Source organism: Streptomyces sp. NPDC088794 (assembly GCF_044750545.1).
Lineage (GTDB): Bacteria > Actinomycetota > Actinomycetes > Streptomycetales > Streptomycetaceae > Streptomyces.
The window spans coordinates 667,464-723,597 of sequence record NZ_JBIVKB010000001.1; the positions used below are offsets into that span (position 1 = coordinate 667,464).

The 56,134-nt window shown below is 71.6% G+C and carries 53 protein-coding genes and 1 tRNA gene (2 of these 54 only partly in view); 21 read left to right on the top strand and 33 right to left on the bottom strand.

The annotated features are described in order from the left end of the window. The 4 genes in view from ACIP6U_RS03050 to ACIP6U_RS03065 are tightly spaced (at most 39 nt apart) and all read left to right on the top strand, a layout consistent with a single transcriptional unit that may run on beyond the window. On the top strand, window positions 1–789 hold the 3' portion of the coding sequence (locus tag ACIP6U_RS03050) for an SAM-dependent methyltransferase (protein ID WP_401712023.1). The gene continues 24 nt to the left of window position 1, outside the view; 789 of the gene's 813 nt are visible here — the last part of the coding sequence; the start codon falls outside the window, past its left edge; it ends in the stop codon at window positions 787–789. 39 nt (window positions 790–828) lie between these two features. Beyond that, the gene (locus tag ACIP6U_RS03055; protein ID WP_401712026.1) at window positions 829–2,232 is read left to right on the top strand and encodes a glutamine synthetase family protein; all 1,404 of its coding nucleotides are present in this window, start codon (window positions 829–831) and stop codon (window positions 2,230–2,232) included. 1 nt (window position 2,233) lies between these two features. After that, a complete protein-coding gene (locus ACIP6U_RS03060; protein WP_401712029.1) occupies window positions 2,234–3,361 on the top strand; it encodes an amidohydrolase family protein in 1,128 nt (375 codons plus the stop codon). A 15-nt stretch (window positions 3,362–3,376) separates the two neighbouring features. After that, complete coding sequence (locus tag ACIP6U_RS03065; protein WP_401712032.1) at window positions 3,377–3,913, top strand: NUDIX hydrolase family protein; 537 nt, start codon at window positions 3,377–3,379, stop codon at window positions 3,911–3,913. Window positions 3,914–3,940: 27 nt separating this feature from the next. On the opposite strand, the gene ACIP6U_RS03070 is transcribed toward ACIP6U_RS03065, so the two are convergent. The 4 genes from ACIP6U_RS03070 to ACIP6U_RS03085 form a co-directional block, all read right to left on the bottom strand. Next, the gene (locus ACIP6U_RS03070; RefSeq protein WP_401712035.1) at window positions 3,941–4,930 is read right to left on the bottom strand and encodes an aldo/keto reductase; all 990 of its coding nucleotides are present in this window, start codon (window positions 4,928–4,930) and stop codon (window positions 3,941–3,943) included. 86 nt (window positions 4,931–5,016) lie between these two features. Then, entirely contained in the window at window positions 5,017–5,682 is a 666-nt protein-coding gene (locus ACIP6U_RS03075) for an NUDIX domain-containing protein (protein WP_401712038.1), read from the bottom strand. Between the two features lie 50 nt (window positions 5,683–5,732). Beyond that, window positions 5,733–7,181, bottom strand: coding sequence for an alpha-amylase (locus ACIP6U_RS03080; RefSeq protein ID WP_401712041.1), 1,449 nt, complete (start codon window positions 7,179–7,181; stop codon window positions 5,733–5,735). Next, a complete protein-coding gene (locus tag ACIP6U_RS03085; protein ID WP_401712044.1) occupies window positions 7,178–9,877 on the bottom strand; it encodes an MGH1-like glycoside hydrolase domain-containing protein in 2,700 nt (899 codons plus the stop codon). Before ACIP6U_RS03085 ends, ACIP6U_RS03080 begins: the two co-directional genes overlap by 4 nt. Window positions 9,878–10,062: 185 nt before the next feature. Between ACIP6U_RS03085 and ACIP6U_RS03090 the strand changes: the two genes are divergently transcribed. Further along, window positions 10,063–11,517 (top strand): MFS transporter, encoded by a 1,455-nt coding sequence (locus tag ACIP6U_RS03090; RefSeq protein ID WP_401712046.1) that lies wholly within the window; start codon window positions 10,063–10,065, stop codon window positions 11,515–11,517. 100 nt (window positions 11,518–11,617) lie between these two features. Here the strand turns inward: ACIP6U_RS03090 and ACIP6U_RS03095 are convergent, their stop codons facing one another. Further along, window positions 11,618–12,037 (bottom strand): winged helix-turn-helix transcriptional regulator, encoded by a 420-nt coding sequence (locus ACIP6U_RS03095; RefSeq protein WP_401712049.1) that lies wholly within the window; start codon window positions 12,035–12,037, stop codon window positions 11,618–11,620. Between the two features lie 119 nt (window positions 12,038–12,156). On the opposite strand from ACIP6U_RS03095, the gene ACIP6U_RS03100 reads away from it, so the two are divergent. Continuing rightward, window positions 12,157–13,080: a zinc-binding dehydrogenase gene (locus ACIP6U_RS03100; RefSeq protein ID WP_401712052.1), complete on the top strand. Its 924-nt coding sequence runs from the start codon at window positions 12,157–12,159 to the stop codon at window positions 13,078–13,080. Next, the gene (locus tag ACIP6U_RS03105; protein WP_401712055.1) at window positions 13,080–13,523 is read left to right on the top strand and encodes an SRPBCC domain-containing protein; all 444 of its coding nucleotides are present in this window, start codon (window positions 13,080–13,082) and stop codon (window positions 13,521–13,523) included. Before ACIP6U_RS03100 ends, ACIP6U_RS03105 begins: the two co-directional genes overlap by 1 nt. A 156-nt stretch (window positions 13,524–13,679) precedes the next feature. Here ACIP6U_RS03105 and ACIP6U_RS03110 read toward each other — a convergent pair whose 3' ends face one another. Together ACIP6U_RS03110 and ACIP6U_RS03115 are read right to left on the bottom strand one after the other, a co-directional pair. Beyond that, entirely contained in the window at window positions 13,680–14,687 is a 1,008-nt protein-coding gene (locus ACIP6U_RS03110) for a helix-turn-helix domain-containing protein (RefSeq protein ID WP_401712058.1), read from the bottom strand. A gap of 90 nt (window positions 14,688–14,777) precedes the next feature. Next, window positions 14,778–15,971 carry a cytochrome P450 gene (locus ACIP6U_RS03115; RefSeq protein WP_401712061.1) on the bottom strand — a complete coding sequence of 398 codons (1,194 nt, stop codon included), beginning with the start codon at window positions 15,969–15,971 and terminating at the stop codon, window positions 14,778–14,780. A gap of 277 nt (window positions 15,972–16,248) precedes the next feature. Here ACIP6U_RS03115 and ACIP6U_RS03120 point away from each other — a divergent pair, with 277 nt between their 5' ends. From ACIP6U_RS03120 to ACIP6U_RS03150, 7 genes are all read left to right on the top strand, one after another. After that, window positions 16,249–16,500, top strand: a complete 252-nt coding sequence (locus ACIP6U_RS03120; protein ID WP_401712064.1) for a hypothetical protein — start codon at window positions 16,249–16,251, stop codon at window positions 16,498–16,500. A 10-nt stretch (window positions 16,501–16,510) separates the two neighbouring features. After that, window positions 16,511–17,701, top strand: coding sequence for an SPFH domain-containing protein (locus ACIP6U_RS03125; protein WP_401712067.1), 1,191 nt, complete (start codon window positions 16,511–16,513; stop codon window positions 17,699–17,701). Between the two features lie 149 nt (window positions 17,702–17,850). Continuing rightward, complete coding sequence (locus tag ACIP6U_RS03130) at window positions 17,851–19,821, top strand: protein kinase (RefSeq protein ID WP_401712070.1); 1,971 nt, start codon at window positions 17,851–17,853, stop codon at window positions 19,819–19,821. Between the two features lie 193 nt (window positions 19,822–20,014). Beyond that, a complete protein-coding gene (locus ACIP6U_RS03135; protein ID WP_401712073.1) occupies window positions 20,015–22,126 on the top strand; it encodes a nitrate- and nitrite sensing domain-containing protein in 2,112 nt (703 codons plus the stop codon). Between the two features lie 164 nt (window positions 22,127–22,290). Further along, on the top strand, window positions 22,291–23,487 hold the full coding sequence (locus tag ACIP6U_RS03140) for an EfeM/EfeO family lipoprotein (RefSeq protein ID WP_401712905.1): 1,197 nt from the start codon (window positions 22,291–22,293) through the stop codon (window positions 23,485–23,487). 23 nt (window positions 23,488–23,510) lie between these two features. Beyond that, complete coding sequence (efeB, locus tag ACIP6U_RS03145; RefSeq protein ID WP_401712077.1) at window positions 23,511–24,764, top strand: iron uptake transporter deferrochelatase/peroxidase subunit; 1,254 nt, start codon at window positions 23,511–23,513, stop codon at window positions 24,762–24,764. Window positions 24,765–24,939: 175 nt separating this feature from the next. After that, window positions 24,940–26,781, top strand: coding sequence for a phospholipase C (locus ACIP6U_RS03150; RefSeq protein ID WP_401712080.1), 1,842 nt, complete (start codon window positions 24,940–24,942; stop codon window positions 26,779–26,781). Between the two features lie 81 nt (window positions 26,782–26,862). Here ACIP6U_RS03150 and ACIP6U_RS03155 read toward each other — a convergent pair whose 3' ends face one another. Then, a complete protein-coding gene (locus ACIP6U_RS03155; RefSeq protein WP_401712083.1) occupies window positions 26,863–27,909 on the bottom strand; it encodes a LacI family DNA-binding transcriptional regulator in 1,047 nt (348 codons plus the stop codon). A gap of 108 nt (window positions 27,910–28,017) precedes the next feature. Between ACIP6U_RS03155 and ACIP6U_RS03160 the strand changes: the two genes are divergently transcribed. After that, window positions 28,018–29,196 carry a phytanoyl-CoA dioxygenase family protein gene (locus ACIP6U_RS03160; RefSeq protein ID WP_401712086.1) on the top strand — a complete coding sequence of 393 codons (1,179 nt, stop codon included), beginning with the start codon at window positions 28,018–28,020 and terminating at the stop codon, window positions 29,194–29,196. 87 nt (window positions 29,197–29,283) lie between these two features. Here ACIP6U_RS03160 and ACIP6U_RS03165 read toward each other — a convergent pair whose 3' ends face one another. From ACIP6U_RS03165 to ACIP6U_RS03175, 3 genes are all read right to left on the bottom strand, one after another. Continuing rightward, window positions 29,284–30,132, bottom strand: coding sequence for a sugar phosphate isomerase/epimerase family protein (locus ACIP6U_RS03165; protein ID WP_401712089.1), 849 nt, complete (start codon window positions 30,130–30,132; stop codon window positions 29,284–29,286). Further along, window positions 30,129–31,019, bottom strand: a complete 891-nt coding sequence (locus tag ACIP6U_RS03170) for a sugar phosphate isomerase/epimerase family protein (RefSeq protein ID WP_401712092.1) — start codon at window positions 31,017–31,019, stop codon at window positions 30,129–30,131. Before ACIP6U_RS03170 ends, ACIP6U_RS03165 begins: the two co-directional genes overlap by 4 nt. A gap of 181 nt (window positions 31,020–31,200) precedes the next feature. Then, a complete protein-coding gene (locus ACIP6U_RS03175) occupies window positions 31,201–32,088 on the bottom strand; it encodes a helix-turn-helix transcriptional regulator (protein WP_401712095.1) in 888 nt (295 codons plus the stop codon). 211 nt (window positions 32,089–32,299) lie between these two features. On the opposite strand from ACIP6U_RS03175, the gene ACIP6U_RS03180 reads away from it, so the two are divergent. Continuing rightward, window positions 32,300–33,130, top strand: a complete 831-nt coding sequence (locus ACIP6U_RS03180) for an SDR family oxidoreductase (RefSeq protein WP_401712098.1) — start codon at window positions 32,300–32,302, stop codon at window positions 33,128–33,130. Window positions 33,131–33,211: 81 nt separating this feature from the next. Here ACIP6U_RS03180 and ACIP6U_RS03185 read toward each other — a convergent pair. From ACIP6U_RS03185 to ACIP6U_RS03235, 11 genes are all read right to left on the bottom strand, one after another. Beyond that, window positions 33,212–33,285: transfer RNA gene (locus ACIP6U_RS03185), tRNA-Pro, on the bottom strand. Window positions 33,286–33,438: 153 nt separating this feature from the next. Further along, window positions 33,439–34,809 (bottom strand): MFS transporter, encoded by a 1,371-nt coding sequence (locus ACIP6U_RS03190; RefSeq protein ID WP_401712101.1) that lies wholly within the window; start codon window positions 34,807–34,809, stop codon window positions 33,439–33,441. 78 nt (window positions 34,810–34,887) lie between these two features. Further along, window positions 34,888–35,247, bottom strand: coding sequence for an MmcQ/YjbR family DNA-binding protein (locus ACIP6U_RS03195; protein ID WP_401712104.1), 360 nt, complete (start codon window positions 35,245–35,247; stop codon window positions 34,888–34,890). A gap of 83 nt (window positions 35,248–35,330) precedes the next feature. After that, window positions 35,331–35,867: a GNAT family N-acetyltransferase gene (locus ACIP6U_RS03200; RefSeq protein WP_401712107.1), complete on the bottom strand. Its 537-nt coding sequence runs from the start codon at window positions 35,865–35,867 to the stop codon at window positions 35,331–35,333. Then, complete coding sequence (locus tag ACIP6U_RS03205) at window positions 35,864–36,445, bottom strand: helix-turn-helix domain-containing protein (protein ID WP_401712110.1); 582 nt, start codon at window positions 36,443–36,445, stop codon at window positions 35,864–35,866. The genes ACIP6U_RS03200 and ACIP6U_RS03205 overlap by 4 nt, the downstream gene beginning before the upstream one ends. A 46-nt stretch (window positions 36,446–36,491) precedes the next feature. Further along, window positions 36,492–37,394 carry a LysR family transcriptional regulator gene (locus ACIP6U_RS03210; protein WP_401712113.1) on the bottom strand — a complete coding sequence of 301 codons (903 nt, stop codon included), beginning with the start codon at window positions 37,392–37,394 and terminating at the stop codon, window positions 36,492–36,494. 251 nt (window positions 37,395–37,645) lie between these two features. Further along, window positions 37,646–38,848, bottom strand: a complete 1,203-nt coding sequence (locus ACIP6U_RS03215) for a glycine C-acetyltransferase (RefSeq protein ID WP_401712115.1) — start codon at window positions 38,846–38,848, stop codon at window positions 37,646–37,648. 56 nt (window positions 38,849–38,904) lie between these two features. Next, window positions 38,905–39,933 (bottom strand): L-threonine 3-dehydrogenase, encoded by a 1,029-nt coding sequence (tdh, locus tag ACIP6U_RS03220; protein ID WP_401712118.1) that lies wholly within the window; start codon window positions 39,931–39,933, stop codon window positions 38,905–38,907. Window positions 39,934–40,087: 154 nt separating this feature from the next. Beyond that, window positions 40,088–40,462, bottom strand: a complete 375-nt coding sequence (locus tag ACIP6U_RS03225) for a YybH family protein (RefSeq protein WP_401712121.1) — start codon at window positions 40,460–40,462, stop codon at window positions 40,088–40,090. Window positions 40,463–40,528: 66 nt separating this feature from the next. Beyond that, entirely contained in the window at window positions 40,529–41,248 is a 720-nt protein-coding gene (locus tag ACIP6U_RS03230) for an SDR family NAD(P)-dependent oxidoreductase (RefSeq protein WP_401712124.1), read from the bottom strand. 184 nt (window positions 41,249–41,432) lie between these two features. Beyond that, window positions 41,433–42,362 carry a LysR family transcriptional regulator gene (locus tag ACIP6U_RS03235; RefSeq protein WP_401712127.1) on the bottom strand — a complete coding sequence of 310 codons (930 nt, stop codon included), beginning with the start codon at window positions 42,360–42,362 and terminating at the stop codon, window positions 41,433–41,435. A gap of 138 nt (window positions 42,363–42,500) precedes the next feature. Between ACIP6U_RS03235 and ACIP6U_RS03240 the strand changes: the two genes are divergently transcribed. Genes ACIP6U_RS03240 through ACIP6U_RS03250 form a run of 3 tightly spaced genes read left to right on the top strand, consistent with a single transcriptional unit; the run spans window position 42,501 to window position 44,675 of the window. Beyond that, window positions 42,501–42,803, top strand: a complete 303-nt coding sequence (locus ACIP6U_RS03240; protein ID WP_401712130.1) for a muconolactone Delta-isomerase family protein — start codon at window positions 42,501–42,503, stop codon at window positions 42,801–42,803. Next, entirely contained in the window at window positions 42,800–44,056 is a 1,257-nt protein-coding gene (locus ACIP6U_RS03245) for a YbfB/YjiJ family MFS transporter (RefSeq protein ID WP_401712133.1), read from the top strand. Before ACIP6U_RS03240 ends, ACIP6U_RS03245 begins: the two co-directional genes overlap by 4 nt. 13 nt (window positions 44,057–44,069) lie before the next feature. After that, entirely contained in the window at window positions 44,070–44,675 is a 606-nt protein-coding gene (locus tag ACIP6U_RS03250; RefSeq protein WP_401712136.1) for a GPP34 family phosphoprotein, read from the top strand. 26 nt (window positions 44,676–44,701) lie between these two features. Here the strand turns inward: ACIP6U_RS03250 and ACIP6U_RS03255 are convergent, their stop codons facing one another. The 10 genes from ACIP6U_RS03255 to ACIP6U_RS03300 all read right to left on the bottom strand — a co-directional run bounded on the left by ACIP6U_RS03255 (window position 44,702) and on the right by ACIP6U_RS03300 (window position 53,456). Beyond that, window positions 44,702–45,295 carry a TetR/AcrR family transcriptional regulator gene (locus ACIP6U_RS03255; RefSeq protein WP_401712139.1) on the bottom strand — a complete coding sequence of 198 codons (594 nt, stop codon included), beginning with the start codon at window positions 45,293–45,295 and terminating at the stop codon, window positions 44,702–44,704. A 55-nt stretch (window positions 45,296–45,350) separates the two neighbouring features. Further along, the gene (locus ACIP6U_RS03260; protein ID WP_401712142.1) at window positions 45,351–45,932 is read right to left on the bottom strand and encodes a GAF domain-containing protein; all 582 of its coding nucleotides are present in this window, start codon (window positions 45,930–45,932) and stop codon (window positions 45,351–45,353) included. A gap of 61 nt (window positions 45,933–45,993) precedes the next feature. Then, window positions 45,994–46,593, bottom strand: coding sequence for a GTP-binding protein (locus tag ACIP6U_RS03265; RefSeq protein ID WP_401712145.1), 600 nt, complete (start codon window positions 46,591–46,593; stop codon window positions 45,994–45,996). Beyond that, entirely contained in the window at window positions 46,571–46,942 is a 372-nt protein-coding gene (locus ACIP6U_RS03270; protein ID WP_124002318.1) for a DUF742 domain-containing protein, read from the bottom strand. The genes ACIP6U_RS03265 and ACIP6U_RS03270 overlap by 23 nt, the downstream gene beginning before the upstream one ends. A 2-nt stretch (window positions 46,943–46,944) precedes the next feature. Then, window positions 46,945–47,379 carry a roadblock/LC7 domain-containing protein gene (locus ACIP6U_RS03275; RefSeq protein WP_401712148.1) on the bottom strand — a complete coding sequence of 145 codons (435 nt, stop codon included), beginning with the start codon at window positions 47,377–47,379 and terminating at the stop codon, window positions 46,945–46,947. Window positions 47,380–47,447: 68 nt separating this feature from the next. Next, the gene (locus ACIP6U_RS03280; protein WP_401712151.1) at window positions 47,448–49,577 is read right to left on the bottom strand and encodes an ATP-binding protein; all 2,130 of its coding nucleotides are present in this window, start codon (window positions 49,575–49,577) and stop codon (window positions 47,448–47,450) included. Between the two features lie 387 nt (window positions 49,578–49,964). After that, entirely contained in the window at window positions 49,965–50,252 is a 288-nt protein-coding gene (locus ACIP6U_RS03285) for a hypothetical protein (RefSeq protein ID WP_401712154.1), read from the bottom strand. Window positions 50,253–50,312: 60 nt separating this feature from the next. After that, window positions 50,313–51,146, bottom strand: a complete 834-nt coding sequence (locus ACIP6U_RS03290) for a DUF1206 domain-containing protein (protein WP_401712157.1) — start codon at window positions 51,144–51,146, stop codon at window positions 50,313–50,315. 79 nt (window positions 51,147–51,225) lie between these two features. Beyond that, window positions 51,226–52,074: a YhjD/YihY/BrkB family envelope integrity protein gene (locus tag ACIP6U_RS03295; RefSeq protein WP_401712160.1), complete on the bottom strand. Its 849-nt coding sequence runs from the start codon at window positions 52,072–52,074 to the stop codon at window positions 51,226–51,228. 185 nt (window positions 52,075–52,259) lie between these two features. Beyond that, complete coding sequence (locus ACIP6U_RS03300; RefSeq protein ID WP_401712163.1) at window positions 52,260–53,456, bottom strand: MBL fold metallo-hydrolase; 1,197 nt, start codon at window positions 53,454–53,456, stop codon at window positions 52,260–52,262. Window positions 53,457–53,722: 266 nt separating this feature from the next. Between ACIP6U_RS03300 and ACIP6U_RS03305 the strand changes: the two genes are divergently transcribed. Next, on the top strand, window positions 53,723–54,901 hold the full coding sequence (locus ACIP6U_RS03305) for a Glu/Leu/Phe/Val dehydrogenase dimerization domain-containing protein (protein ID WP_401712166.1): 1,179 nt from the start codon (window positions 53,723–53,725) through the stop codon (window positions 54,899–54,901). 114 nt (window positions 54,902–55,015) lie between these two features. Then, a complete protein-coding gene (locus ACIP6U_RS03310; protein WP_401712169.1) occupies window positions 55,016–55,636 on the top strand; it encodes a TetR/AcrR family transcriptional regulator in 621 nt (206 codons plus the stop codon). Window positions 55,637–55,738: 102 nt separating this feature from the next. Here the strand turns inward: ACIP6U_RS03310 and ACIP6U_RS03315 are convergent, their stop codons facing one another. Further along, window positions 55,739–56,134 carry the 3' portion of an SGNH/GDSL hydrolase family protein gene (locus ACIP6U_RS03315; RefSeq protein WP_401712171.1) on the bottom strand. Its footprint extends 390 nt past the window's final position, so 396 of the gene's 786 nt are visible here — the last part of the coding sequence; its start codon lies off the right edge, out of view; the stop codon is at window positions 55,739–55,741.

Below are 56,134 nucleotides of genomic sequence, written 5' to 3' on the forward strand. Positions count from 1 at the left end.
GGCGGATCGGCCAGGCTCAACACCGCTGTGGCGCACAACGCGCGCGTGTGGAACTACTGGATCGGCGGCAAGGACAACTACGCGGTCGACCAGCAGGTCGGCGAGCAGGTCGCCGGGATGTTCCCGATCATCCGGGAGATCGCCCGCGCGGACCGCTGGTTCCTCGGCCGGGCCGTGCGGTTCCTGACCGAGGAGCGCGGGGTACGGCAGTTCCTCGACATCGGCACCGGGCTGCCGACCGCCGACAACACGCACGAGATCGCCCAGCGGATCGCGCCGGAGTCGCGGATCGTCTACGTGGACAACGACCCGATCGTGCTCGCCCACGCCCGCACCCTGCTGACCGGCACCGACCAGGGCGGCACCGACTACATCGACGCCGACGTGCACGACCCGGAGGCGATCCTCGAACGCGCCGCCGGGACCCTGGACTTCACCGAGCCCGTCGCGGTGATGATGCTCGGCATCCTGAACTTCGTCCTCGACACCGAGAAGGCCCGGGACATCGCCCGGCGGATCATGGCCACGGTCCCCGCCGGCAGCTACCTGGTCCTCACCCACCCCACCTTCGACGCCGAACTCGGCGGCGAGGGCCAGATCCCCGCGATGAAGTTCTGGAACGAGAACGCCACGCCCCCGATCACCGCCCGCAGCGGCACGGACATCGCCTCCTTCTTCGAGGGCCTCGACCTGCTGGAGCCGGGCCTGGTGTCCTGCTCGCGCTGGCGTCCCGAGGCCGACTCCCCGGCCGTGGTACCGCAGTTCGGCGCGGTCGCCGTGAAACCCTGACGCGGGCCAGTACACCGGTCGAACCGTCGAGGAGAACGTATGACCACCCTTGCCGATCCCGTCCCCGGCGGGCGCCCCGGTGATGTCGAGCGGGCCACCGCGCTCGGCGGCGAGCTGGCCGGACGCGGGGTGCACGGGATCGTCCTCGCCTACGTCGACACCGCGGGCATCGCACGGGTGAAGACGGTCCCGACGGCGAAGCTCGCCTCGGCCGCGGCCTGGGGCGTGGGCACGTCGCCGGTGTTCGACACGTTCCTCGCCGACGACTCGATCGTCACCACCGACGTCCTCGGCTCCCCCGACGGCGATCTGCGCATGTACCCCGACCTCGACCAACTCGCCGTCCTGGCCGGGCAACCCGGCTGGGCGTGGGCACCGGTCGACCGCATCACGCAGGAGGGCGAGCCCCATCCGGCGTGCGCTCGTACGGTGTTGCGCCGGACCGTCACCGAGGCGGCCGAGCGGCACGGCATCACCTTCAGGGCCGCCGTCGAGGTCGAGTGGGCCGTCGGCCAGGGTCCGTCCGCCACCGGCGAGTTCGTCCCGGCGCTCACGGGCCCGGCGTACGGAGCCGTCCGGCAGGTCGAGCTCAGCGACTACACCGCCGACCTGCTGGCGGCCTTCGCGGCGCAGGGCGTGGACGTCGAGCAGCTCCATCCCGAGTACGCGTCCGGGCAGTTCGAGGTCTCGGTGGGCGCGCTCGACCCGGTCGCCGCGGCCGACCGCAGTGTCCTGGTGCGCCAGACGATCCGGGCGGTGGCGGGGCGGCACGGGCTGGTCGTCTCGTTCGCGCCCGCCGTCTTCGCCGAGGGTGTCGGCAACGGCGGTCACCTCCACCTCTCCGCGTGGCGGGACGGAGTCAACCTGCACGCGGGCGGTGCGGGCCGCTACGGCATGACGGCCGACGCCGAGTCCTTCGTGGCCGGAGTCCTCGGCCGGCTCCCGGCGCTCACGGCGCTGACCGCCCCGAGTCCCGCCAGCTATCTGCGCCTCAAGCCCTCCCAGTGGGCCGGGGTGTTCACCGCCTGGGGCCGCGAGACCCGGGAGTCCGCGGTGCGTGTCGTCACCGGCACCGCGGGCCTGCGCGACCAGGCCGCCAATCTGGAGGTCAAGCCGGTCGACCTGGCCGCCAACCCGTATCTCGCCCTCACGGGCGTGATCGCGGCCGGGCTGCACGGGCTCACCTCGTCGGCGCCGCTGCCCCAGGAGATCACCGGGGATCCGGCCCGGCTCGACCCCGCGGAGGCGGCGGCCCGGGGTGTGCGCCGACTGCCGGTGTCGCTCGCCGAGTCGGTCGAGGAGCTCCGCAAGGACGAGGTGCTGCGGGCGGCGCTGGGACCGGTCCTCGCGGACGCGGTGATCGCCGTGCGTCTCGGCGAGATCGCCGCCGTGGACGGGCGGGACGACGAGGGCGTGGCGGCCGCCTACCGCTGGAAGTACTGACGTGGGCGCGATCCAGGAGGCGCTCGACGCGCAGGAGTTGACGGATCATCACTGCCACGGGGTGGTCACCGCGGACCTGTCCCGGGAGGGCTTCGAGGAGCTCCTCACCGAGGGCGGGGTCTGGCCGGGGATCTCGCCCTTCGACAGCCCGGTCGGCGTGTCGGTACGCCGGCACTGCGCTCCCCTGCTCGACCTGCCCCGGCACGCCCCCGTCGACGACTACCTCGCCCGGCGGGCCGAGTTGGGCTGGCGCGAGGTCAACCGGCGCTTCCTGACCGCCGCTTCGACGGACGTGTTCTGCGTGGACACCGGGTACACCCCGGACCGGCTCACCGCGCCCGCCGAACTGGCGGACACCGTGGGCGGATCGGCGTACGAGGTGGTGCGGCTGGAGGGCGTCGCGGAGGCGGTGGCGGCGAAGGGGGTCGAACCCGGTGAGTACGCGGCCGAGTTCGGGGCGGCCGCGCGGGCGGCGGTGGGGCGCCCTGGCGTGGTGGCGGTGAAGTCCGTGGCCGCGTACCGCACCGGCTTCGACCTGGACCCGGCCCGCCCCGCGGCGGACGAGGTCACCGAGGCGGCCCGGCACTGGCTCGCGGAGGGCGGCCGACTGACGGACCCGGTCCTCGTACGCCATCTGCTGTGGACCGCGGTCGATCTCGGGCTGCCGCTCCAACTGCACGTCGGATTCGGCGACAACGACATCCGGCTGCACCGCTGCGACCCCACGCATCTCACCGACTGGCTGCATCTGACCGCCGGCACGATCCCGGTGCTTCTGCTGCACTGTTGGCCCTACCAGCGCCAGGCCGCCTACCTCGCGGCTGTGTTCGAGCAGGTGTATCTCGACGTGGGCCTCACCCTGCACCACGTCGGTCCTGCCCGGGCTCGCGCGGTCCTTGCGGAGGCGACGGAGATCACTCCGTTCCGCAAACTGCTGTACAGCTCGGACGCGTACGGTCTGGCTGAGTTCTACTGTCTGGGTGCGCTGGCCTTCCGGCGGGGTCTGACCGGTCTGCTTCAGGACCGGGTGGACGCCGACGAGCTGAGCCTGCCCGACGCAATGCGGATCGCCCGGTGGGCGGGCGCGGACAACGCTCGCCGGGTCTACCGTCTGCCCGGCCCCTCCTGAAAGTATGATCAAGCAATGTCTGACATGACCGATACCACGCCAGGCTGGCTCAGCGCCGACGAGCTGGAGATGGCGCGAGCCCGTATGCCGATCCTGTACGTCGAGGCGGTGCCCGTCCGCGTCGACGACAACGGCGAAGTCACCAGCGTCGGCCTGCTGCTGCGCATGGGACCGGAGGGGACGGTCAGCCGGACCCTGGTCTCCGGCCGGGTGCTGCACCACGAGCGGGTCCGGGACGCGCTCCTGCGCCACCTGGAGAAGGACCTGGGACCCGTGGCGCTGCCCCGGATCCCGGCCTCCCTGCAGCCCTTCACCGTCGCCGAGTACTTCCCCACCCAGGGCGTCACGGCGTACCACGACCCGCGTCAGCACGCGGTGTCGCTGGCCTACGTCGTGCCCGTGACCGGCGACTGCCGGCCCCGGCAGGACGCCCTGGACCTGGTCTGGTTCAGCCCGCAGGAGGCCGTGTCGGCCGCCGTGCAGGGCGAGATGCCGGGCGGCCACGGGGTACTGCTCCGGCAGGCGCTGGCGCACGTGGGGTGCGGTCTGTAGCCGGCCCGCCGGGCAGCTCGCCCCGGATCAGTGCGCCGCGTCCAGCCGGGTGCGCTGGTCCTGGGTGAGTTCCAGGTCGAGCGCGGCCAGGTTCTCCTCCAGTTGGGACACGGACGAGGCGCCGGCCAAGGGGATGATCGGCAGGTCGCCGCCCAGCTGCCAGGCCAGGACGACCTGGTTGAGGGTGGCGCCGGTCTCCTGGGCGACCGCCCGCAGCACGGTGAGCCGGGCGGGGGTGCCGGGGTGGTCGTAGTCCGGCGGGAGCGGCTTGTCCTGGCGGGTGTACGCGCCCGCGAGGAGCGGCGAGTAGGCGACCAGGGTGAGGGCCTCGGGCTCGGCGCGCAGATAGGTCAGCAGTTCGGCGCCGGTGTGGCCGAGGCTGCCGTCCGGGAACATGTCGTCGGTCACGTCGGCGCGCGGGCGCAGCAGGCTGTGCTGGTACTGGAGCACCTCGTAGCCGGGCAGTCCGGCCGCGGCGGCGAGGGCGCGGGCCCGCTCGACGCGCCACACGGCGTGGTTGCTGACCCCGAGGAGACCGACCGTCCCCTCGGCGACCAGTTCGGCGAAGCCCTCGACGGTCTCCTGGATCGGAACCGTGCGGTCCTCGATGTGGGCGTAGAGCAGGTCCAGCTTGTCGACGCCGAGGCGTTCCCGGCTGCGTTCGGCGGACTCGCGGATGACCTTGGCGGACAGGCCCTCGGGGTTGTCGATGTAGCTGGTGCCGGGGGCGAGCGGGCGGGCGCCGAGCTTGGTGGCGATGACGATCTCGTCGCCGATGCCACGACTGCGCCGCCAGCGGCCGAGGAGTTCCTCGCTGTGGCCGCCCTGACCGCCGTCGGTCCAGAAGGCGTAGTTGTCGGATGTGTCGATGAAGTTGCCGCCGGCCTCGACGTACCGGTCGAGCACGGCGAAGGACGTCTCCTCGTCGGTCCGTGAGCCGAAGAGCATCGCGCCGAGCGCGAGCACGCTCACCTCGCGGCGGTGGGCCGGGTCGGTTCCGATGGTGCGGTACCTCATGATGGGTCCTCCCGTTCGCGCCCGGTTGTCCGGGCACGAACGGGAGTCTTCATCTTGAAGCGCACTTGAAGTCAAGCCATCGCGAACTATCCCTTCGCGAACGGGCCTTCCAGCGCCGCCCACTGGAGCAGCATGATCGTCTTGGCGTCGGCGATCTCTCCGGTGCGGATCATCTCCAGGGCCCGCCGGAAGGGCAGTTCGACGATCTCGATGTCCTCGCCCTCCTCGTCCAGGCCGCCGCCCTCGTGGGTATGGGTCGAGGGGCCGTAGGCGGCGGCGTAGAAGCTGACGCGTTCGGTGACCGAGCCGGGGCTCATGTAGACGTCGAAGACGTGCCGGACCTCGCCGATGGTGTGGCCGGTCTCCTCCACCACCTCGCGGCGCACGGCGAGTTCGGGGTGTTCGTCATCGTCGTCGAGCAGTCCGCCCGGGGTCTCGACGAGCATGCCGTCGGGGTGGCCGTTGACGTACACCGGGTACCTGAACTGCCGGGTGAGCAGGACGGTTTCGCGGTCGGCGTCGTAGAGCAGCATCGTGGCGCCGTTGCCGCGGTCGTGCGTCTCGCGCTGCTGGGTGCTCCAGGTGCCGTCGGCGAGCTGGAGGTCGAAGGTCGTGGCGCGCTCGACGTACCAGTTGCTGGAGAGCAGTTGGACCTCGCGGACCTTGACGCGCGGGTTGCCGGTGAGGTCGAGGCCCGTGCGGTCCAGGCCGGTGCGGCCGCGGCGGTCCGGGGTGTCGATGCCGGCGGTCATCGGACACCGGTCCGGCGGGGGGAGGCGGTGGAAAGGTGCATGATCCGCTTCTACCACGCGCGCATTACGTGGGAGGCGCGGCCCGGCAGGTCGACATAGAGGCCGGAGGTGACCAGTTCGGTGCCGTCGCGGTCGAACGTCTGCCCCGACAGCAGGTCGGTGAGGTGGCAGGCGCGGTCCTGGAGGTCGCGCCAGGGCAGCGGGACCCGGCCCTGGGCGGGCGCGTCCGAGTCGTTGACGACCACGACATGGCAGGTGTCGGGGCCGGTCCAGCTCCAGGCGAGCAGGTTGCGGTGCGTGTCGTTGTCAGGCCAGCCCGTACAGGTGAGCAACTGCCAGTCGCCGACCCGTACCTCGGCCGCCGCCGGGAGCAACCGGCCGTAGAACGCGCGAAGTTCCTCGTCGACGGGTTCGGGCGGGCGGCGGGAGAGGAAGACCGGCGGGCGGACCTTCCGGCCCTCGAACTGGCCCTCGTGCCAGAGGGTCGCGCCGGGCAGGGTGGCGACGGTGACGGCGGCGGAGCGCTCGCTGTCGCCGGGGAAGGTGGCGGCGGCGCGGGGTTCGTCGTGGTTCTCCAGGAAGCGGACGAGACCGTGCTGGTAGGCGAGGTCGGCCTGGAGGTGGCCGTGGACGGACTCGGCGTCCTCGTGCAGCAGGCGGTCGTAGAGCCGCTTGTCGTAGCAGTGGTCGAACCCCTGCTGCTGGAGAGCCCATTCGAGGTCCCAGTAGGCCTCTGCGACGAAGAGCAGGTCCGGGTGGCGTTCGCGGACGCGCGGGATCACGTACGGCCAGAAGTCCTCGGCGGGCGGGGCTCCGGTCCGGTCGCCCCAGGTCTTGGCGAACACGTCGGTCATCAGCAGCATCGCCATGTCGCAGCGCACGCCGTCCGCCTGGTCGCCGATGGCCACCAGTGTCTCCACCGCCGCCGTCCGCAACGCGTCGCTGAAGGCGTTCAGTTGGACCACGTCCGGCCAGGGCGGGAAGTACGGGTCCCGGCCACGGGCGTAGATCTGCCCGCCGGCCTCCATGAAGGCCTCGGGCGAGCGGGCGAGGTCGTCCGGGGTGCCGTGGACCAGGCAGTCGGGGCGGTCGGTGAGCCAGGGGTGGTCCGGGGCCACGTGGTTGGGGACGTGGTCGAGGATCAACCGCAAGCCGCGCGCGGCCAGTTGGGCGCGGGCCTCGGCGAGGCCGGCCGGGCCGCCGAGGGACTCGTCGACGACGTAGTTCCGTACGCAGTACGGGGATCCGGCGATGTCCGCCTCGGTGAGGTCGGGCAGGGCGGCGCGGAAGGAGGCGAGCAGCCCCTCGTCCCGCAGGGCGATCGCCAGTCCCGCCGGGCTGCGCTCCCATACGCCCATCAGCCAGACGGTGTCGACGCCGGGCCGCGCGACCTCGTCCCAGGCCTCGCCGGGGACCTCGCCCAGAGTGATCCGGCGGTCGTACCGTGCGCTCAACTCGCCCAGCCAGATGAGGGTGTTGATCTCGTGGATCACCGTCATGACAGCGGCTCCTCGCGCAGGGTGCCCCAGTCGCCGACGCCGACGACGTGGAACAGGGTCGCGGTGACGGCGGCGAGGCCGGTCCAGCCGGTCTGGTGGGAGGCACCGAGGCCCGCGCCGTTGTCGCCGTGGAAGTACTCGTAGAAGAGGATCAGGTTCTTCCAGTGCGGGTCCTTGGCGTACTTGGCCTGGGCGCCGTGCACCGGTCGGTGGCCGTCGGGTCCCTGGAGGAAGGTGGAGGTGAGGCGGTCGAAGAGCTCGCGGGCGACCTCGTAGAGGGTGAGGTGCTTGCCGGAGCCGGTCGGGCACTCCACCGTGAAGGCGTCGCCGTGGTAGACGTACAGGTTCAACAGGGCCCGGATCAGCAGCATGTTGACGGGGAACCAGACCGGGCCGCGCCAGTTGGAGTTGCCGCCGAACATGCCCGAGTCGGACTCGGCGGGGAGGTAGCCGACGCCGTACGTCTCGCCATGTACCTCGAAGGTGTAGGGGTGTTCGGCGTGGTGCTTCGACAGGGAGCGGATGCCGTGCGGGCCGAGGAACTCGTCCTCGTCGAGCATGCGGGCCAGCACGCGGCGCAGCCGGTCCTCGCCGAACAGCGCGAACAGGACCCGGCCGCCCTCGCCGGGGCCGATGTTCTGCTGGGCGGAGACGATGGCCGCCACGGCCGGGTGCCGCTCTATGAACTCCTGCGCCCCGGCGGCCAGTTCGGGGAAGCGGCGGCCGGCCCAGGCACCGACCACGCTGGTCGCCGCGAGCGGGATCAGGCCGACCAGTGAGCGCACCTTGAGGCGGGTCGCGGTGCCGTCGGGCAGCCGCAGGACGTCGTAGAAGAAGCCGTCCTCCTCGTCCCAGAGGCTCTCGTTGTCCTTGCCCATGCGGTTGGTGGCGACGGCGATCCACGCGAAGTGCTCGAAGAGGGTCTGCGCCTGCTCGATGTAGACCGGGTTCTCGTCGGCGAGTTCGATCGCGATCTCCAGCAGGTTCTGGCAGTACAGCGCCATCCAGGCGGTGCCGTCGGCTTGGTCGAGGTGGCCGCCGGTGGGCAGCGGGGCGCTGCGGTCGAAGACGCCGATGTTGTCGAGGCCGAGGAAGCCGCCCTGGAAGACGTTGTTGCCGTCGACGTCCTTGCGGTTGAGCCACCAGCTGAAGTTCTTCATCAGCTTGTGGAAGGCGTTCTCCAGGAAGGCGCGGTCGGCCTTGCCGGTGCGGTGCTTCTCCAGCTCGTAGACGAAGAGGACGGCCCAGGCGTGCACGGGCGGGTTGACGTCGCCGAAGTTCCATTCGTACGCGGGGATCTGGCCGTTGGGGTGCAGGTACAGCCGGCGCAGCAACAGGTCCAGCTGGGACTTGGCGAAGCCGATGTCGACCATGGACAGGGCGATGGTGTGGAAGGCGAGGTCCCAGGCGGCGAACCAGGGGTACTCCCAGGCGTCCGGCATCGACATGACCTCGTCGTTGACCATGTGGTACCAGGCGCTGTTGCGGACGCCGGGGTCGGCGCCGAGCGGGTCGACGCCGTGTTCGGCCAGCCAGCGCTCGACGTCGAGGTAGTAGTACTGCTTGCTCCACAGCATGCCGGCGAGGGCCTGGCGGGCAACCCGGCGCTCGTCCTCGCTCGGGCCGTCGGGCAGGACGTCCTCGTAGAACTCGTCGGCCTCGGTGCGGCGGGCGTCCATGGTCGCGTCGAAGTCGCCCCAGGGGTCCGCGTGTTGGGCGTCGGTCAGCCGGAGCCGGACGGTGGCGCTGCCGCCGGCGGGGACGGTGAGGACATGGTGGACGGCGGCCTTGGTGCCGGTCCGGGCGGGGTTGACGGCGTCGGTCTCGCCGTGGACGACGTACCGGTCGATGCCGTCCTTGACGTAGGGCGTGGTGTTCGAACTGCCGAAGACGCGCTCGTTGTTGGTGTCGTTCTCGGTGAACAGGGCCTCGGTGGGCAGGTCTTCGGTCCCGCCGCTGAAGTACAGCCGCCGCGTGCCCAGTTCCTCGTGCTCGGCGCGGACGGCCGAACCGTCCAGGGCGAGGCTCGGGACGGCGGTGCCGCCGGCCCAGGACCAGGTGTGGCGGAACCAGAGGGTCGGCAGCACGTGGAGGGGAGCATCGTCGGGACCGCGGTTGTGGGCGGTGATCTCGATCAGCAGGTCCTCGGGTCCCGCCTTGGCGTACTCGACGAAGACGTCGAAGTAGCGGTCCTCGTCGAAGATGCCGGTGTCGAGGAGTTCGTACTCGTAGTCGCGGCGTCCGCGGGACCGGTTGGTGTCGACCAAGTCACCGTAAGGGAAAGCGGCTTGGGGGTATTTGTACAGATACTTCATGTAGGAGTGGGTGGGCGTCGAGTCGAGGTAGAAGTAGCACTCCTTGACGTCCTCGCCGTGGTTGCCCTCGGTGTTGGTCAGGCCGAAGAGGCGCTCTTTGAGGATCGGGTCGCGGCCGTTCCACAGGGCCAGGGCGAAGCACAGCCGCTGCTTGTCGTCGCTGACGCCGGCGATGCCGTCCTCGCCCCAGCGGTAGGCCCGGGAGCGTGCCTGCTCATGAGTGAAGTACGACCACGCGTCGCCGCCGGGGCTGTAGTCCTCGCGGACGGTCCCCCACTGACGTTCGCTGAGATAGGGGCCCCAACGGCGCCATGGCGCCCGGGCCGCGTCGGCCTCCGCGAGCCGTTGCCGTTCGGCGCCCGTCGTACCGCTGTCCGCCATCGTGGACCGCCTCCTCGCGATTGGGCATCGCTCCAAGACTCGGGGGTCCCGGGCGGGCCCGCAACGGATGCATGGCGGAGGGGCGGCTTCCCTGTCCCGCCGACTTCCCTGTCCGGTTGAAGGCGCAACGAGCCTCTGTACAAGTAGGCCCCCGGTCTTCACGTGCGCTAGGAGATTCCCCTGCCATGTCCCTGTCCGAGCAGAACCCGGCCCGCACCGAGCCGGTCACCGCACCACCCCGCGCCGACACCCGGCGCACCCCGCTGTGGCTGGCGATCCTGGCCTGCAGCGTGCCCATGTTCATGGTCGCGCTCGACAACCTCGTCGTCTCCACGGCCCTGCACACCCTCGCCGTCGACCTGCGGGCGAGCACGCAGGAGCTCCAGTGGTTCGTCAACGCCTATGTGCTCAGCTTCGCCTGCCTGCTGATGACCGGTGCCGCGCTGGGCGACCGGTTCGGCCGCCGGACCGTCTTCGTCGTCGGCATCGCCGTGTTCACGCTGGCCTCGGTCGGCTGCGGACTGTCCGACACCAGCGCCGAGTTGATCACTTTCCGCACGGTCCAGGGCTTCGGCGCCGCGGCCGTGATGCCCCTGTCGCTGACCCTGCTCTCCCAGGCGGTGCCCGACCGGCTGCGCGGCCTGGCGCTGGGCGTCTGGTCCGGGGTGAGCGGGCTCGCCGTGGCGATGGGGCCCGTGGTCGGTGGCGCGGTGGTCGAGGGACTGGACTGGCAGTGGATCTTCTGGATCAACGTGCCGGTCTGTGTCGTCGCCGTCCCGCTGGCGCTGTACGCCCTGCGGGAGAGTTCGCTGCCCGGGGTCCGGCTCGACCTGGTGGGCGTGGTGCTGGCCGCGGCCGGGCTGTGCGCGGTGGTGTGGGCGATCGTGCACGGCGAGCCGGCGGGCTGGACCTCGGTGAAGGTGCTGGGCGCGTTCGCGGGCGGTGCCGTGCTGCTGGCCGCCTTCGCGGTCCGGGAGGCACGGGTGGCCGAGCCGATGCTGCCGCTGTCCTTCTACCGGGTACGGGCCTTCACGCTCACCAACGTCGTCTCGGCGACCATGTACTTCGGTGTCTTCGGCTCCCTGTTCCTGCTGGCGCAGTACCTCCAGATCGTGCCGCCGCGCACTCCGCTGGAGGCGGGTGTCCGCACCCTGGCCTGGACGCTGATGCCGATGTTCGTCGCCCCGGTGGCCGGGCTGCTCACCGACCGGGTCGGCGGCGGCCGCCTGATGGCGCTCGGCCTCTTCCTCCAGGGCGTGGGCCTGGGCTGGATCAACCTGGTCACCGACACCGACACCGCGTACCCCTCCCTGGTCGGGCCGATGATCGTCGCCGGGATCGGCATGGGCTTCGTCTTCGCACCGACGGCCGCGGTCGTCCTCGGCTCGGTCGCCAAGGAGCACGCGGGCAAGGCGTCCGGCGCCAACACGACCGTCCGGGAGATCGGCGGCGCGCTCGGCATCGCCGTACTCAGCACGGTGTTCGTCGCGCACGGCAGCACGCGCGACCCCGGGCAGTTCGTCGCCGGGCTGCATCCCGCGGTGTGGGTCGGCGTCGCGGTGGTCCTGGCCGGCGCGGTGTGCGCCCTCGGCATCCCGCGCGAGGTACGGCCGGCCGGGAGCGAGTCGGGTGAGGCCTGAGCACGGTGTCGCTATTTGCGAATAAGAACACTTCGAACGCCGAACATCACCAACACTAGGGGAGTTGCGACCGACCCGTAAGTAGGCACTTTTTAGTGCGTTACGCCCCTGCCGGCTCGGTCTTCCGGGTGTCGTAGCGGGCTCGCGCCTCGTCGACCTCGTCGGTCTTGTCGGCGGCCCAGTCGCGCACCTGGGACAGCAGGCCGTAGAGGCCCTGCCCGAGCGGGGTCAGCTCGTAGTCGACGCGCACCGGCACGGTCGGTGTGGCCGTCCGCTTCACCATGCCGTCGCGCTCCAGCATGCGCAGGGTCTGGGTGAGCATCTTCTGGCTGACACCCGGGATCTCACGGCTGATGTGGCTGTACCGCATCGCCTCGCCGTACGACCCGAGGGTGCACATCGTCAGGCTGACCCACCGGTTGCTGATCGTCGAGAGCAGGGCCACCGCGGGGCAGTCGTGCATGTACGCCTCGTACGTGCCCGGCTCGATCCGGCGTGCCGGCTTCGGCGTGGTGGTCATCGGTCTCTCCTGTCGGGAGCGCAACGCACTAAAAAGTGCCTACTTACCAATCGATCGTAACTCCCCTAGCGTTCGTAGCACCCAAGGTGTTCGGCAATGCAAAGGAATGAGCGAAGATCATGCGTGCAGCAGTCGTGAGGAAGATCGGTGGACCCGAGGCCGTCGAGGTCGTGGAGGTCCCGCTCCCGGAACCGGGCCCCTTCGAGGTCCGGGTCAAGGTCGCGGCCGCCGCGCTCAATCCCGCCGACGCCGCTGTGTGGGGCGGGTTCTTCGGGCCGTTGGAGGAGGTCGAGTACGTCGGGCTGGGGCTGGACGCCGCCGGCACGATCGACGCGGTCGGCACGGGTGTCCTCCTGGAGGTCGGCACTCCGGTGATCGTGTACGACGCCCGCGTGCTGCGCCCCACGAAGACCCAGGCCGAATACCTCGTGACCGACCTCAACTCCCTCGCCCCCGCCCCGGAGGGCATGGACCTGACACTCGCGGCGACGATCCCGCTCAACGCGACGACCGCCGTCCAGGCGCTGGACCACCTCCCGCTGCGCCCCCGGGACACCCTCCTCGTCACGGGCGCCGCCGGAGCCGTGGGCGGCTACGCCGTCGAGCTGGCCCGGACGCGGGGCGTGCGGGTCGTCGCGCAGGGGCGACCCGAGGACGAGGAGTTCCTCCGTGGTCTCGGCGCCAGGTGGTTCGTGTCGCGCGACGAGGAACTGGGCGAGGCGGTACGGCGGTTGGTGCCGAAGGGCGTGGACGGCGTGCTCGACGCGGCGGCCCTGGGTGCCCCCGCAATGGCTGCCGTCCGTGACGGCGGCGTCTTCGTGAGCGTGCGGGTCGACGTGCTGCCGGAGCCGGAGCGGGGCGTGGTCGTGCGCCACACCTCCGCCGGTCCCGAAGCGACCCGTCTCTCCTACGTCTCGGCGCTCGCCGAGGTCGGCGTGCTGACGCCGCGGGTGGGGCCGATCTTCCCGCTGTCGCAGGCCGCCGATGCGCATGCCCGGCTCGCCGCGGGCGGCCTGCGCGGCCGGATCGTGCTGGTGCCGTGATGGCGGCCCCGGTCGTCACCGCGGTGACCAGGATCTCCGCTCCGGTGGAGGACGTGTGGCGCGTGCTGGTGGCGTTCGACGCGTACGCGCACTGGCATCCGGTCCTGTCCTTCGACACGAAGCCCGAACAGGCCCTGGTCGGGGCGGAGTTGCCGGGTCGCGTCGCACGTGGCGACACCGCCGAGCAGGACGTCGCTCTGCGGATCGTCGAGGTGGAGGCCCCGCGGCGGCTGGTCTGGGAGGGCGGATCGCTCGACACACTCCTCGGCAGGCACTCGTTCCTGCTCACCCCACAACCGGACGGCACCACCGAACTCACCGACTCCGAGGAGTTCTTCGGCCCCGCCGCCGACGAACTCGTCCCGGCACTCGGCAGGTTCAGGGAGGAGTACGCCCGCAACGGTGTCGCTCTGCGCGCGCGTGTGACGGGGACGTCCGACTGACACGGTCGGCCGACGAGGGCGGGCTCACGGTCCGGGGCGGGAGGTGCCAGGACTCCCCCACGGTCCTGGCACGTTCCCGGTCCCGCGGACGTCCATCGCGGTGATCACCAGCATGCGTGGGCACCGGCTCGCCTGTCGTTGGCACACGGTCCACACCTAGTTGGCACCGGGTCCACCGCCTTCGCCGCCGAACTCCGCCTCGCATCGCGCCTGTTCGCGGAAGGCGCCAGGCGTGAGGCCGTGGGCGGTGCGGAAGGCACGGCTGAACTCGGCGGCCCGCGGGAAGCCCCAGCGGACGGCCACCGCGTGCACCGGCAGGGCGCTCAGCGCCGGGTCGGCGAGGTCGCGGCGGGCACCGGCCAGGCGCCGGTCGCGGATGTACGAGGACACGGCGAGGCCCTCGGCCTGGAAGAGGCGGTACAGATAGCTGCGCGAGATGTGGTGCGCGGCGGCCACCCGGGCGGGCGTGAGGTCCGGGTCGTCGAGGTGGCGCCGGATGAAGTCCTTGATCCGCAGGGTCAGGGTGCGGGTGTGCGTCTCCGGCGCCAACTGGCCCTCCGCGTCCAGGGCGTGGGCGAAGAGCGCGGTGACCAGATCGGCGACGACGTTGCCGAGGCGGGGTGCGTCCGAGGGCCGGTAGGGATTTGTGTCCGCGGCCAACTGGCCGAGGAACTGGGCCAGTAGCGCACCCAGCCCCTCCCGGCCCGAGATCCGGGACCCGATCACCCGGTCCGCGTTGCGCGCGGGCAACGCCACGAGTGTGCGCGGGACTTCGATGCCGACGATGCTGACCGGTTCGGAGCCGGTGGCGATCTCGTACGCCCGTGACGAGCAGTTGGTGTGGATGTCGCCGACCTCGTAGGCGGTGTGCTCCCGGCCCCAACTGGCCGCTCCTGTCCCGCGGCGCAGCAGGGAGAGGTGGTAGACCTCCGGGTCGGACCGGCGCACCAGCTTGGGAGTACGGCGGAAGACGAGCTGGTCGAAACTGGCGGGCCAGATCGTGACGTCCCCGAGGCCGATCACGCGCTGGTGCCCGCGGTAGTCGGCCGCGCGGTCGCTGTCCAGCTCCATGGGCGCGTGGGTGCGGCCCAGCCGCTCGGTCCACGCTTCGAACCGGTCGCCGACCGGCAGTTCCTCGGTACGGAAGACCGACTCCTGCAACACGGCGGTCAGTCAATCACACGGTTCTGTGAAACGGCCGCGCGCGTTCCGTCGGTCACGGGTGATCCGCGAGCCGCCTCGTCCCTCGCCTTCCTACGCCGTCCAGCGCACCCGCAGCTCCTGCGGCTTGCGGAAGACCAGGCCGCGCGCCTCGGCCGGCGCCGAGGGGTCCAGGTGCAGGTCGGGCAGGCGGTCCAGGAGGTGGCGCAGGCAGACCCTGGTCTCCAGGCGGGCCAGATGCGCGCCGAGGCAGAAGTGCGGTCCGTGGGCGAAGGCGAGTTGGAGGCGGGCGTTGTCGCGCCGCAGGTCGAAGCGGTCGGGGTCGGTGAAGACGGCCGGGTCCCGGTTGGCGCCGGCGATCGAGACGCTGACGAGGTCGCCGCGGCGGATGCGGGCGCCGGCGAGTTCGACGTCGGCGGTGGCGTAGCGGTCCACCACGGCCGCCGCGGGTTCGAGGCGCAGCGACTCCTCCACGGCCGCGTCGATCAGTTCGGGATCGGCGCGCACGAGGGCGAGTTGGGCCGGGTCGCGCAGCAGGTGCAGCACGGCGTTGGTGATCATGCCCTCGGTGGTCTCGATCCCGCCGAACATGAGCACCGCCGCGTTGGAGGCCACCTCGGGCAGCTCCAGGCGCCCGTCGCGGGCCGCCTCGACCAGTACGGAGCCCTCGTTGCGGGCGGCGACCGTGGCCTCGACGCTGGCCTCCAGCTGGGCGAAGGCGGCCCCGGCCGCGGGGTCGGCGGGCTCGCCCACGGTGAGGTCGGAGACCGCGCCCACCATGGCGTCGTACCAGGTCAGGACCTCTTTGGGGTCCGCGCCGAGCAGGCCGAGGGACTCGGCGACGACGGCGACGGCGAGCGGTCCGGCCGCCTCCCGGCGCAGTTCCGCGCTGCCCCGGGGCCTGATCGCGTCGACGAGCCGGGCGCTCTCCCGCTCGACGAACTCGTTGAAGCGGGCGTGCACGTCCCGGACCCGGAAGGGGTCGGTGAAGGGCTCGCGGTGCCGTTTGTGCGCGGGGCCGTCGAGCGAGAGCATGCTCGGTCCGACGACCTGGGCGGTGGAGAAGCGGGGGTCGTCCACGGTGAAGGCGACCGGGTCACGCATCACGCGCATCGCCAGGTCCCGGCGGGTCACCGTCCAGCCGCCCAACTCCGGTATCCAGGAGACCGGTTCGTGCTCCCGCAGCAGCGCGAGACGTGGGTGCGGGTCGCGCTCCAGCTCGGCGATGGTGGTGGCGGAGCCGAGCGGAAAACCGGCCGGCGGGGTGGCGGGAGTCGTCGGTGGCACGGCCGAGGGCGTCGCGGAAGCCGTCGGTGGCACGGCCGGTGACATCGCAGGATTCGCCGGTGGCACGGCCGGTGACATCGCGGAAGTCGTCGGACGGGCCTCGTTGTGGTCGCGCATGGATCCAGTAAGCCACAGCCCGCTCAGGAGACCGCCGCCAGCCCCTGTCGAGGCAGGTGGCGGGCGTACACGACGGCTGAACCTACCGGAGCGTAGGCCACCGGCCCGGAGAGGACTATCGTCGGAGGTCAAGGGCCAGAACGAGGGGAGGCCGCCGTCGATGCAGCAGGACGAGGCCGTGATCGGCTGTACCGGGGAACTGCTCCTCCCCACGCGCGGAGCCGCGGGGCCCGGCGAGATCCTCGTGCGGGTCAGGGGCGGCTCCGAGACCTTCCTCGCCTGGTCCTCCCAGCCCCTTCCGAAGGGGGCCACCGTGCTCGTGGTCGAGTCCCGCGGCTGTCGCGGGGTCGATGTCATCGAGTGGGTCGATCCACTGGACGCGCTGGACGGCGACGCCGACGGCGCAGGTTGAGGAGTACAACATGTTCGGTTACCGCGTTCCCGCCCCCGACGAGGCGATGTTGATCTCGGGCGGGCGACGGGGTCTGGGGGGCGCGCCGTTCCGGGTGGTCACGGGGCACGGAAAGTTCGTGCTCCCGGTCTTCCGCAAGACTCGCTTCCTCACACTGTCGATGTGCGAGGCCGAGGTCACCGAGACCTGTGTGACCCGGCAGGGCATCGCGCTGCACGTACGCGCCGTGATCGCGTTCAAGGTCGGCAACGACACCGAGAGCATCATCAACGCGGGCCAGCGCTTCCTGTCCGACCAGGACCAGATGTCGGTGCTGACGGGCCGGATCTTCGCCGGTCACCTGCGGTCCATCATCGGCTCGATGACGGTCGAGGAGATCGTCACCGAGCGGCAGAAGCTCGCCGCGGAGGTCCTGGACACCTCGAAGGTCGAGATGGCGAAGATCGGGCTCATCGTCGACTCGCTCCAGATCCAGTCGATCGACGACGGCGCCACCGGGTACATCGACGCGATGTCCGCGCCGCACAAGGCCGCCATTCAGCGCCAGGCACAGATCGCGCAGGCCCAGGCCACGCAGGCCTCGGTCGAGGCGGAGCAGGTCGCGGCGCGCAACCAGGCCGAGTACGCCCGGCAGACCGCGATCGTCAAGGCGGAGTACTCCGCCGAGGTGGACCGGGCGCAGGCGCAGGCCGCGCAGGCCGGTCCGCTGGCGCAGGCGCACGCTCAGCAGGAGGTGCTGGCCGCGCAGACCGAACTTGCCCAGCGCCAGGCCCAGTTGCGTCAGCAGCAGCTGGTGGCCGAGATCGTCAAGCCCGCGGAGGCGGAGGCCCAGCGGATCAAGCTGCTCGCCATCGCCGAGGCGGAGCGCATGAAGATCCAGGCCGAGGCGGCCTCCTCGTACGACCGGGTCGCGCTCGACCGGATGCTGATCGACCAGCTTCCGCAGATCGTGAAGGAGGCCGCGGGCGGCCTGGCCGGCGCCAACGTCAACGTCCTCAACGGCGCGGACGGCCTCGGCGAGATCGCGGCCGGTCTGGTCGCCCAGGGCCTGACGATCCTGGACTCGGTCCGCCAGAACCTCAACGGCCAGAACTCCGACGGCCGCCCCGCCAACGGCCTGCTGGAGCTTCAGGGTTACCTGCGCACGCCGGAGACGGACGGCGACGGCACCAAGGAGGACCGGCCGCGCGACGCCGAGTAGGCGCGGTTCTCGTAGGGTCCCGGGTCCCCGGCATCGGTGCGGACCGACACCGGGGACCCATCAACTGACCCTTATCATAAGTGCAGTTGATACCCATTTTCTGCGCTACTCTCGCCGTCCCACGCGTCACGCGAGAGACCAGGAACCCCATGCCAGACCAAGACCGCAGCCGGTCGGAGAAGTTGGCCTACGCGGCGGCCGGCATGGAGCCGCCGCCCGTGATCCCGCTGCGGAGGAACGATCCCCGGCGGGTCGGCCCCTATCACCTGGTGTCCGTGCTCGGCAGCGGCGGCATGGGCCGGGTCTACCTGGGCCGAAACACCGAGGGCGGCGGCGGCCCGGTCGCCGTCAAGGTGATCCGGCCCGAGTACGCCGAGGACCCGCTGTTCCGGAAGCGTTTCGAGCGTGAGGTCGGCTCCCTCGGCCTCGTCCAAGGGGCGCACATCGTGCGGCTGTTGGGCAGCGGCGTCGACGAGGACCTCGTCTGGGTCGCCACCGAGTTCGTGCCCGGACCCACGCTCGCGGAGGCCATCGAGGCGCGCGGGCCGATCGACGCGGCGGCGGCCTGGCGGCTCTTCGCCGACCTGGGCCGTGCGGTCGAGGCGATCTGGCGGGCCGGCATCGTCCACCGTGACCTCAAGCCGTCCAACGTGATCCTGGCGGCCGACGGTGCCCGGGTCATCGACTTCGGTGTCGTCCAGGCCACCGACGGCACCACCATCACCGCCACCGGCCAGAACGTGGGCACCCCCGCCTTCATGTCTCCGGAGCAGGTCAGGGGCCAGGAGGTGACCGCCGCCGCGGACGTCTTCTCGCTGGCCTCCGCGCTCACGTTCGCGGTCACCGGGAAGGCGCCCTTCGGTGACGGTTCGGGCGTGGACATCCTGCACCGGGTGGCTTTCGAGGAGCCGCGGGAGAAGGTCCTCGCCGAAGTCGCGGCCGTCGACACGGAGTTGGCCGCGTTCATCCGTACCTGCCTCGACAAGGACCCGGATCGGCGACCGTCACCGGAGATGGTGTTCAGGACCGCCATCGGCCATCAATTACCCGCTCCGGACGGCAGACCGCCCCGAACCGCGCCGAAGCGGCCGCAAGTGCGGGAGAGACAGCCCGCCGCCGCCTTCGCGTCCGCGCCTCCGCCGGTCGCGCCTTCCGTACCTGAGGCCGTCGCGGCACCTAAGCCCCCCGTCACACCCGGAAAGCGCCGCAAGCTGATCGTGGGCGCCGCCGCGGCGGCCGTCCTCGTCGCCGGAGGCACCGCCGTGGCGCTGCTCCAGCAAGGCGGGAGCCCGTCGGTGGAGGCCGACCTCGGGCCGGACCCGTCGTCGGCGGCGACGGACATCCCGGCCGCGCCGCCCGCCGGTTCACCGAGCGCGCCCACGACCGGTCCTTCGGCCACGGACCGGAAGGCCGACCGGACGACGGACACGTCACCGAGCGTGTCGCCGTCCCAGAAGTCCGGGTCGCGGGACATCCGCGCCGCCGCGTGTCTCGCCGAGATCGTGTCGGGCGGCCGGGGCGGCTGCGTCAAGACCCTCCAGACCCTCCTCAACGGCTACGGGCTGTACGTCACGGTCGACGGGCGGTTCGGCCCGTCGACGGTCGCCGCGGTCCGGGCCTTCCAGCGCGAGGCGGGTCTCGTCGCCGACGGGAAGGTCGGTGCGCGGACCAAGAAGCTGCTGTACGCCGGGGCGCGCGGGCCCGTCAGGAGCGGTGCCGTGACGGTCATCGAGAGCGTCAACGCCGTTGATGTCGCCCGGTGTCTGGACGTCCGCGGAGGGAGTGTCCAGGTGTGGGGATGCACGGGTTCGGCCACTCAGAGGTGGGCGCTGTATCGCGTGCCCGGTCAGGCCGCCACGTACATCGTCGTGAATCGGGGCGCGCATGTGTGTCTGGACGCCGACGCCGGCACGATCGGCAGCAACGGGCAGACGGTGCGGGCCAGGACGTGCGACGGACAGAGTGCGCAGAGGTGGCGGCTCGGCAGCGGCCACACGCTCGTCACCGCGACGGGCGGCTCCTGTCTGGACGCGGCGGCCGGCTCCTCCGGGAGGGACGGCCAACCGGTCCAGGGCTGGGCCTGCGCGGGCAGCGTCAACCAGGTCTGGACCTGGTCCTGAACGGATGCCGTGCACTCCATTTCGTAGAAAGCGCAATCAAAAACGATCCCCCGGTGCTAGAAATCGCTCAGGCTCGTGCGTCACACAGCACCGTCCCGCATCGACTCGCACCGACCGCACCTCTCGCACCTCTCGCACCTCTCGCACCTCTCGCACCTCTCGCACCGGCGATCCTGCACCCGATAGGACCACCTTGCCCACGACCTCACGCCCCGCCCGTCGACGGCTCTCCGTCCGCAACTGGCGCGTGGCACGCAAACTGCACGCCATCCTCCTCGTCCCGGTCCTGGTCGCCCTCGTACTGGGCGGCCTGCGGGTGCGGAACTCGGTGAACACCTGGCAGGCGGCCGACGACGCCGTCCGGGTGGCGGAGCTGGTCCAGGCGGCGAACCGGTACGCGAGCGACGCGATCAACGAGCGGGACGTCTCGGTCGCTCCCCTGCTGAACGGCGACAGGACGTCGAGCACGGTCGCACAGGCCCGCCGGATCACCGACGCGGACGCGGTGGCGTTCGACCGGGCGGTGGCCCGGATGCCGAAGACCCCGGGGTTGCTCCGCCGGGTCCAACTGGTGCGTGCCGGTGAGCAGTTGCTCCCGACCGTGCGTGCGCAGGCCTTCACCTCCCAGCTCAAGGGCGTGCGCGCGGAGGAGAGTTACCACGCCCTCCAGCATCCCCTCATGGAGATCTCCAACGAACTGGGCTTCGGCAGCAGCAACCAGGCCAGCTTCGGCCGCACCCTCTACGCCATCTCCCTGACCCAGGCCGCCGAGTCCCTGATCCGCTCCATCGGCGTCCACCTCCTCGTGGAGGACCGCAGCACCCTCGCCCCGGGCGAACTCCAGGCCCAGCTCGGCTCGTTCAGCTCGTACGTCTATCTGGAACAGGTCGCGCTACAGGAGTACGCCGGTGCCGGCACCGCCGACGACATGACCCGGCTGCGCGAGGCTCTGGCCGCCGCCGAGGAGCGTGGGAAGGCGCAGACCGCCCAGGCCGCCGCGCAGGCCAAGGCGGCCGGGGAGACCTTCGTCGCACCGCCGACCCTGGCGCAGATGAACAGCGCGATCGGGTCGGGCAGGTCGGCTTCGGAACTGGCCGCGCAGGGCATCACGCCCGACTCCTTCTTCGCCGCCTCCACCCTCGGTTTCGACGCCTACCGCGGCATCGAGGTCAACCTCACCGACACCGCCCTGGCCGACGCGCACGACATCGCCGACGACGCGCGGAGCGAGGCGATCACCAACGCCGTACTCGTGCTCGTGTCGATCCTGGTGGCCCTCCTCCTCGCCTCCTGGATGGCCCGGTCGATGAGCCGGAGCATGCGCCAACTCAGCGCGGCGGCCCACGAGATCGCCGAGCAGCGGCTGCCGGCCACCCTCGACCGGCTCACCCGCAGCGTCCCCGAGAGCGTCGACCGGCAGGTCGAGCCCATACCCATCACCACCCGGGACGAGATCGGCGAGGTCGCCCGCGCCTTCGACCACGTCCACCGCGAGGCCGTCCGGATCGGCGCCCAACAGGCCATCGTCCGGGGCAACTTCAACACGATCTTCACCAACCTGGCCCGCCGCAACCACTCCCTGATCGAGCGTCAACTGGCCCTGATCACCGACCTGGAGGGCAAGGAGGCCGACCCGGACCAGCTGGCCAGCCTCTTCAAGCTGGACCATGTCGCCACCCGGGTGCGCCGCAACGGCGAGAACCTCCTCGTGCTGGGCGGCGAGGAACCCACCCAGCAGTGGGACCATCCCCTCCCGCTGGTCGACGTCATCCGGGCGGCGACCGCGGAGGTCGAGCAGTACGAGCGGATCGAGGTGTCGGGTGTCCCGGAGACCGAGATCAACGGCCCCGCGGTGACCGACCTCGTGCATCTGCTCGCCGAGTTGATGGAGAACGCGACGATCTTCTCCTCCCCGCAGTCGAAGGTCCGCGTCACCGCGGCCGGGCTCCCGGACGGCATGACCATGGTCGAGATCCACGACGAGGGCATCGGTCTGCCCCCGGCGGAGCTGGCGGACCTCAACCACGGGCTGGCCAATCCGCCCACCGTGGGCGTGTCGATCTCCCAGCGCATGGGTCTGTTCGTGGTCGGCCGGCTCGCCGACCGGCACGGCATCCGCGCCCAGCTGCGCCCGTCCGCGGCCGGGACCGGCACGACCGCGCTGGTCATGCTGCCCCGAACGATCATCCATGGAGCACCCGAGCCCGCGGTCGACGCCGACTCCACCACCCTGTCCCTGGCCGTCCCCGCCGGCACGCTCCCCGGCTTCGAGTCCTGGGACGAACCCTCGACGCACCGGAAGTGAGCGACCGGGGAGGCCGCAAGCGCCGGTGAGAGCCCGTGAGAGCCCGTGAGAGCCGAGTGAACCGGGCGGGAACTCTTGGTCATGGATTCCTTTGGACGCCCGTTCGGACGCGATCCGCTTCCTAGCATGAGGTGATCACGTACGTACGACCCTCGGAGGTCCGGGTGCCGTTCTCCGGCCTCAAGGCGTCTCCGCTCCGGCTGACCGGTGCGCTCGCCCTCGTCGTCGTCCTCGCGCTGACCGGCGTCCTGGTCGCCCGGCGCGAGCCGCATCAGGCGCGTGCGGCGGACGACGGACTGCGGCACACCACCGTCGAGGTGTCCGCCGGTCACTGCGGTCGCGGCTGGACCGAACCGGCGTCCGGCGTCCAGGTCTTCGACCTGCACAACACCTCCTCCGACGCCGCCGAGGCGTACCTGGAGAACCCCGTGAGCAAGGCCGTGTACGGCGAGGTGGAGGACATCGGCCCCGGCACCACCCGTGCGCTGACCGTCCGCCTCGGCAAGGGCGCGTACGCCTTCAAGTGCGTGCCGGACGACGCCGACGCGGTCACCGGGCCGACCATCCGCCTCAGTACGGGACACAGCGGTCCGGCGGCGGCGCCGGTCACCGAGCACGACCTGATCCCGCCCGCCCTCGCCTACCAGAAGTGGATCGGCGGCGGTCTGAGCGAGGTCGTCCGGCTGACGACCGGGATGCGGGACGCGATCGACCGGGGCGATCTCGCGGGCGCCCGGACGGCCTGGCTGCCGGCGCACCTGGAGTACGAGCGGCTGGGGGCGGCGTACGACGCGTTCGGTGACGCGGACGGGGAGATCAACGGCACCGACGCGGGGTTGCCCGACGGGGTGCGGGACAAGGACTTTGCCGGCTTCCACCGCGTCGAGTACGGGCTGTGGCACGGTCGGTCGGCCGCTGCTCTGAAGGCTCCGGCGAGCGCCCTCGTCAAGGCGGTGACCGCGCTGCGCGACAGCTGGGCGCGGACCCGGATGGATCCCGCCCAGTTGGGGCTGCGGGCGCACGAGATCCTGGAGAACACCGTGCAGTTCGAGCTGACCGGCCGGACCGACTACGGCAGCGGCAGCAACCTCGCCACCGCCCGCGCCAACCTGGACGGCACGCGCGAGGTGCTCTCCCGACTGCATCCGCTCCTCGCCACTCGGTACGCCGACCTGCCCGCGCTGGAACGGCAGTTGGACCGTGCCCAGGACACGCTCGACGGCTTCCGTCGGAGCGGCGCGTGGACTCCGCTGGACCGATTGAGCCGTACGCAGCGAGAGGACGTCGACGCGGTCTTCGGCGACCTGGTGGAACGGCTGGCGTCGGTGGCGACCCTGTTCGACCCGCGGAGGACGGTGTGAGTGGTGTGAGTACGGACGAGGACATGGGCGACAGGACGGGCGAGCAGGCCGGCGGAGTGGGTCGACGTCGGTTCCTGCGCGGCGCGGCCCTCGCGGGTGCCGGACTGGCCGCCGGCGGCGCGGCCTCATCGACGGCCGCGACCACCCCCGACACTGGCACTGGTGGGGACACAGGCGCCATCGCCCCCTTCCACGGCGCCCACCAGCAGTCCGCGATCGCGAAGCCGCGCCGGTGCACCGTGTTCACCTCCTTCGACGTGACCGCCGAGAACCGCACCGAACTGGCCGACCTGCTGCGCACGCTCACCGACCGGGCCCGCCTGTTGACCGCGGGCGGCACTCCCGACCCGGTCGGCGTCACCGGCCCGCCCGCCGACTCCGGGATCCTGGGTGCCCAACTCCCGTCCGGTGCACTGGCGGTGACCGTCGGGGTGGGTGCCTCGCTCTTCGACGACCGGTTCGGGCTCGGGAAGGCGAAGCCCCGCCGTCTGACTGCCATGCCGGTCTTCCCCGACGACGACCTCAAGTCCGAGTGGTGTCACGGCGATCTGAGCCTCCAACTGCATGCCGACGACACCGACACCGTGCTGCATGCCCTGCGCGACATCGCCCGGCACACGCGGGGCGGCATGCAGGTGCGCTGGCGCATGGACGGCTTCACCAGCCCGCCTCGCCCCTCCGGCACCCCGCGCAACCTCCTGGGTTTCAAGGACGGCACGGCCAACCCGGACACCGAAAGCGCTCGCGAGATGAACCGGTTGGTGTGGGTGGGCAAGGGCACGGACGAGCCGGACTGGGCGGTCGGCGGCAGCTACCAGGTGGTCCGGCTGATCCGCATGCTGGTGGAGTTCTGGGACCGTGTCTCGATCAGCGAGCAGGAGCGGATGTTCGGCCGCGCCCGCGACACGGGCGCTCCCCTCGACGGCCGGGCCGAGTTGGACACGCCCCGGTACGCCGACGACCCCCAGGGCGCCGTCATCCCCCTCGACGCGCACATACGGCTCGCCAACCCCCGTACCACCGCGACCGCCGAGCAGCGGATCCTGCGCCGCGCCTACAACTACGACCTGGGCGTGGACGGCAACGGCAACCTCGACATGGGCCTGCTGTTCTCCTGCTACCAGCAGGACCCGGTGCGCCAGTTCGAGACCGTGCAGCACCGCTTGGCCGGTGAACCCCTCACCGACTACATCTCCCCCTTCGGCGGCGGCTACTTCTTCGCCCTGCCCGGCGTACGGGACACGACCGACTGGTACGGGCGCGACCTGCTCGCCTGAACCTGTCCGGACAACTCCCCCGCCTTATGGGTCAATACCGGGTCAATCTTTGGCCTGGCTTCCCTGACCCGGTGTTCATCCACCCGCCACCGGCCTTCCGTCGAAGAGCCGCCCGGCAGGCGGAGCATCCCGGATCGTACGGCGCACCAGCGATCCGCCCGGAGGGTGAACGACCATGAGCAGCAGGGGAAGAGCAGCGATCCGAAGCCTGGGGGCGCTAACCGGCGCCGCGGCACTCACCGTCCTGGGCAGCAGTACGCCGGTCTGGGCGGCGGCGCCCGCCGGCCACCACAGCACCTCGTCGACGGCGACGCCGATCAAGCACGTGGTCGTGCTGTTCGACGAGAACATCTCCTTCGACCACTACTTCGCGACGTACCCGAAGGCCGCGAACACCGACGGCACCAAGTTCACGGCGTCGAAGAAGACCCCCAAGAACATCAACACCCTCGCGCACGCCGGGCTGTTGAAGAAGAACCCGAACCAGTACCTGCCCGAGCGGCTCACCCCGGCGCAGGCCCTGACCTGCGACCAGAACCACTCCTACGGGCCCGAGCAGTACGCGGCCGACGGTGGCAAGGCCGACCAGTACGTGCAGAACACCGAGGTCGACAAGTGCAGCGGCGGGCTCTTCGGCGAGCCCGGCCTGGTGATGGACTACTACGACGGCAACACCGTCACCGGCCTGTGGAACTACGCCCAGCAGTACGCCCTCAACGACACGTCGTACAGCTCGGTCTACGGCCCCTCCACGCCCGGCGCGCTCAACCTGGTCTCCGGCCAGACGCACGGCGTGATCTCCACGGACGCGGCCTCCGGCACCGAGCACCCGAAGCAGACGACGACGCCCGACTCGTACGCGGTGCAGTCGCCGAACGCCAAGGGTGTCGGCACGGTCATCAACGACCCGGACCCGGCCTACGACGACTGCTCCGACAAGGACCACACCGGCACCAGCGCGCTCGCGTCGATGCAGGGCAAGAACATCGGTGACCTGCTCAACTCCAAGAAGGTCAGCTGGGGTTGGTTCCAGGGCGGCTTCCGTCCGTCCACCGGCTGGGACGGCAAGCAGGGCGACTACGCCAAGTGCGACACCGCGCACGCCAACATCGGCGGCGCCTCCGCGCTGGACTACAGCCCGCACCACAACCCGTTCGAGTACTACAAGTCGACGTCGAATCCGCACCACTTGCCGCCGAAGAGCGTCGACGAGATCGGTCACAGCGGTCAGGCCAACCACAACTACGACCTGACCGACTTCTCCGCCGCCGTCAAGGCGGGCAAGCTCCCGTCGGTCAGCTTCCTGAAGGCCGGCGAGTACCAGGACGGCCACGCGGGCTACTCCGACCCGACCGACGAACAGCACTTCCTGGTCAACGAGATCAACGCCATCCAGAGCTCGCCGCAGTGGAGTTCGACCGCGATCGTCATCGCCTACGACGACTCCGACGGCTGGTACGACCACGCCACGATCACCCCGCGCAACGGCTCCAAAGACACCTCGGTCGGCTCCAACGGCAAGGCCACCGACAGCCCCGCCTGCCAGAAGGCGCCCAAGGCGTCCGGCGGTTACGCGGACCGCTGCGGCCCGGGCACCCGGCAGCCGCTGCTGATCGTCTCCCCGTACAGCAAGGTGAACAAGGTCGACCACACCCTCACCGACCAGGCGTCGATCATCCGCTTCGTCGAGGACAACTGGCACACCGGCCGCATCGGCGACCACTCCTTCGACGCCACGGCGGGCTCCCTGACCGGCATGTTCGACTTCCGGCACCCCAACGGCAAGCAGGTGCTGCTGAATTCGAACGGCTCGGTCAAGTCGATCCGGCCCATCCACCACGTCGCCCCGGTCTCCACGAGCATCACCCCGGGCCCGGCCTTCCAGAACACCGCGGTGTCCACGAACGCTTCGGGCTTCCCCGCCGTCCCGGTCGGCCTCGGCGTGGGCGGCCTGCTGGCGGCCGGCGCGACAGGCACGTACCTCACCCTGCGCCGCAGGCAGGGCACGACGGCCTGAGACCACCGGCACACGGATCAACTCCCGGGCCCCCGCGCCGACTTCGGAGCGGGGGCTTCAGCCGATCAGGCATACAGCCGCTCAGTCGACGACCGGTACCGAGGGCGCGTCCGGCGGCATGTTGAACGGTGTGACCACCTGGATCGCCGAGGGCAGTGACGGGCCGTCGTCGGGGAGTGCCTTGTGGGCGCGCATGATGATCTGGCAGGCGCGGCGCATGTCCTGGCGCAGGTCGTGGTGGAGGACCGCGGACAGCCGACGTTCGCGCAGCAGACGGGTGTTGTCGTGGTCGAGGTCGTGGGCGATGAAGACCGCGCACTCCCGGCCGAGCGCGTCGAAGGCGTCGAGGGTGGCGAGGTTGCCGCCGCCCGCGGAGTAGACCGCGATGATGTCGTCGTCCCGCTTGAGCGCCGCCAGGACGAGATCGTGCTGGGTGGCGTCCAGGCCGTCGCTGTCGGTCACCTCCACCAGGGCTCGCCTGGGATCGGCGAGCCGCATCGCGCTGCGGAAGCCCATCTCGCGCTCCTCCTCACCGCGGAAGGAGCCGCGGCTGATGGTGGTGAGCACGTTGCCGGGCCGCTTGCCGAGCCACTGGCCCAGGAGGTACGCGGCGGTGGCGCCGGCCGCGCGGTTGTCGATGCCGACGTACGCCAGGCGGGCGCTGTGGGGCAGGTCGGTCACCAGGGTGACGACGGGGATGCCGGCCGTGACCAGCCGGCCGACCGCGGCGGAGATCTCCGGCTCGTCGGGGGCCTTGAGGATCACGCCCTGGGTTCCGCGCTTCGCGATCTTGTCGAGGGTCGCGATGAGGTCCCCCGGCGCGCAGGTCTCGCGGAAGTGGAAGCGCGACCGCACGAGCGCGGGATGCAGGGAGGGCAACTCGGCCTCCAGGGCGTCCCGTACCGCGGTGGAGAACCGCTCCGGGGTCTGCATCACGATGTCCATCATGAAGCTGCGGCCCCCGAGCCGGACCTGGCTCTGCTGGCGGTCCAGGTCCTTGATGGCTTCCTGCACCTCCCTGATGGTGCTCTCCGTGACGTTGCCCCGCTGATTGAGGACGCGGTCGACCGTGGCCGTACTCAGTCCGGCCTGACGGGCGATTTCCCTGATCGGGTACGGGTGACGCATGAGTGATCCCCCAGACCGATGATGCATTCTTGATGTAGTCGTAGGCATTGAATGATGGGTTCAACCTCTCAAGACTGACAGAAAGGCACCGACGACGAAAGGATCCGGATGTCTCCCACAACCTCAGGGACGCGCACTTGGCTGACGGAGGCGGACTGCGATCTCGACGCGTTCCGCTCGCTCGTGGAGCAGGGCACCGACCCCGCCGACCATCCCTCGGCCGAGCGGATCGAGCGAGACGTCCCGCTCTACGACAGCGATCGGCTCCGCTCCCTGACGGCCTCGCCGGAGGGCCGCCGGGCCGTGCAGGGCGAATTGGTCCGGGCCCTGCTGGACGGACCCGGCATCGTGGTCCTCAAGGACGCCTTCCCGGACGCGGGTGTCGTGGACCGGACGTCGGAGGCCTTCCGGGCGCTGATCGAGGAGGAGCGCGCGAGCGGCCGGGCCCGCGGTGACCACTTCGCCGCGCCCGGCGCCAACGACCGGGTCTGGAACGCGCTGGACAAGGTGGCGCTGCGGGCACCCGAGGTGTTCGCCGACTACTACGCCAACGACGTACTGGAGCTGATCGCCGAGGCCTGGCTCGGCCCGGCCTACCAGGTCACCTCACAGGTCAACGTGGTCAACCCGGGCGGCAAGGCGCAGAACGTGCACCGGGACTACCACCTCGGCTTCCTCTCCCAGGAGCGCGCCGCGGCCTACCCGGCGCACGTCCACCGCCTCTCACCGGTGCTCACCCTCCAGGGCGCGGTGGCCCACTGCGACATGCCCGTGGAGTCCGGCCCGACGCTGTACCTGCCGCACTCGCAGAAGTTCGAGCCCGGCTATCTCGCCTGGCGACTCCCGCGTTTCGTCGACTACTTCGAGGACCACCACGTCCAACTCCCGCTGGAGAAGGGCGACGCCGTCCTCTTCAACCCGGCGCTCTTCCACGCGGCGGGCACCAACCGCTCGACGGACATCAGGCGCATGGCCAACCTGTTGCAGATCTCCTCGGCCTTCGGCCGCGCGATGGAGACCGTGGACCGCGAGTCGATGGCAGGCGCGCTCTTCCCGGTGCTGCTGCGCCGCAAGTCCGAGGGCGTCTCGGCCGACTGGCTGCGCCGGGTGGTCGCGGCGACCGCCGAGGGCTACCCGTTCCCCACCAACCTCGACCTCGATCCGCCGGTCGAGGGCCTCGCCCCGCCCGCCCAGGCGGACGTCCTGTGGCAGGCCGTGGCCGAGGACTGGGACCCCGAACGACTGCGCGCGGAGTTGCAGTCCGCGGCCAAGCGCCGACAGGGCTGAGGCGACCGGGAGCGAGCCGTACCTCGGCGGCGCATGCGTAGGTGCGGTGGGGACGACCGTGGTTTCGTCCCCACCGCGCCTGTGGCCTTACCTCACCAGCGCCGCAGCGGTCCGGAACGCCGCCGCGGCGGCCTCCCGCACCGGCAGCGCGCGGTGCGTTGCGGAAAGGATCTCCACTCCCCAGGGACCGCGGAAGCCGGCCGCACGGAGCGCGGCGACGACGCCGGGGAGGTCGAAGGAGCCCTCCCCGCACAGCCGACGGCGATGGACGGTGTCCTCGAAGAGCGTGCCCACGACGTCCGCGTCCGCGTCGTCGAGTTCCACGCCGACTATGCGCGATCCCGGTATCTCCGCCAGTTCGGCGGGCGGCGTGTGGGCGCGCTCGGTGTGCCAGGCGTCGATGATGAGCCCGCCCGCCGGGTGACCCGCCGCCTCGACGAGCCGGAGCCCGTCGTGCACGGTCCTCAGGTTGGACCAGGGCAGGGGCTCGACCCCGAGCCGGGCGCCCACCCCGTCGGCCTGCGCCGCCAGCACGGCGAACTCCTCGGCCCAGACGTCCAGGTCCCAGGGCTCGTCCGCCACGTCGGGGCCGATCTTGAAGGTGCGTGCGCCGAGCGCCTCGATGGCCCGCAGCATCCCGGTGCGGACGATGTCCGACGCGGCCCGCCGTGGCCCGTCGGCCCACCAGTCGGTGAGCAGCTCCAACTCGATGTGGTTGATCCCGTTGTCCGCGAAGAGCGACCGGACACCCGCGAGCCCGAACTCCCGCTCCGCCTCCACCAGGTCGACGTACAGCAGCCCGAACGCGGTGAATCCGGCATCCCGCGCCGCTTCCACGCGTTCCCGCAGGTTCAGCGGACTGCGCTGGTCCGCCCGGTCGGGAGCGGCGTCACCGGCGGTGGTCCAACACGTGGCCAGAAGTGCGTCAGAGGTCACTGCGCGACGCCGCGCAGCACCGCGCGCAGGTGCTCGGCGCTGGCCCACACGTCCTCGACCGGACCCTTGGCCGTGGGCTCCTCGGTCAGGATGGTGTCCTGTTCCAGGACGTACCAGCCGTCGTAGCCGCGTGCGCTGAGGTGGGTGACGATGGCCTCGACGTCCACGTCCCCGGCACCCAGCGGACGGTACATGCCCTGGCGCACGGCGTCGGTGTAGCTGAGCCGGCCGTCCTGGACCTTGGCGGCGAGGGAGGCGTCCACGTCCTTCATGTGGGTGTGGGCGATGCGCTCGGGCGCCTGCCGGGTGAGCTCGGCCGGGTCGGTGCCGCCGATGAGCAGGTGGCCGGTGTCGAGGCAGAGCGAGATCGCCGAGTGCTCCAGGACGCGCCGGACCTCGTCGCCGTTCTCGATCATCGTGCCGACGTGCGGGTGCAGGACTGCCCGTACGCCGCGCTCGGCTGCCAGCGCGGCGAGCCGGTCGAGGTTGGACAGCAACAGCTTCCAGCCGTCGGCGTCCAGCTCGGGGCGGGAGTCGTAGCCGTCCTGGCCGGTGACGGCCGACAGGACGAGCACCTCCGCCTTCGAGGCGTCGTAGCCCGCCAGGAGCTGCTCGGCCTCGGGCAGCGGGTCGTGCCCGGGCACGTGCAGCAGCAGCGGAGTGAAGCCGCCCACCGCGTGCAGGTCGTGATCGGCGAGGGTGCGGGCCATGGCGCCGGGCTCGGCGGGCAGGAAGCCCTCGGGGCCGAACTCGGTGGCGGACAGGCCGACCTCGCGCATTTCGTTCAGTACCCGCTCGGGCGTCAACTGGTAGCCCCAGCCCGGGACTTCGCACACACCCCAGGAGATGGGAGCGCCGGCGATCCGGTGGAGCGGTGAGGTGGTCATGCCGTGGCCTTTCGATGGGTCCGGTCGAGGCGTCGAACGCGGTGGCGGAAGGCCGGCTCGGGGTCGCACGCCAGGCCGTTCACCTGCCAGAAACGTTAGGTCGATCGCACGCCATTTCTGAAGGGCCGGAATCCATCATTAACCCGTCATTGAACACGTCTTTTTCCCGTCGCCGCCGTGGTCACCGGTACGGCGTCGTCGGGACCGTCCTCGAACCGTCGGAGCGCCCCTGGTCCGCGGCCCACGCGGAGAGAACCGTCATCGCCTCGTCCGAAGGTGACCCGGGATCGGCCAGGAACGTGAACAGCGTCTGGTCCGGATCGCCCGGGAAGGTCAACGCCTCGGTGTGGAGGGTGAGTCGGCCGACGATCGGGTGGCGCAGGACCTTCGTGTCGTGGCTGGGTTCGACCACCTTCTGCCCCGCCCACCAGCGCAGGAAGCGGTCGCTCTTGATGGACAGTTCGCCCACGAGTTCGGCGGTGCGGGTGTCGTCGGGATGGCGCGCGGCGTCCATCCGGAGCGTCCCGACGAAGATGGTGGCGACCTTCTCCCAGTCGTCCGCGAAGAGCGACCGCGCGGCCTCGTCGAGCATCACCCAGCGCACGGCGTTCCGCTCCCGGACGGGCATCGCGTCGAAGTCGGCGAGCAGTGCGCGGGCCATCCGGTTGCTCGCCAGGATGTCGGTGCGCCGTCCCAGCACGAAGGCCGGGGTGTCCCCGAGCCGGGCCAGCAGCGCGTGCACCCCGGGCCGTACCTTCTGCACGCTACGGGAGGTGCGGCGCCGCCCGCCGGCCGGTCGGCGGGCGACCGTGTGCAGGTAGCTGCGCTCGGCCGGGTCGAGTTGCAGGGCGTTGGCGAGGGCGTCGAGGACCGAGTCCGAGGGCGTGATGGGCCTGCCCTGCTCCAGACGCGTGTAGTAGTCCACGCTGACGCCCGCCAGCGCCGCCAGTTCCTCCCGACGCAGTCCGGGGACCCGGCGCGGGGTCGCGTCGTGAATGCCGAGCCGCTGCGGATCGATCGCCGCGCGCCGCGCGCGCAGGAAGTCGCCGAGGTCTTCGTTCCGCTCCATGCACCCATGGTCGCGCGAGCCGGCGGACCGTGCCGCAACGAAGGTGGCCCTCCGCGTCCCAGGAAGCGGAGGGCCGCTTCCAAGGCCTTCGCGGCCCTGCCCCGGCGGTTGGCTTGAGAAGAGAAACACCGCGGCGGATCACCGCCCCGGCGCCCCCTTCCACCTCACCCCGCCGTGTCTGTCGCACGGCTCACCACAGGGAGTCCCCGACATGCCTTCCACCTGGCTCATCACCGGCGCGACCTCGGGCTTCGGCCGTCTGGTCGCCGACCGCGCGCTCGCCGCCGACGCCCATGTGATCGCGGTCGGCCGCCGCAGCGACCGACTCGCCGACCTGGCCGACAGCGCTCCGCACGGGCGGGTCACCACGGTCCCGCTGGACATCACCGCGCCGGACGCGGAGGAGGTCCTGACCGACGTCGTACGTGCGGCGGGAGGCCGGCTGGACGTCCTGGTGAACAACGCGGGCTACGGGCTCTTCGGCGCCGTCGAGCAGATCGACGCCGCCGAGGCCCGCGCGATCTTCGACACCAACGTGCTGGCCAACCTCGCCGTCCTGCGGGCCACGCTCCCCGCCCTGCGGGCCGCCCATGGCCGGGTCGTACAGATCTCGTCCCTCATCGGCCAGTTCGCCTGGCCCTCCTCGGGCCTGTACTCGGCGTCCAAGGGCGCGGTCGAACTGATCGGCGAGGCCCTCGCCCACGAACTGGCCCCCACCGGCGTCAAGGTCACCATCGTCGAACCGGGCACCTTCGCCACCGAGTTCGCCACCAGCCTGCACGTCGTCGCCCCGGACGACGTCTACGCGCCGACCGTCGGCAAGTTCCTCACCGACTTCTCCGAACTGCCGCCCGAGGCCTTCGGCGACCCCGACACCGTGGCCGACGCGATCATCGCGGTCACGGCACTGGACGAGCCGCCCCTGCGCCTGGCCGTGGGCGCGGACGCGATCGAGAACATCCGGGCCTCGCTCCGCTCCCGCCTGGCCGAACTCGACCGCTGGGAGTCCTTCCCGCGCGTACCGGTCGGCCAGGGCACCTGACATCACGGCGCCCGTCCGGACATGACCGAGGGGCGGTGTCGGATTCCTCCGACACCGCCCCTGATCTGCGACTCCTTCGAGTCGGGACGACAGGATTTGAACCTGCGACCCCTTGACCCCCAGTCAAGTGCGCTACCAAGCTGCGCCACGTCCCGGTGCCCGTCTGACCTGGGGTTTCCCCCGGCCGAACACGCATGGAAACAATACCGCACTCGGGTCGGTGGTCGCGCACGCCTTTTGTCCTGCCCGACGTCCACGCTGTCCTGCCCGACGTCCGCGCCGTCCTGCCCGACGTCCGCGCCGCCCCGTCACCCCGGCTGCGGGCACTCCCGCTCGGGTGCCGCCCGCAGGCCCGACCCCGCCTTCGGCGCGTCCGCGCGGACCAGGTCGCGGATCGCCGGTACGGCGAGGAGGGCGACCGGGATGGCGAGACTGACGGCGCCCGCGACGAGGAGGACCTGGTCGGCGCCGAGTGCCGAGGCGGCGGGGCCGGCGAGGGCCTGGCCGACCGGCATCATCGCGAGGGAGCCGGCCACGTCGTACGCGTGGATGCGGTTGAGGACGTCGGACGGGACCTGCGTCTGCACACTGGTCGCCCACATCACGCCCCAGAACGACATCCCGGCCCCGGCGACGGCCGCGCCGACCGCCAAGGCGGGAACGCCGAGGCCGGCCCCGACGGCCGCCGGGAAGCCCGCGAAGAGGAACAGGGAGACCGCGCCGGCGCGCAGCATGCGCCTCGGTCTCAGCCGCAGGGCGAGCAGGCCGCCGACGACCGTGCCCGCGCCGAGGGCGGAGTTGACCAGGCCGTAGGCGCGCGGACCGTGCTGCTGCACCACCTCCGTCGCCACCAGCGGAACCGACGGCCCCCACACCGCGATCATGTACACGCACCAGATCGCGATCACGCCCCACAGCCACGTCCGCGACCTGAACTCCCGCCAACCCTCGACCAGATCGGCCCGGAAGGCGCTTCCGCGGTGTTCGGTCGGTTCGCTGTCGGGGGTGAGCGGCGGCAGCCGGAGCAGCAGCAGACACAGCGCGCTGACCGCGTACGTGGCGGCGTGGGCGGCGAAGACACCGCCGGGCGAGGCGAAGCCGACCAGCAGGCCCGCGGCGGCGGGGCCGCCGAGTTGGGCGGCGGACTCGGCGATACGGATCGCGCCGTTGGCGCCCTGGATGTCGGAGGCGAGCCGGGGCACCGTGCTCGCCACGCCGGGCTGGAAGACGGCTCCCGCGATGCCGTTGGCGAAGCCGATCGCGCAGATCTCCCACAGGACGACGTGGCCGGAGTAGAAGAGCACGGCCGCGAGTGTCTGGGTGCCGAGGCGCACCAGATCCGCGCCGATCATCAGCTTCCGGGTGTCGAACCGGTCGGCGATGACCCCGCCGAAGACGACGAGCCCGGCGAAGGCGGCGACCGTCGAGGCCATCGCCAGACCGACCGCGCCCACCCCGTACCCGTGCTGGAGCAGCCCCGCCGCGAGGGCGACGGGCAGCATGGTGTCACCGAGCCTGGCCATGGCCCGGGCGACGAAGAACAGCGCGAAGTCCCGCGACCACACGGGCCGTTGCCCCCGAGCCCCCGCGGACCGATCCGGCGGACCGGCCGCCCCCGGCGAACCCGTTCCCCCCGTCGGATCCGCCGCCGACCCCGGATGTGACGACATCCCTGCCATCCCCTCGCGTCTCCCGCCCCGCTCGTCACGAACAACCTCGGATCATGCCACGCGGCACCGACAACGCCCGAGGGGATTTCAGTCCGTGGCCGGCCGCCCCAACTCGGGGTAGGAGTCGAGCAGACGGGTCGGGGCCGCCTGGCGCCAGGAGTCGGCGAGGATGTCGTGCAGTTCGCCCTCGTCCTCCAGCGCGGACAACCGCACCCGCACCCACGCGAACTGCGCCTCGTGGTCGGCGATCCAGAACTTCTCCGGCTCGGCGAGGGCCAGTTCGTCGCGCTCCTCCTTGGGGCAGCGCACGGCGATGGAGGTCTCGTCCTCGGGCACTGTGGCGAACATCTTTCCCGCGACCCGGAACGTGGGCATGTTCCAGGCGATCTTCTCCGTCGTGTCCGGCAGAGCAAGGGCGACACGGCGTACGTCTTCGGCGTCCGGCATGCCTCGCACCGTAGCGCCTCCCACTGACAACCACCTGGTGAGAGCACCGCTCCGCGTAAGTCGCGGCTCCCAAGTCGCAGCGCTCAAGTCGCAGCGGTTACGCCCGCCCCCAACCGCTTGTAGTAGATCGACGTCGGCCGCAGCACCCCGCCGGGGTCCGCCGCGTAGTCCGGGATCGCGCCGATCCTGGTCCAACCCGCCCCTCCGTAGAGCCGTTCGGCGAGGCTGTCGGTCTCGGTGTCCAGGTGGAGAAGGGTGATGCCGGACGCGGCGGCAGCCTCCTCGGCGGTACTGAGGAGGGTGCGGCCGAGGCCCTGTCCGCGGGCGTCCCGGTGCACCATCAGCTTGACCAGTTCGGCCCGGTGACGGCTGTTGGGCTTGCCCGGGAAGGCGAGGCTCACGGTGCCGACGACCCGGTCCCCGTCCTGAGCGGCCCACACGGCGAGTTGCCCGGCGGCCACGCCCGCCGCCCGCTCCTCCCACCAGGCAAGCGCCTCCGCGCGACCGAGCGGCGCGAGGAACCCGACGGAGGCGCCACCGTCCACGGTGTCGACCAGCAACTCGGCCAACTCCCGCACCCTCGCGGACAGTTCACCACTACCAAGTCTCTGCACGATCACGGCATCACCACCGCCAGGACGTACCGCACGTCCACATCGCCCGCGCACCGGAACCGGGTCGGCCCCCACACCCGCAACCGCAGACAGTCCCCGGTCTCGAGGTGGTGCGTCACCTCATGCGCCGTCACGTCGAGCGCCCCTTCCAGCACCCAGATGTGCTGCTCCAGACCGGGCACGGGCGGCCGGTCGTACGCGAGGTCGGCGCCCACCGCCAGCCGTCCCTCGACGAGTTCGCCGCGCAGCCCGGCATGCGGCGGGGACACGGACCGGCGTACGAAACCGGAGGCCCTGTCCTGCCACACCGGTTGCTCGGCGGCCCGCAACAGCAGCGCGGGCTCGGACTCGACCTCACTGAGCAGCTGGGACATGGTCCGGCCGTAGACGTTGCAGAGGCGGTTGAGCAGAGAGGCGGTCGGGCTGATCTCCGCGCGCTCGGCCCGGGACAGCGTTGACTTGCTGACCCCGCTGCGCTCCGCCAACTCCCCCAGGGACCAACCGCGTTCGGCCCGCAGTTCGGCCAGTCGAGCACCGAGCCGGGCGTCGACGGCGTCCAGGGTCGCTTCATCGAGCTGTTTCATATCCGGGAAGGTATCCCGAATATGAAACAGGCAGGTTACGTACGGCTCACTCCCGAGCCGCTTCCCCGAGCGCGTCCAGCACCGGCCTGATCAGCGGATGCTCCTCCGCCCCCCGGCGCACGGCCGCGAAGACCCGACGCGTGGGCGCGACCCCGTCGACGGGCCGGACGACCACACCCGCGAGGTCCATGCCGATCAGCGCCGAGCGCGGTACGAGGGCGACGCCCGCGCCGGCCGAGGCCAGGGCGACGACCGCGCGGAAGTCGTCCGAGGAGTGTTCGAGCCGGGGCTGGAAGCCGGCGTTCTCGCAGGCGAGGACCACCACGTCGTGGCAGGGGTTGCCCGGGTAGGGGCCGATCCACGCGTCCTTGGCCAGCTCCGCGAGCGGCACCTCGGCGGCGTCGGCCAGGTGGTGCGAGACCGGCACGACGGCGTCGAAGGGCTCGGCGTACAGCGCCACGTGGGTCAGCCGGGGGTCGTCGGCGGCCGGCGCCCCGCGATACTCCACGGCGACCGCCACGTCGACCTGCCGGTCGAGGACCATCGGAAGGCTGGCGTCGCCCTCCGCGTCCTGGACCCGGATCCGGATGCCGGGCGCGGTCGAGGCGAGCCAGGCCAGGGCCGGCGCCACGACCAGGGCGATACCGGTCGCGAAGGAGGCGACGGTGACCGTCCCGGCCGCGCCCGAGCTGTACGCGGCGAGCTCGGCCTCGGCCCGCTCCAGCTGGGCGAGGACGGCGTTGGTGTGGCCGAGCAGGATCTCGCCGGCGGCGGTGAGACGTACACCCTTGGCCCCGCGCTCGACCAGGCGGTGGCCCGTCTCCTGCTCCAGCGCGGCGAGCTGTTGCGAGACGGCGGAGGGGGTGAGGTACAGCGCGGCGGCAGCCGCCGTCACCGTGCGATGGTCGGCCACCGCCCGGAGGATGTGGAGCCGCCGCGCTTCGATCATGGGATCGATTGTCTCAAACGCGCCGCTCGAACCTGGCACGCGCGGGGACCCGATCCCTCTCTCCCCAGCCCGGCCTCGACCCGGCTCAGCCTTGTTCGGCCTCCAGCCCCGCCTCAGCCCTGCTCGGCCCCAGTCGCGCCTCAGCCAAGCCTGCCCTCCAACCCCGCCTCAGCCCGGCTCGACCCCAGCCGAGCCTCAACCCAGCCCGCTACCCAACCCCGCCTCAGCCCCGCTCGCTCTCCAGTTCCGCCTCAGCCCTGCTCGGTCTCCAGCTCCGCCCGAGCCGCCACGAACGCCTCCACCGCGCGGTTCACGTCCTCCGTGGAGTGCGCCGCCGACAGCTGGACGCGGATCCGAGCCTGGCCCTGCGGCACCACCGGGTAGGAGAAGCCGATCACGTAGACGCCCCGCTCCAGGAGCAGCTCCGCGAGGCGGCCCGCCTTGGTCGCGTCGCCGATCATCACGGGGGCGATGGCGTGGTCGCCGGGGAGGATCTCGAAGCCCTCCTCGGTCATCCGGCGCCGGAACAGCGCGGTGTTCTCACGGAGCCGGACGCGCAGGTCGTCGGCCGACTCCAGCAGGTCGAGCACCTTGAGGGAGGCCGCCGCGATCACGGGGGCGAGGGTGTTGGAGAAGAGGTACGGGCGCGAGCGCTGACGCAGCAGGGCGACGATCTCGGCGCGGGCGGCGACGTAACCGCCGGAGGCGCCGCCGAGGGCCTTGCCCAGGGTGCCGGTGATGATGTCGACGCGGTCCATGACGCCGTGCAGCTCGGGGGTGCCACGGCCGCCGGGGCCGACGAAGCCGACGGCGTGCGAGTCGTCGACCATGACCATGGCGTCGTAGCGGTCGGCGAGGTCGCAGATCTCGCGCAGCGGGGCCACGTACCCGTCCATCGAGAACACGCCGTCGGTGACGATCAGCCGCCGTCGCGCGTCGGACGCGTCCTTCAACTGCCGTTCCAGGTCGGCCAGATCGCGGTTGGCGTAGCGGAAGCGGCGGGCCTTGGACAGGCGGATGCCGTCGATGATCGAGGCGTGGTTGAGGGCGTCGGAGATCACCGCGTCCTCGGGGCCGAGCAGCGTCTCGAAGACACCGCCGTTGGCGTCGAAGCAGGAGGAGTAGAGGATCGCGTCCTCCTGGCCGAGGAAGGCCGACAGACGGGCCTCCAGCTCCTTGTGCACCTCCTGCGTACCGCAGATGAAGCGCACGGACGCCATGCCGTAGCCCCAGCGGTCCAGCGCCTCATGGGCGGCGGCGACGACCTCGGGGTGGTCGGCGAGGCCGAGGTAGTTGTTGGCGCAGAAGTTCAGGACCTCGCCGGGGCGGCCGCCCGCGGTGACGTTCACGGTCGCGGACTGCGGGCTGCCGATCACGCGCTCGGGCTTGTGCAGACCGGCGGCGCGGATCTCGTCGAGGGTGGTGCGGAGGTCGTCGCGCACGGAGTCGAACATGGGGGAAGCTCCTGAGAATGCCGTAGCCGAAAGGGAGTTGCGCGCTCGGTGCGGAGTCACACGGTCCAGTCGAGGATGACCTTGCCGCCACGGCCGCTGGCCGCGTCGGCGAACGCCGCCTCGAAGTCGCGGTAGCCGTACCGGCCGGTGATCACGGGGGTGAGGTCGAGGCCACCCTCCAGGAGCACCGACATCGCGTACCAGGTCTCGTACATCTCACGACCGTAGATGCCCTTGATGGTGATCATCGAGGTGACGATCCGGGCCCAGTCGACCGGGAACTCCTCGGACGGCAGGCCGAGCATGGCGATGCGGCCGCCGTGCGTCATGTTCGCGATCATGTCGCGCATGGCCTCGGGGCGGCCGGACATCTCCAGGCCGATGTCGAAGCCCTCGCGCAGGCCCAACTCCCGCTGTCCGTCGGCGATCGACGCGTCGGAGACGTTCAGGGCGAGACTCGCGCCGATCTTGCGGGCCAGGTCGAGACGTTCCTCGCTGACGTCGGTGATCACCACGCTGCGCGCGCCGGCGTGCCGGGCGACGGCCGCCGCCATCAGGCCGATGGGTCCGGCGCCGGTGATCAGGACGTCCTCGCCGACCAGCGGGAAGGACAGCGCGGTGTGCACGGCGTTGCCGAACGGGTCGAAGATCGCGGCGACGTCGAGGTCCACGGGGACGCGGTGCACCCACACGTTGGACGCGGGCAGCACGACGTACTCCGCGAAGGCCCCGTCCCGGCCGACGCCGAGCCCGACCGTGGCCCGGCACAGGTGACGCCGTCCGGCCAGGCAGTTGCGGCACTTCCCGCACACCAGGTGGCCCTCGCCGCTGACCCGGGCGCCGAGGGCGATGTCGGTGACGCCCGGACCCGTCTCGACGACCTCGCCGACGAACTCGTGCCCGATCACGAGCGGGGTACGGATCGCCTGCTGCGCCCACCCGTCCCAGGACCGGATGTGCAGGTCGGTGCCGCAGATGCCGGTGCGCAGCACCTTGATCAGTACGTCACCGGGCCCGACGGTGGGCTCCGGGACGTCCACGAGCGCGAGCCCGGGCTCCGCCTTCTCCTTGACCAGCGCCTTCAACGCTACGGCTCCTGTGGGTGAGGTCCCGGGCGCGGGCATGCCGAACGAGCCCGTTCCGGGGGAGGGGTGGATTCTGCTGGCAAATCTGCCCCACCGGAGCGCCCGGGTCCATCGAGGTTTTCTTAAGCGGTGCCGCAGCTCTTCTTCACACCTGTCACCCGTCCAGCCGCGAGACCTGGTAGTGCGCGATGTACCAGCCCTCCCCCAGCCGCCGCACCAGCACGGCGAGCTTGACGTCGACCGGCGGCCGGTCGGTGAACGTGAACTCCGTGTCCAGATAGCCGAGTACGAGGTCGTCGGCGTACCGCCGCGTCTCCAGGATCCGGTAGGCGGCCTTCATCCCGAGGGGCTGCGAGGCGTAGTACTCGGCGACACCCGGTCGGCCGACGCCGTACGGGTGCAGTCCCTGGAAGATCGCGTCCTCGGTGAAGAGCCGGGCCACGTCCTCCGGTTGGTGGGCGTCGACGGCCGCCTGCCAGGCGTCGAGGACACCGCGCAGGATCAGTGCGTCGTCGTTCGTGCTGTTCATGTCCATTGACCTTTCTCAGTGACCGGTGGCCGGTGACCAGTGACCGGTGTCCTGCCGACCCGCGCCTCAGTGACCCGCGCTCATACCGCCGTCGACGTGCAGGATCTCGCCCGTGACGTACGGCGCGGCCTCCAGGTAGAGCACGGCGTCGACCACGTCGCTCACTTCACCCATCCGGCCGACCGGGTGCAGGGCGGCGAGGAAGTCGTGGGTCTCCGCGGAGTGCATGGGGGTCTTGATGGTGCCGGGCGAGACGGCGTTGACGCGGATGCCACGGGTGGCGTACTCGATGGCGAGGGACTTGGTGGCGGACTGCAGGCCGCCCTTGGTCAACGAGGCGAGCACGGACGGCACTCGGGCGTCCGCGTTGTCGACCAGGCTGGTGGTGACGTTGACGACGTGGCCGCCGCCCTGGGCGAGCAGGTGCGGGACGGCGAGCTGCGTGAGGTGGAAGAAGCCGGACAGGTTGATGCCGGCCACGGCCGCGTAGTCCTCGGGCGTGTAGTCCGTGAAGGGCTTGGCGACGAAGACGCCGGCGTTGTTCACGACGGTGTCGACCCGTCCGAACCGCTCGACGGCGGCGGCGATCACGCGCTCGGCGGTGGCCGGGTCGGCGATGTCGCCCCGGACGGTGAGGACGTCGGCGTCGTCGAGGGGCTCGATCGTGCGCGAGGTGGCGACGACCGCGTACCCGAGCTTGCGGTAGCCCTCGACGAGGGCGGCGCCGATGCCCTGCGAGGCACCGGTGATGATCGCGACCTTCTGATCCTGAGTGCTGGTGCTCATGGTGCTCTCCTCCGAAACAGTGGGACCGATCCACTAGACGACCGGTCGACTATTTAGAAGCTAGAGCGGTCCACCGGCATCCGGAAGGACCTGCTCAGGACCCCTTTCCTCCCGTCTGGAAGGCACAGGCTCCCAGCGTGGATCGGCGGGAGAGCGCGTGCGGTCAGCCGGTGGGCGTGCCCGGTCAGCCGGGCAGCGCGTACGGATCGTCTGCTGGCAGCCACGCGTCCGGGGCGTGGATGCCGAGGTCGCCGACGCCCTCGCACAGGGCCTCGACCACGGCGAGCACCCCTTCGCGCTGCTCGCTCTCGCGGCTGACGACCGACCAGGTCCAGTACACCCTCGGCCCGACGACCTCGCGTCGGACCAGGTTGGGCGGCAGCGGATCGGTCTGCCCCTTGGGCGAGTTGACGACCGGACGGCTGCACCGGCGGACGTGCTCGAAGAAGGCCGGGCCGGTGATCGCCCCGTCGGAGATGCGCACCGCGCGGGCCCCCGTGGCCCGTGTGAGCTCCTCGGCGTACACGTTCCAGGACGCCCAGGAGGTGACGTCGTCGTCGACGAGGACGTCGGTGTCCCGGGCGGACACGTCTGCCGTGTCGTTGCCGGTCGAGACGGCGTAGAGCCGGTCGGCGCCGATCAGTCGGGCCCGCAGTCCGAGCCGCTTCACGTCCTCGGTGCGGACCCAGCACACGGCGAGGTCCAGGCTGCCGTCGGCGACCCGGGCGGCCTGGGTGTGGGAGGGGGCGACCCAGGCGTCGATGTGCACCCGGGCCACCGAGGCGGTACGCCGGGTCAGGTCCGACGGGAGCCAGTTGACGTAGCCGAGCCGTACCGATTCGGAGTCGGAGAGGCGGCCGGCGCGGCGCTTGAGGTCCTCGGCCCGTTCCAGGAGGTCACGGGTGTGCGGGAGGAGGGCGGCGCCCGCCGGGGTGAGGGAGACGGACCGGCGGTCCCGGTCGAACAGCCGTACACCCAGGTCCCGTTCGAGCGCCTTGATCTGTTGGGAGAGCGAGGGCCCGGCGATCAACAGCCGCTCGGCGGCCCGGCCGAAGTTCAGCTCCTCGGCGACGGCGACGAAGTACCGCAACTGGCGCAGCTCCACGCCCGTCATGGTACGCGGCCACTGGGAGCCTGTGTCTACCAGCAGTGAGGAAGTCCGTCGTGGCGCCGGGCCGGTGCCGGGCCCAGGATGAACGTATGCCGGCCCCGCGGCTCAGGACCGCGGACACCGCCCGAACGGAGAGACGCCATGCGTGAGTTCCTGGTCGAGATCACCACGACCGTGCCGGAGGGCACCCCTCAGGAGGAGGTCGCCGCACGCCGTGCCGCCGAGGCGGTCCGGGCGAAGGAGCTGGCGGCGACCGGGCAGCTTGTGCGGCTGTGGCGTCCGGTGGGCGAGCGGCGCAGTGTGGGTGTGTGGCGGGCCGCCGACGAGGCGGAGCTGCGCGAGAAGGTGCTGGGCACGCTGCCGTTGCACGCGTGGATGACGTTCGTCGTCACCCCGCTCGAATCCCACCCCAACGACCCGGGCCGGGCCGACAGCACGCGATGACGGCACCGGCTCTCCCGCCCGCCGGCCTCCCCTCCCCCTGGCCCCACGTCCTGCGGACCGCCACCGCGCTGGCGGCCGCGATGGGCGTCGGCCGCTTCGTCTACACGCCGATCCTGCCCCTGATGCACGCCCAGGCGGGCCTCTCGGCAGGCGCCGGCGCGAACCTGGCGACCGCCAACTACGTGGGCTACCTCATCGGCGCGCTCGCGGGCACCCTGGCGCCCGCCCTGGTCCGGTCACGGGCCGTCCTGCGCGGCTCTCTGCTCCTGCTCACCGGCACGCTCGCCGCGATGCCGGTCACGCACGGCCCCGCCGTGTGGGGCGTGCTGCGGCTGCTGGCCGGGGTGGCGAGCGCGTTGGTCTTCGTGATCGCGGTGAACGCGCTGCTGAACCACCTGCGCGACCACCCCGCGCACCTGCCGGGCTGGGCGTTCGGCGGGGTGGGGACCGGCATCGCGCTGTCCGGCGTGCTGGTCCTGGTCCTGCGGTCGGTCGCCGACTGGCGGGCGGCCTGGTGGGCCTCGGCCGCGCTCGCGGCGCTGTTCGCCGCGGGTGCGTGGAATCTGCGACCGCCCGAGGCCGCCCCGCGCTCCTCGGCGCCGGCGACCCGCACGCACCGCTGGTTCGGCGCGCTGTTCGTGAGTTACGCCCTGGAGGGCGTCGGCTACATCGTGGCCGGCACCTTCCTGGTCGCCGCGATCGCGCAGGGCTCCCCCGGCTGGATCGGCAGCGGCGCCTGGGTGCTGGTGGGGCTGGCCGCCGTACCGTCCTCGGCGTTGTGGGCGCGGCTCGGGCGCCGCTGGTCACGGCCCGATCTGCTGCTGGCGGCGCTGGTGATCCAGGCGGTCGGCATCGCGCTGCCCGCGCTGGTGGGTGGGGTGGGGGCCGCGCTGGTCTCCGCGGTGCTGTTCGGCGCGACCTTCCTCGGTGTCAGCACCCTCGCGCTGGCCACCGGCGCCGAGCTGCGGTTCCCCCGCTCGGTCGCGCTGCTGACCGCCGGCTACTCGGTCGGCCAGATCCTGGGCCCGCTGGTCGTGTCCCCGCTGCTCGGGCACGGCTACCGGTCCGCCCTGCTGCTCGGCGCCCTGGTGGTGCTCGCCGCGGCGGGGGCCGCCGCCGTGCTGCGGATCGGGTTCCCGCACCACATGGTCGTAGTACGCCACACGATGCCCGATCGGCGGCGAGAATCGACGCGGGACGATCGATCCGAGGCAGCCGGCCCCGGTGTCGTCGCCCCGCACCCGCCCGACTGACCTGGAGTCACTCATGAACACCGCCCGGGACCTCGTCATCGTCGCCGTCGACACGGCACCCGACCATCCGCTGGAGCGGGGGGACCTGTCGCTCGCGCTCGCCGGGGCCGAGGTGCTCGACCTCCTCGACGCCGGTGCCGTCTCGGTCGACGGCGACCGTCTCGTGCCCGACACCGGGACGAGGACGGGCGACCGCCTGCTCGACGAGGCCGCCGAGCAGCTCGTACGGCAGGAACCGTACGAGTCGGTCGAGGACTGGCTGTGGCGCCGGGGACGCGGGCTGTCCGCGGCCTATGTGACCGAGCTGGAGAAGGAGGGGCTGACCGCGAAGCCGCGCGGACTGCGCAATCCGCTGCGCGCCGTGCCCACCGAGCTGGTCGACTCGCCCGACCGGCGCCGCGCCGAGGAGCGCTGGGCCGCGGGCGAGCCCGTCCTTGTCACCCTGGCGTCCGCCGCCGGCTTCGGTGACGAGCCGGCCGAGGACTCCGAGGACATCACCGAGGACGCGGTCACCGCGGTGCTCGCGGCCGTCGGCGACGCCGTGATGGAGCTGGAGGCGGTGCGGCAGCGGAAGCAGATCACGGACGCGGCCTACGACAACATCTGGCGCGGCATGTAGAGAACGTCAGCGGGATGCAGCAGGCGTCAGTGGGCGCCCAGCAGGGCCAGGCAGTTCTGCCACAGCGGGCTCAGTCGCTCCGTGCTGTTGTACAGCTTGGCGAACATGACCTGGCCCTCCAGCTGGGCCACCACGGCCCGGGCCGCCTGGTGCGGGTCGGTGACGGCCACCTCCCCGCGGTCGCGGGCCTCGGCGACGACGGCCTCGACCATGTCGACCTGGACGTCGAAGATCTCCTGGAGGCGCTCGCGGACGGGCTCGGTCTGGTTGCTCAGCTCAAGGGTCAGGTTCCCGAACAGACAGCCCGAGACGGTCCCGCAGCCCTGCTGCACGGCGCGCTGCCCGGCCTCGGTCTCCTCGAACAACTGCCGCAGCCGCGCCAGCGGTTCGCCGTCGCCGCCCAGTATCCGGGTCCAGTCCCGGCGCTGGCCCGCCCAGTGCTCGTCGACCACGGCGAGGGCGAGGGCCTCCTTGGACTCGAAGAAGTAGTAGAAGCTCCCCTTCGGCACCCCGGCGGCCTTGCAGATCTCGGCCACGCCGAGCGCCGAGTACCCGCGGCTCTCGATGAGCGTGCGCGCGGCCCCGAGGATCTTCTCCCTGGCATCACTGGTGCGTCCCACAGCTTCGAGTGTACGTAGGTACTAGACCGGTCGGCTAGTGGCCGGCCGCCGACGCTCACAGCGTGGGCAGCCCGTCCGCCTCCCGGCGTTCCAGCCGGGCGACCAGATCCGCCGCCGTCGCCTTGATGGTCTCCAGGCCCGGCTTCCCCCAGGGCCGCGGCTCGATGTCGACCACGCACACCGTGCCCAGCACCATCCCGGTGCTGTCGATGAGCGGTGCGCCCAGATAGGAGCGGATGCCGAACTCGTCGACGACCGGGTTGCCGGCGAACCGCGGGTAGTCGCACACGTCCTCCAGGACCAGCGCCTTGCGCCGGACCACCACATGGGGGCAGAAGCCGTGGTCGCGCTCCAGCCGGCGGCCGAGCTCCGGCTTCTCCTTGTCGCCCTCGGGCACGGGCGGACGGACGGCCGGCACGTGCAGGCCCGCGAAGAACTGCCGCTGTTCATCGATGAAGTTGACCATGGCGTACGGCGCGCCGATGTGCTCGGCGAGCCGGTCCGCGTAGGCGTCCAGAGCCGGATCCGGCTGCTCACCGAGACCGAGACGGCGCAGTCGCTCGGTCCTGGCGGGCGCCTCTTTGTCCTCGGGAGTGAGCAGCAGACGACCGGCCGGGCGCACCGGGTCGTACCTCATGGGCGGGCTCCGTCGCGGTGGACGTGGTTCATGCAGGGGCTCCGTGGCGGGCATGGCGGTATCACCTGTGGACACCGTGGATCGGCGCGTGCGTGGGTGCGTGGGCGATGAGATGGCGTACGAGGGTCAGCAGGGTCTGGACGCCGGAACTGGAGATCCGCGCGTCGCAGCGCACGATCGGGACCTCCGGCGAGAGGTCGATGGCGGCCCGGACCTCCTCGGGGTCGTAGCGGTAGGCGCCGTCGAACTCGTTGATCGCGACGATGAAGCCGAGGCCGCGCTGTTCGAAGAAGTCGACCGCCGCGAAGCACTCCTCCAGGCGGCGGGTGTCGGCGAGGATGACCGCGCCGAGCGCACCCTCGGAGAGTTCGTCCCACATGAACCAGAACCGCTCCTGTCCGGGGGTGCCGAACAGATACAGGACGTGTTCGGGGTCGAGGGTGATGCGGCCGAAGTCCATGGCCACGGTGGTCTCGATCTTGTTCTCGATCCCGTCGAGGCTGTCGGTCGCGGCGCTGACGGTGGTGAGCAACTCCTCCGTGCTGAGCGGCGCGATCTCGCTCACCGCGCCGACGAAGGTCGTCTTGCCCACCCCGAACCCGCCCGCGACGAGGATCTTCAGTGCGGTGGGGAACGGGTCAGAGCTGTCGTCGTAGTCCATCGAGCACTGCCTCCAGTAGGGCCCGGTCAGTGGGAAATTCGTGGAACACGGGGGGCTTGGTGGTCAGCGCCCCGCAGTCGACGAGGTCCGACAGCAGCACCTTGGTGACCACCGCCGGCAGCTTCAGATGGGCGGCCACCTCGGCCACCGGGACGGGCGCGCGGCACAGGTCGAGCGCCTGCGCGTGCTCGGGGCCGAGATAGCCGAGGGGGGTGGCTCCGGTGGCCATCACCTGCGACAGCAGGTCGAGGGCGATGGTGGGCCGGGTGCGGCCGTTGCTGACGGTGAAGGGGCGCACCAGCCGACCGGCCGCGTCGTCGAGCCAGGGCCCGTCGCCGGCCGCCGCCACGCTCAAGGCCTCATCGCCGGGGGTTCGACCGCGTGCTGCCTCGGCGCGGTCATCAGGTAGGGGCGCACGCTCTTGACGAGCATCGCCATCTCGTAGCCGAGCACCGCCGCGTCGGCCTCGCGTCCCGCGAGGACGGCGAGACAGGTGCCGGATCCGGCCGTGGTCACGAACAGCAGGGTCGAGTCGAGTTCGACGACGACCTGGCGGACGTCCCCGCCGTCGCCGAACCGGACTCCGGCGCTGCGGCCGAGGGAGTACAGCCCCGAGGCCAGTGCGGCCATGTGGTCGGCGCTGTCCGCGTCGAGGCCGTGAACCGACTTCACGAGCCCGTCGCAGGACAGGAGTACCGCACTGGTCGTGTGCGGTACGCGCTGCACGAGACCGCTCATCAGCCAGTCGAGATCGGATGCATGGCCGGTGGGCGCATCGCTCGCCATGGTGGATCGACTCCTTGGGGTACGAAGGTCTGCGGGAGCGCTGGGTGTGGGGGTGGATCGGGGGGTGGTCATCCGGCCGGCGCGCTCCCGTCGTGCCGGATGGTCGGGTGCTCGGCACCCCGCGCGGACGCGGGGCGCGCCTGGGCTATGTGGGCCGGGTCCATGGGGGTCACGTCCAGGGGCGCGAGATCCACGGGTGCCAGGTCCATGGGCGGCAGCGCCATCGGTGACACGTCCATGGGCGGTACGTCCATGGAGAGCGGACCGGACGTGTGCGATGCCTCGCTGAAGGCCGGCTCCATGAAGTCCTCGGACGCCCTGCGCTCCGGCCCCATGTGCTCGACCTCCGACTGCTCGGCCTCCAGGGTCTGTTGGGCCTCCGCCAGGCCGATGCCGCGCTGGAAGGCGGCCATCAGCCCCGGGTCGTGGCCGGCCACGTGCTCGGAGTCCAGACGTGGCGCGGGGCCGTCGCGCAGCTGGGGCACGATGTGCTCCTGCGCCCGGCGCCTGGGCAGTTGGGGCTTGCCCATGGTGCCGCGCACGGGTCCGGTGCGGGGCGTGGGCGGTGCGGCCACCCGGTCCGCGACGAGCCGCCGGTCGTCGGGCGCGATGCCGGGCACGGCCTCCGCCGGGGTGGGCCGCTCCTCATGGGCGCCGCGCACGGGGAGCGGGGGCGGTCCGCCGCCGTCGGCCGAGTGCCCGTTGGCGGTACGGCCGTCGAGGGCGCCGCCGTGGGAGAGGCCGGTGCCGGACAGGTGCGCGCCGGGCAGGCTGCCGTTCGCCGGCGGAGCCGTCGGCCGGGTGCCCTCCCGGTGCCGGGGCCGACGCGGTGCGGAGGGCGGGGGTTCGGCGTGCCGTCCGGCGGTCGCGGGACCGCCCGCCGTGGGGCCGGACGGCGCCTGCGGGTGGGCGTGTTGCTGAGGCGGTTGTTGCGGCAGGGCTGGTCCGGGCGCGCCCTGGGGCAGTGGTGCGGAGACTCCGGGCGCACCGGGCGTACCGCCCAACAGGCCTTGCGGCACGACGAGTACGGCCTGCACTCCGCCGTAGATGTTGGTCTGCAACCGGACGTGGATGCCGTGGCGCTTGGCGAGTTGGGAGACCACGAACAGGCCGATCCGGCCGTCCGACAGCAGGCTCGCGACGTTGACCTGGTCGGGGTCGGCGAGCAGGGCGTTCATCTTCTTCTGCTCGCCGACGGGCATGCCGAGCCCGCGGTCCTCGACCTCGACGGCGAGTCCGGAGGTCACGAGGTTGGCGCGCAGCAGGATCTGGGTGTGCGGGGCGGAGAACACGGTGGCGTTCTCGACGAGTTCGGCCAGCAGGTGGATGACGTCGGCGACGGCGTGGCCGCGCAGGGTGCCGTCGATGGGCGGCACGAGCTTGACCCGGGAGTACTGCTCGACCTCGGCGATGGCGGAGCGCAGCACCTCGGTCATGGAGACGGGGTGGCTCCACTGGCGGCGGGAGTTGGCGCCGCCGAGCACGGCGAGGTTCTCGGCGTGGCGGCGGATGCGGGTGGCGAGGTGGTCGACGTGGAAGAGGCCCTTGAGCAGGTCGGGGTCCTCGATCTCGTTCTCCAGCTCGTCCAGGATCGAGATCTCCCGGTGCACCAGCGACTGCAGGCGCCGGGCGAGGTTGACGAAGACCTCCAGCTTCTGTTCGCTGCCCGCCTGGCTGGAGAGCTGGGCGGCCTGGACGACGGCGCTGACGGCGCCCTCGTGCGCGCGGGACAGGTCGGCGGCGAGCAGTTCGAAGTCGTCGGCGTCGTCGGCGGGACCGCTGCGCGGCCTGCGCTGGGGCAGGGCCTCGCCCCGGCGCAACGCCTCGACCAGGGCGCGCAGTTCGGCCTCGCCGCGGGCGCTGCTGCGGCGCAGGGCGCCGATGCGGTCGTTCACGGCCCTGGCGGCCCGGTCGGCGGCCACGGCCGCGATCAGGATGCCGGCGAGGGCGACCGCGGTGGCTCCGGCGAGGACGCCCCACAGCGTGATTCCGGTCTGGGCGCCGGTGGAGCGGACGGTGAACAGGACGGCCGCGCACGCGCTGAGGGCGACCGCGAGGGGTGGGAGCACGGCGAGCCGCAGCAGCTGCGGCCGTATGTGCGTCTCGGCCGGTGCGGGAGCGGTGTGGGAGACCGGCCGCCCGTGCCGTCCGCCCTCGCGGCGGTCTGCGCGTGCGGCCGGTGCGCGGAGGTGAGACATCGGTGTCCTCGTACTGATCCGTCGGGTGCCAGGGGCGCGGGCTGCGCGGCTCGGGCATGCGCCGTCGCGCAACGGACACCGACAGTAGTCGGGGACGCTTCATGTGCGGTGGGCAGTTGACAAAGTCCCACGGCGAGGGTCCCGCTCTGGTATGAGGCGTCGCACGGTAGACCGATAAACCAGGAGGGTGCGTGCACAAAAGCGGCGAAGGATCGATCAGAGCTGTTCAGAAGCGGTCATGCGGTACCCGGCGAGAATCCGGGGCGACCGTCGTCCCCCTCTCGCCGGGTACCGCTTTCTGTTCACTCATGGACTCCGGGGAGCCGTTTCGGGCTCTCCGACACCGCTGCCGGTCAACCCCCGAACATTACTGAGCGTGTTCGTCGACTAGGCGCGGCGGACCCGCCCGGCCACCGCGTGACCGATGAACAGGTAGACGAGGGCGGGCAGTCCGTAGTTGACCACCGTGCGCCAGTTGTCCGAGTCGATGGAGAAGAGGTCGTGCGACCAGCCCGACAGCCAGTCCGCCGCGTCGTGGATCCAAGAGACCACGTCGTTGGCCTTGTTGGCGTCGAACAGGTAGAAGGCGATCCACAGGATCAGAATCAGTGCCGCGATATCCGCGATGACGGCGATGACCGTCCCCGCGGGGCTTCCGCCGTAGCGTCTGGACATGTACACCGACTGGCCCCGTCAAGGGAGTTGAAACCTCGCCGGCCCGCTGTGGCCGCGGATTCACAGGCGACGGTACCGGGCCGAGGCGAACGAGAAGACTCCGAACAGGATCAGGCCGATCGCGACGGCGACCAGGAGCCACGGCCCCGCCGGCGTCTGGGCGAAGCTGCGGAGCGTGGCGTCCACGCCCTTGGCCTCGTCCGGGTCGAACTGGATGGCCGCCACCAGAATGAAGATCCCGGCCGCGGCGAACACCGTGCCACGTGCCACGCCGCCGCCCACACCCAGCGCGGTGACGACCTGCTTGGTACGCGGGCTCATGCTGCCGGTGTCCAGCCGGCGCAGGAACTTCCGCATGGCCGCCCTGGCGGCCAGCACCACACCGACCCCGATCAGTACACAGCCCGCGGCACCCACCAGCACCTGGCCGAACGGCAGCTTGAGCGCGGACGAGGTCCAGTCCTTCGACTGCTCGTTGCTGCTGGAGCCCTGTCCGCCACCGGCGGCGTACACGGCCGTTCCCCAGCAGACGAAGGCGTAGAAGACCGCCCGGCCGGCGTCCAGCGCACGCGAAGCGGCCTTGTGGTCGGGCCCCCTGCTGAGCACCGCGCGGGAGGCGCGCCACAGCGCCATGGCGCCGAAGCCGACGACCAGCGCCCACAGCATCACTTCGCCGAAGGGCTTGGTCGCTATCTCGTGCAGCGCGCCCTGCCGGTCCGCCTGGCCACCGCCGCTGCCGACGGCGATCCGGATGGACAGCGCCCCGATCAGTACGTAGACGACTCCGCGCGCGGAGAAACCCGCCCGGCCCGCCGCGGTCAGCGTCTCGTTCTTGGTCGAACGGGCCGCGGACTTCGCGGCCCGGCCGCGCCCTTGCGTGTGCGACGACGTCACGATTGCCCTCCCCATTCCGTGGCCGCACGGTCGCGCCCACCGCCGTCGAGTGCCCTGACCGGGGAATCTGATGCGCGTGTCAGGGGCGCCGTCGCCACGCCCTGGGTCCCAGGGCCTGGGCGACGCGCGGGAGTTCCTCGTGCACCAGACGCCCGGCCAGCGCACCGCCGTAGACGACGACACCCACCCCGACCAGCCAGGACTGGACGACCAGGGCGGTTCCGAAGGGGCCGTAGGTGACGGCACTGGACGCGATGAGCGGGGAGAAGACGAGCCGGGAGAAGACCCGGAGACCGAGCAGCCCGACCGCCGTCAGCGCCGCGCCGGGAAGCACCGCGCTCCAGGCGATCCGCCCGCCCAGCAGCATCCGTTGCGACCAGCCGAAGAACAGGACGGCGCTCAGCGTCGCGGCCAGCGTGCCGGCCGCCGAGTGGCGCCACAGCGTGGTGGTCGCGGAGAGGTAGAGGGTCCCGACGAGCACGGCGAGCCACAGCACCTGGCGCCATCTGGCGTACCAGCGGGCCGAGGGCAGTTCCCAGATCTTCTCGTACCCGGTCTGCACCGCCGCCCCGAAGCTCAGGCCGAAGACGGCGAGGGCGGCGAGGCCGAAGGCGGTCGTGGTCTGCAGCACCTGGCCGGGCCGCGCGAACAGCTCCCCGACCTGCTCCCGGGCCTTCCCCGACACCCCGAGCCCGTCCCCCAGCCACTGGGCGAAGCCCCGCCCGTGTTCCGGATCGGCAGCGGAGACGACGACCAGCAGGGGCACCAGCGTGAGGAATCCGAGCGCCGCGAAACCCATCGCCCTGGAGGCCAGTTCGATCTCTTGGCCGCGCTGCCAGCCGCGCTCGACCGGTGAGTCACGGAACACCCGGCGCAGTCGTACCGACGCGGACGAGCTGTCCGCGGCCTCGGGAGACTTCTTCGGCATGGAGGTCGACTATCACACAAACGCGGTGTCATGCGCCCTGCTGACGACCCCGATTTTTCGCCGAAGCGCCGGCGGCGCCGGGACACCTCCGCCCCGCCCGACCTCCCAACGGCCGTTCTCCTGACCGCCGTTCCCCCAAAGCCCGTTCCATGTACGCCTGTTCTCCGTACGCCGCTCGGCTCGGCTCAGCTCTCCTCGACGAGATCCAGCGCTTCGGCCTCGGCTCCGTGGGCGACGTTCGGGGCGAGCTCCGGCACCGGCCACTCCCGCGTGAGCGGCAGCGACACATCGCGCCACCACGGCCGCCCGGGAAGCTCTCCCCCGGGCTCGAACGGCTGCCCCGGGACGGGCACGGCGACCGGCTGCCCGACCGCCTCGCCGGCCGCCAGCGTCCACTCGCCGGGCTCGGCCCACGCGTGCGTGGCCAGGTTGAACGTGCCCCAGTGGATCGGCATCATCGCGCCGTGCGGACGGCCGCCCTGGAGGTCGAGGTGGGCGCGCATGCCCTCCTCGGGCGTCATGTGGATGTCCGGCCAGAAGTCGGAGTACGCGCCGATCTGGATCATCGTGGCGTCGAACGGGCCGTGCTGGGCGCCGATCTCCTTGAAGCCGTCGAAGTAGCCCGTGTCGCCGCTGTGGTAGATCCGGTGCTCGTCCCCGGCGACGGACCAGGAGGCCCAGAGCGTGTGCTGGGTGTTGCGCAGGCCCCGGCCGCAGAAGTGCCGGGCCGGTGTGGCGGTCAGGGTGAGGCCGCCGATCCTCGTCGACTCGTGCCAGTCCAGCTCGCGCAGCCGGTCGGCGGAGACGCCCCAGTGTTCGAGGTGGGAGCCGACACCGAGCGGGACGGCGAACACGGTGTCCGTGCCGGCCAGCGCCTTGATGCTGGGCAGGTCGAGATGGTCGTAGTGGTCGTGCGAGATGACGACGACGTCGACCGGGCCGAGCGCGGCCAGCGGCAGCGGCGCGGGGTGCAGCCGCTTGGGTCCGGCGAAGGAGAACGGGGAGCAGCGCTCGCCCCACACCGGGTCGAAGAGCACCCGGTGTCCGTCGATCTCCGCGAGCACGCTGGAGTGCCCCATCCAGGTCAGCCGCAGGCCGGTGGCGGGCGGCTTGGCGATGTCGGCCAGCGTGGTCGCGTGCACCGGGATCGTGCCCGTGGGGGCGCGGCGGGGGCGCTGCTCCTTGTCGAAGAAGACCTTCGCGAAGTCGACCATGGAGCCGGAGGGGCGGGTCCGGGCGGTGCCGCCGGGGTTCTGGAAGACCCCGTCCTTGAAGTGGGGCGATCTGCGGATGCGCGCGAGGCGCTCACCACTCGGGTCCGCGCCGAAGGCCGCGGGCTGCAGCGCGCGGAGCCCGGAGCTCAGGGAACGGAAACCGGACACAGTACCTCCTGGTGGAGACGGTGAGACATTCCATTATGGTCGGCCCCTCCGACAACACCGGACCGACGGCTTCGCATCCCGAAGTTTCCAAAGAAAACCCAAAGGTACGGCGGAGCGTAACCACGTCATGACGTCCCGTATGCGGACATTTACGCAGGCCGACGCGCCACCGACGATCAGCCCCGTGCGTTGACATGCACCGCTCCGGCTCCAGATACTGACCAGCGATTCAGTAGACGCTCGTCCGTGAGCACCGAGGAGACCGCATGACCGCCCCCCTGATGACGCTCACCTGGACCGACCACCTCACCGGCCGCCAGGGCTTCCTGGTCGTCGACCGGCTGGTTCGGGGCGTCTGCAGCGGCGGGCTGCGCATGCGCGCGGACTGCACGCTCGACGAGGTCACCGGGCTCGCCCGCGGGATGACCATGAAGGAAGCCCTGCACTACGACCCCGAGGGCCGCTACATCCCCCTGGGCGGCGCCAAGGGCGGCATCGACTGCGATCCCCAGGACCCGGGGGCGTACGACCTGCTGGTGCGCTATCTGCGTGCCATGAAGCCGTACATCGAGAACTTCTGGACCACCGGCGAGGATCTCGGTCTCACCCAGGACCTGGTGGACCGGGCGGCGACCGAGGCGGGGCTCGTCTCGTCGATCCAGGCCGTGTACCCGCTGCTGGACGACGAGGTGGCGGCCCGGCGGCGGCTCGCGGACGCGTTCGCCGTCGAGGTGGACGGCATCGGGCTCGACGAACTGGCCGGCGGCTGCGGGGTCGCCGAGTCGGCGCTGGCGGCCCTGGACCGGGCGGGCGTGCCGTACGCGGGCACGCGGGTCGCCGTGCAGGGCCTGGGCACCATGGGCGGCGCCACGGCGCGCTTCCTCGCCCGCGCGGGGCTCGCCGTCGTCGCCGTCGCCGACATCAAGGGCACGATCGCCAACCCGGCCGGCCTCGACGTCGAGGCGCTGCTGGCCGCACGGGACGCGTACGGCACCGTGGACCGCTCCGTGTTGCGCCCGGCCGACCGCGAACTGCCCGGCGACGCCTGGCTGTCCGCCGAGGCGGAGGTGCTGGTGCCGGCGGCCGTCTCGTACGCGATCGACACGGCGAACCAGGGGCGGATCAACGCCCGTTGGATCGTCGAGGCCGCCAACATGCCCGTCCTGCCGGCGGCGGAGCAGCTGCTGGCCGCGCGCGGGGTGACGGTGCTGCCCGACGTGGTCGTCAACTCCGGGACGAACGCCTGGTGGTGGTGGACCCTGTTCGGCGACATCGGTCCGGACGCCGACGAGGCGTTCGCGCACATGCGCCGCTCCATGCGCGCCCTGATCGACCTGACGCTGGCCCGCGCGGAGGACGACGGCACGACCCCGCGGGCCGCCGCCCACGCCATCGTCGCGGACCGGCTGCCGGTGATCGCCGAGCGGTTCGGCTGGTACCGCTGACCAACTCGCCGCCCGTAGGCGGTGAGTGCCGAACCGGTGCGGCGATGTCGCCCGTTGGGGCCGGGTCCGACACCGAGGAGACAACGTCCTGCGCGAACGGAATAGGGTGACCGGGTGGCGAGAGTGCGGTTGAGCGTGGCCGAGCGGCGCGAGGAGTTGCTGCGGGCCGCCATCGAGCAGATCGAGGTACGGGGCGTGGCGGCGGTGAGGATCGCCGACGTGGCCGCGGTGCTCGGCGTGAGCAACGCGCTGGTGCTCTATCACTTCTCCACGAAGGAGAAGCTGGTCGCCGCCGCGTTCACGTACGCCGCCGAGGACGATCTCGCCCATCTGCGCAAGCTGCTCGGCCGCCGGACGACGGCGCTGCGTCGACTGCGTTCGGCGGTGCGCTGGTACGCGCCGACCGGCCCGGCCAAGGGCTGGCGGCTGTGGATCGAGGGCTGGGCGGCGGCCCTGCGCGAGCCCGCGCTGCGGGAGGTCACCCGGGACCTGGACCGGCAGTGGAAGGCCGCGCTCGCCGAGGTCATCGCGGAGGGCGTCGCCGCCGGCGAGTTCCGGTGCCCCGACCCGCACGGCACGGCCCTGCGCCTGACGGCCCTGCTCGACGGGCTCGCCGTCCAGCTGACGTCGTACCCCGGCGCGGTGCCGCGCGCACGGGCGCAGGAGTGGGTGGACGAGGCGGTGGCCCGTGAACTGGGTCTCGCGCAGGAGGCGTTGACCGCTTCGGAGCGATGAAAGCCACCCGGTCACCCCATGCTTCGGGGCCGGCCATCTCCATACTCCAGCGGTGTGGGCCGCGCCGTTTCAGGTCGGCACGGCCCGCACCGCTGGCATCGTTCAGGCCACCCGGGCGATCCGCGACTTGATGTCGTCCGGGGACAGCGCGCCCTTCGCCGTGACGTGGTCGCCCGACGACTCGCCGCGCAGCCGCCGCCCGATCCACGGCACCAGGTACTCGCGCGCCCAGTGCACGTCGTCCCGCCGGACCTCCAGGGTGCCGCGGGGTGGCAGCGGGGGCCAGGCCTGGTCCGGGTCGGCCGGCACCTCGAGACCGAGCACCTGGCCCGCGCGCAGCGCCACACGCGTGTGACCCTCGGGCGAGAGGTGCAGCCGGTCGTCGTCCCAGGCCCGGCGGTCCTGGACGGTCTTCAGGGACCACAGGTCGAGCACGGGACAGCCGTACCGGTCGGCGACCGCGCGCACATGTCCGTTGTAGGTGGCGATCTTGCCGCG

Coding starts and splice junctions, on each gene's coding strand:
- ACIP6U_RS03080 (WP_401712041.1), bottom strand. CDS start 7,181: ATGACGGTGATCCACGAGATCAACACCCTCATCTGGCTGGGCGAGTTG.
- ACIP6U_RS03125 (WP_401712067.1), top strand. CDS start 16,511: ATGTTCGGTTACCGCGTTCCCGCCCCCGACGAGGCGATGTTGATCTCG.
- ACIP6U_RS03235 (WP_401712127.1), bottom strand. CDS start 42,362: ATGACGGGCGTGGAGCTGCGCCAGTTGCGGTACTTCGTCGCCGTCGCC.
- ACIP6U_RS03160 (WP_401712086.1), top strand. CDS start 28,018: ATGTCTCCCACAACCTCAGGGACGCGCACTTGGCTGACGGAGGCGGAC.
- ACIP6U_RS03150 (WP_401712080.1), top strand. CDS start 24,940: ATGAGCAGCAGGGGAAGAGCAGCGATCCGAAGCCTGGGGGCGCTAACC.
- ACIP6U_RS03100 (WP_401712052.1), top strand. CDS start 12,157: ATGCGTGCAGCAGTCGTGAGGAAGATCGGTGGACCCGAGGCCGTCGAG.
- efeB (WP_401712077.1), top strand. CDS start 23,511: ATGGGCGACAGGACGGGCGAGCAGGCCGGCGGAGTGGGTCGACGTCGG.
- ACIP6U_RS03095 (WP_401712049.1), bottom strand. CDS start 12,037: ATGACCACCACGCCGAAGCCGGCACGCCGGATCGAGCCGGGCACGTAC.
- ACIP6U_RS03250 (WP_401712136.1), top strand. CDS start 44,070: ATGAACACCGCCCGGGACCTCGTCATCGTCGCCGTCGACACGGCACCC.
- ACIP6U_RS03215 (WP_401712115.1), bottom strand. CDS start 38,848: ATGTTCGACTCCGTGCGCGACGACCTCCGCACCACCCTCGACGAGATC.
- ACIP6U_RS03205 (WP_401712110.1), bottom strand. CDS start 36,445: ATGAAACAGCTCGATGAAGCGACCCTGGACGCCGTCGACGCCCGGCTC.
- ACIP6U_RS03090 (WP_401712046.1), top strand. CDS start 10,063: ATGTCCCTGTCCGAGCAGAACCCGGCCCGCACCGAGCCGGTCACCGCA.
- ACIP6U_RS03130 (WP_401712070.1), top strand. CDS start 17,851: ATGCCAGACCAAGACCGCAGCCGGTCGGAGAAGTTGGCCTACGCGGCG.
- ACIP6U_RS03210 (WP_401712113.1), bottom strand. CDS start 37,394: ATGATCGAAGCGCGGCGGCTCCACATCCTCCGGGCGGTGGCCGACCAT.
- ACIP6U_RS03065 (WP_401712032.1), top strand. CDS start 3,377: ATGTCTGACATGACCGATACCACGCCAGGCTGGCTCAGCGCCGACGAG.
- ACIP6U_RS03120 (WP_401712064.1), top strand. CDS start 16,249: ATGCAGCAGGACGAGGCCGTGATCGGCTGTACCGGGGAACTGCTCCTC.
- ACIP6U_RS03195 (WP_401712104.1), bottom strand. CDS start 35,247: ATGCCGGACGCCGAAGACGTACGCCGTGTCGCCCTTGCTCTGCCGGAC.
- ACIP6U_RS03190 (WP_401712101.1), bottom strand. CDS start 34,809: ATGGCAGGGATGTCGTCACATCCGGGGTCGGCGGCGGATCCGACGGGG.
- ACIP6U_RS03170 (WP_401712092.1), bottom strand. CDS start 31,019: ATGACCACCTCACCGCTCCACCGGATCGCCGGCGCTCCCATCTCCTGG.
- ACIP6U_RS03070 (WP_401712035.1), bottom strand. CDS start 4,930: ATGAGGTACCGCACCATCGGAACCGACCCGGCCCACCGCCGCGAGGTG.
- ACIP6U_RS03085 (WP_401712044.1), bottom strand. CDS start 9,877: ATGGCGGACAGCGGTACGACGGGCGCCGAACGGCAACGGCTCGCGGAG.
- ACIP6U_RS03275 (WP_401712148.1), bottom strand. CDS start 47,379: ATGGCGAGCGATGCGCCCACCGGCCATGCATCCGATCTCGACTGGCTG.
- ACIP6U_RS03225 (WP_401712121.1), bottom strand. CDS start 40,462: ATGAACAGCACGAACGACGACGCACTGATCCTGCGCGGTGTCCTCGAC.
- ACIP6U_RS03075 (WP_401712038.1), bottom strand. CDS start 5,682: ATGACCGCCGGCATCGACACCCCGGACCGCCGCGGCCGCACCGGCCTG.
- ACIP6U_RS03175 (WP_401712095.1), bottom strand. CDS start 32,088: ATGGAGCGGAACGAAGACCTCGGCGACTTCCTGCGCGCGCGGCGCGCG.
- ACIP6U_RS03265 (WP_401712145.1), bottom strand. CDS start 46,593: ATGGACTACGACGACAGCTCTGACCCGTTCCCCACCGCACTGAAGATC.
- ACIP6U_RS03180 (WP_401712098.1), top strand. CDS start 32,300: ATGCCTTCCACCTGGCTCATCACCGGCGCGACCTCGGGCTTCGGCCGT.
- ACIP6U_RS03155 (WP_401712083.1), bottom strand. CDS start 27,909: ATGCGTCACCCGTACCCGATCAGGGAAATCGCCCGTCAGGCCGGACTG.
- ACIP6U_RS03285 (WP_401712154.1), bottom strand. CDS start 50,252: ATGTCCAGACGCTACGGCGGAAGCCCCGCGGGGACGGTCATCGCCGTC.
- ACIP6U_RS03260 (WP_401712142.1), bottom strand. CDS start 45,932: ATGAGGTACGACCCGGTGCGCCCGGCCGGTCGTCTGCTGCTCACTCCC.
- ACIP6U_RS03230 (WP_401712124.1), bottom strand. CDS start 41,248: ATGAGCACCAGCACTCAGGATCAGAAGGTCGCGATCATCACCGGTGCC.
- ACIP6U_RS03295 (WP_401712160.1), bottom strand. CDS start 52,074: ATGCCGAAGAAGTCTCCCGAGGCCGCGGACAGCTCGTCCGCGTCGGTA.
- ACIP6U_RS03105 (WP_401712055.1), top strand. CDS start 13,080: ATGGCGGCCCCGGTCGTCACCGCGGTGACCAGGATCTCCGCTCCGGTG.
- ACIP6U_RS03245 (WP_401712133.1), top strand. CDS start 42,800: ATGACGGCACCGGCTCTCCCGCCCGCCGGCCTCCCCTCCCCCTGGCCC.
- ACIP6U_RS03055 (WP_401712026.1), top strand. CDS start 829: ATGACCACCCTTGCCGATCCCGTCCCCGGCGGGCGCCCCGGTGATGTC.
- ACIP6U_RS03240 (WP_401712130.1), top strand. CDS start 42,501: ATGCGTGAGTTCCTGGTCGAGATCACCACGACCGTGCCGGAGGGCACC.
- ACIP6U_RS03305 (WP_401712166.1), top strand. CDS start 53,723: ATGACCGCCCCCCTGATGACGCTCACCTGGACCGACCACCTCACCGGC.
- ACIP6U_RS03280 (WP_401712151.1), bottom strand. CDS start 49,577: ATGTCTCACCTCCGCGCACCGGCCGCACGCGCAGACCGCCGCGAGGGC.